Origin of the sequence: Intestinicryptomonas porci, assembly GCF_033971905.1 — a bacterium.
Classification (GTDB): Bacteria; Verrucomicrobiota; Verrucomicrobiia; order Opitutales; family Intestinicryptomonadaceae; genus Intestinicryptomonas; species Intestinicryptomonas porci.
The window spans coordinates 173,014-230,684 of record NZ_JALBUT010000003.1 but is presented as its reverse complement, the minus strand read 5'-3'; the positions used below and the strand labels follow the sequence as shown (position 1 = coordinate 230,684).

The 57,671-nt window shown below is 45.9% G+C and carries 50 protein-coding genes (2 of these 50 only partly in view); 33 read left to right on the top strand and 17 right to left on the bottom strand.

Annotated features, from left to right (window positions below):
* Positions 1 to 75, bottom strand: the 5' end (the start) of a protein-coding gene (locus MOX91_RS03830) for a hypothetical protein (RefSeq protein WP_370396757.1). It extends 1,605 nt beyond the left edge of the window; the window shows 75 of its 1,680 coding nt (coding positions 1–75); it begins with the start codon at positions 73 to 75; its stop codon lies beyond the left edge, outside the window.
* 125 nt (positions 76 to 200) lie between these two features.
* On the opposite strand from MOX91_RS03830, the gene MOX91_RS03825 reads away from it, so the two are divergent.
* Genes MOX91_RS03825 through MOX91_RS03810 form a run of 4 tightly spaced genes read left to right on the top strand, consistent with a single transcriptional unit; the run spans position 201 to position 4,401 of the window.
* Positions 201 to 1,172, top strand: a complete 972-nt coding sequence (locus MOX91_RS03825; protein WP_370396756.1) for an ABC transporter substrate-binding protein — start codon at positions 201 to 203, stop codon at positions 1,170 to 1,172.
* Positions 1,173 to 1,176: 4 nt separating this feature from the next.
* Entirely contained in the window at positions 1,177 to 2,010 is an 834-nt protein-coding gene (locus MOX91_RS03820) for an ABC transporter ATP-binding protein (RefSeq protein WP_370396755.1), read from the top strand.
* Positions 2,007 to 2,792 carry an ABC transporter permease gene (locus MOX91_RS03815; RefSeq protein ID WP_370396754.1) on the top strand — a complete coding sequence of 262 codons (786 nt, stop codon included), beginning with the start codon at positions 2,007 to 2,009 and terminating at the stop codon, positions 2,790 to 2,792. Before MOX91_RS03820 ends, MOX91_RS03815 begins: the two co-directional genes overlap by 4 nt.
* A 52-nt stretch (positions 2,793 to 2,844) precedes the next feature.
* The gene (locus MOX91_RS03810; RefSeq protein WP_370396753.1) at positions 2,845 to 4,401 is read left to right on the top strand and encodes a PP2C family protein-serine/threonine phosphatase; all 1,557 of its coding nucleotides are present in this window, start codon (positions 2,845 to 2,847) and stop codon (positions 4,399 to 4,401) included.
* 43 nt (positions 4,402 to 4,444) lie between these two features.
* Here MOX91_RS03810 and MOX91_RS03805 read toward each other — a convergent pair whose 3' ends face one another.
* Positions 4,445 to 5,854: a Gfo/Idh/MocA family oxidoreductase gene (locus MOX91_RS03805; RefSeq protein WP_370396752.1), complete on the bottom strand. Its 1,410-nt coding sequence runs from the start codon at positions 5,852 to 5,854 to the stop codon at positions 4,445 to 4,447.
* 94 nt (positions 5,855 to 5,948) lie between these two features.
* Here MOX91_RS03805 and MOX91_RS03800 point away from each other — a divergent pair, with 94 nt between their 5' ends.
* The gene (locus tag MOX91_RS03800) at positions 5,949 to 7,310 is read left to right on the top strand and encodes a GDSL-type esterase/lipase family protein (protein ID WP_370396751.1); all 1,362 of its coding nucleotides are present in this window, start codon (positions 5,949 to 5,951) and stop codon (positions 7,308 to 7,310) included.
* A gap of 69 nt (positions 7,311 to 7,379) precedes the next feature.
* Here the strand turns inward: MOX91_RS03800 and recA are convergent, their stop codons facing one another.
* Positions 7,380 to 8,444, bottom strand: coding sequence for a recombinase RecA (gene recA, locus MOX91_RS03795; protein ID WP_370396750.1), 1,065 nt, complete (start codon positions 8,442 to 8,444; stop codon positions 7,380 to 7,382).
* Between the two features lie 100 nt (positions 8,445 to 8,544).
* Positions 8,545 to 9,510 carry a quinolinate synthase NadA gene (gene nadA, locus MOX91_RS03790; RefSeq protein WP_370396749.1) on the bottom strand — a complete coding sequence of 322 codons (966 nt, stop codon included), beginning with the start codon at positions 9,508 to 9,510 and terminating at the stop codon, positions 8,545 to 8,547.
* Between the two features lie 58 nt (positions 9,511 to 9,568).
* On the opposite strand from nadA, the gene priA reads away from it, so the two are divergent.
* From priA to ftsH, 10 genes are all read left to right on the top strand, one after another.
* Complete coding sequence (priA, locus tag MOX91_RS03785) at positions 9,569 to 11,797, top strand: replication restart helicase PriA (protein ID WP_370396748.1); 2,229 nt, start codon at positions 9,569 to 9,571, stop codon at positions 11,795 to 11,797.
* A gap of 7 nt (positions 11,798 to 11,804) precedes the next feature.
* Positions 11,805 to 12,212, top strand: coding sequence for a rhodanese-like domain-containing protein (locus tag MOX91_RS03780; RefSeq protein ID WP_370396747.1), 408 nt, complete (start codon positions 11,805 to 11,807; stop codon positions 12,210 to 12,212).
* 106 nt (positions 12,213 to 12,318) lie between these two features.
* On the top strand, positions 12,319 to 12,510 hold the full coding sequence (gene rpmI / locus MOX91_RS03775; protein WP_370396746.1) for a 50S ribosomal protein L35: 192 nt from the start codon (positions 12,319 to 12,321) through the stop codon (positions 12,508 to 12,510).
* Positions 12,511 to 12,591: 81 nt separating this feature from the next.
* Complete coding sequence (gene rplT, locus MOX91_RS03770; protein WP_370396745.1) at positions 12,592 to 12,942, top strand: 50S ribosomal protein L20; 351 nt, start codon at positions 12,592 to 12,594, stop codon at positions 12,940 to 12,942.
* Between the two features lie 150 nt (positions 12,943 to 13,092).
* A complete protein-coding gene (locus MOX91_RS03765) occupies positions 13,093 to 13,680 on the top strand; it encodes a polysaccharide biosynthesis/export family protein (protein ID WP_370396744.1) in 588 nt (195 codons plus the stop codon).
* 42 nt (positions 13,681 to 13,722) lie between these two features.
* A complete protein-coding gene (locus MOX91_RS03760; protein ID WP_370396743.1) occupies positions 13,723 to 16,143 on the top strand; it encodes a GumC family protein in 2,421 nt (806 codons plus the stop codon).
* A 46-nt stretch (positions 16,144 to 16,189) separates the two neighbouring features.
* Positions 16,190 to 17,278: an ABC transporter substrate-binding protein gene (locus MOX91_RS03755; protein ID WP_370396742.1), complete on the top strand. Its 1,089-nt coding sequence runs from the start codon at positions 16,190 to 16,192 to the stop codon at positions 17,276 to 17,278.
* Positions 17,265 to 18,845 carry a ComEC/Rec2 family competence protein gene (locus MOX91_RS03750; protein ID WP_370396741.1) on the top strand — a complete coding sequence of 527 codons (1,581 nt, stop codon included), beginning with the start codon at positions 17,265 to 17,267 and terminating at the stop codon, positions 18,843 to 18,845. The genes MOX91_RS03755 and MOX91_RS03750 overlap by 14 nt, the downstream gene beginning before the upstream one ends.
* Complete coding sequence (gene tilS / locus MOX91_RS03745; RefSeq protein WP_370396740.1) at positions 18,845 to 20,233, top strand: tRNA lysidine(34) synthetase TilS; 1,389 nt, start codon at positions 18,845 to 18,847, stop codon at positions 20,231 to 20,233. Before MOX91_RS03750 ends, tilS begins: the two co-directional genes overlap by 1 nt.
* An 86-nt stretch (positions 20,234 to 20,319) precedes the next feature.
* On the top strand, positions 20,320 to 22,308 hold the full coding sequence (gene ftsH / locus MOX91_RS03740; RefSeq protein WP_370396739.1) for an ATP-dependent zinc metalloprotease FtsH: 1,989 nt from the start codon (positions 20,320 to 20,322) through the stop codon (positions 22,306 to 22,308).
* A 234-nt stretch (positions 22,309 to 22,542) separates the two neighbouring features.
* Here ftsH and dnaE read toward each other — a convergent pair whose 3' ends face one another.
* From dnaE to hisC, 3 genes are read right to left on the bottom strand one after another with little or no spacing between them, the layout of a single operon-like run.
* Positions 22,543 to 26,346 (bottom strand): DNA polymerase III subunit alpha, encoded by a 3,804-nt coding sequence (gene dnaE / locus MOX91_RS03735; RefSeq protein ID WP_370396738.1) that lies wholly within the window; start codon positions 26,344 to 26,346, stop codon positions 22,543 to 22,545.
* Positions 26,347 to 26,358: 12 nt separating this feature from the next.
* Positions 26,359 to 27,666 carry a hemolysin family protein gene (locus MOX91_RS03730; RefSeq protein ID WP_370396737.1) on the bottom strand — a complete coding sequence of 436 codons (1,308 nt, stop codon included), beginning with the start codon at positions 27,664 to 27,666 and terminating at the stop codon, positions 26,359 to 26,361.
* A gap of 4 nt (positions 27,667 to 27,670) precedes the next feature.
* Entirely contained in the window at positions 27,671 to 28,759 is a 1,089-nt protein-coding gene (hisC, locus tag MOX91_RS03725) for a histidinol-phosphate transaminase (protein WP_370396736.1), read from the bottom strand.
* 68 nt (positions 28,760 to 28,827) lie between these two features.
* Here hisC and MOX91_RS03720 point away from each other — a divergent pair, with 68 nt between their 5' ends.
* Positions 28,828 to 29,760: an SDR family oxidoreductase gene (locus MOX91_RS03720; protein ID WP_370396735.1), complete on the top strand. Its 933-nt coding sequence runs from the start codon at positions 28,828 to 28,830 to the stop codon at positions 29,758 to 29,760.
* Positions 29,761 to 29,817: 57 nt separating this feature from the next.
* On the opposite strand, the gene pyrG is transcribed toward MOX91_RS03720, so the two are convergent.
* Positions 29,818 to 31,404, bottom strand: a complete 1,587-nt coding sequence (pyrG, locus tag MOX91_RS03715; RefSeq protein ID WP_370396734.1) for a CTP synthase — start codon at positions 31,402 to 31,404, stop codon at positions 29,818 to 29,820.
* Positions 31,405 to 31,589: 185 nt separating this feature from the next.
* Here pyrG and rpsU point away from each other — a divergent pair, with 185 nt between their 5' ends.
* The 14 genes from rpsU (at position 31,590) to MOX91_RS03645 (ending at position 44,430) form a co-directional block, all read left to right on the top strand.
* Positions 31,590 to 31,790 (top strand): 30S ribosomal protein S21, encoded by a 201-nt coding sequence (gene rpsU / locus MOX91_RS03710; RefSeq protein ID WP_370396733.1) that lies wholly within the window; start codon positions 31,590 to 31,592, stop codon positions 31,788 to 31,790.
* 105 nt (positions 31,791 to 31,895) lie between these two features.
* The gene (zupT, locus tag MOX91_RS03705; protein WP_370396732.1) at positions 31,896 to 32,720 is read left to right on the top strand and encodes a zinc transporter ZupT; all 825 of its coding nucleotides are present in this window, start codon (positions 31,896 to 31,898) and stop codon (positions 32,718 to 32,720) included.
* Positions 32,721 to 33,010: 290 nt separating this feature from the next.
* Positions 33,011 to 33,424, top strand: coding sequence for a nucleoside-diphosphate kinase (gene ndk / locus MOX91_RS03700; protein WP_370396731.1), 414 nt, complete (start codon positions 33,011 to 33,013; stop codon positions 33,422 to 33,424).
* A gap of 3 nt (positions 33,425 to 33,427) precedes the next feature.
* Entirely contained in the window at positions 33,428 to 34,069 is a 642-nt protein-coding gene (gene rsmG / locus MOX91_RS03695) for a 16S rRNA (guanine(527)-N(7))-methyltransferase RsmG (RefSeq protein ID WP_370396730.1), read from the top strand.
* Between the two features lie 32 nt (positions 34,070 to 34,101).
* The gene (gene kdsA, locus MOX91_RS03690) at positions 34,102 to 34,899 is read left to right on the top strand and encodes a 3-deoxy-8-phosphooctulonate synthase (RefSeq protein WP_370396729.1); all 798 of its coding nucleotides are present in this window, start codon (positions 34,102 to 34,104) and stop codon (positions 34,897 to 34,899) included.
* Positions 34,900 to 34,969: 70 nt separating this feature from the next.
* Positions 34,970 to 36,586 carry a hypothetical protein gene (locus MOX91_RS03685; protein WP_370396728.1) on the top strand — a complete coding sequence of 539 codons (1,617 nt, stop codon included), beginning with the start codon at positions 34,970 to 34,972 and terminating at the stop codon, positions 36,584 to 36,586.
* Between the two features lie 1,214 nt (positions 36,587 to 37,800).
* The gene (mnmG, locus tag MOX91_RS03680) at positions 37,801 to 39,645 is read left to right on the top strand and encodes a tRNA uridine-5-carboxymethylaminomethyl(34) synthesis enzyme MnmG (RefSeq protein WP_370396727.1); all 1,845 of its coding nucleotides are present in this window, start codon (positions 37,801 to 37,803) and stop codon (positions 39,643 to 39,645) included.
* A gap of 219 nt (positions 39,646 to 39,864) precedes the next feature.
* Positions 39,865 to 40,905, top strand: coding sequence for a sugar phosphate isomerase/epimerase family protein (locus tag MOX91_RS03675; protein ID WP_370396726.1), 1,041 nt, complete (start codon positions 39,865 to 39,867; stop codon positions 40,903 to 40,905).
* A 29-nt stretch (positions 40,906 to 40,934) separates the two neighbouring features.
* On the top strand, positions 40,935 to 41,375 hold the full coding sequence (gene ybeY, locus MOX91_RS03670; protein ID WP_370396725.1) for an rRNA maturation RNase YbeY: 441 nt from the start codon (positions 40,935 to 40,937) through the stop codon (positions 41,373 to 41,375).
* A 1-nt stretch (position 41,376) separates the two neighbouring features.
* Positions 41,377 to 41,973 carry a hypothetical protein gene (locus MOX91_RS03665; RefSeq protein ID WP_370396724.1) on the top strand — a complete coding sequence of 199 codons (597 nt, stop codon included), beginning with the start codon at positions 41,377 to 41,379 and terminating at the stop codon, positions 41,971 to 41,973.
* Positions 41,974 to 42,074: 101 nt separating this feature from the next.
* Positions 42,075 to 42,899 (top strand): hypothetical protein, encoded by an 825-nt coding sequence (locus tag MOX91_RS03660; protein WP_370396723.1) that lies wholly within the window; start codon positions 42,075 to 42,077, stop codon positions 42,897 to 42,899.
* A gap of 30 nt (positions 42,900 to 42,929) precedes the next feature.
* Positions 42,930 to 43,427 carry a hypothetical protein gene (locus tag MOX91_RS03655; protein ID WP_370396722.1) on the top strand — a complete coding sequence of 166 codons (498 nt, stop codon included), beginning with the start codon at positions 42,930 to 42,932 and terminating at the stop codon, positions 43,425 to 43,427.
* An 81-nt stretch (positions 43,428 to 43,508) separates the two neighbouring features.
* On the top strand, positions 43,509 to 44,120 hold the full coding sequence (locus tag MOX91_RS03650; RefSeq protein WP_370396721.1) for a methyltransferase family protein: 612 nt from the start codon (positions 43,509 to 43,511) through the stop codon (positions 44,118 to 44,120).
* Between the two features lie 13 nt (positions 44,121 to 44,133).
* Entirely contained in the window at positions 44,134 to 44,430 is a 297-nt protein-coding gene (locus MOX91_RS03645; protein WP_370396720.1) for a hypothetical protein, read from the top strand.
* Here MOX91_RS03645 and ahcY read toward each other — a convergent pair.
* The 5 genes from ahcY to gdhA all read right to left on the bottom strand — a co-directional run bounded on the left by ahcY (position 44,427) and on the right by gdhA (position 49,543).
* A complete protein-coding gene (gene ahcY, locus MOX91_RS03640; RefSeq protein ID WP_370396719.1) occupies positions 44,427 to 45,839 on the bottom strand; it encodes an adenosylhomocysteinase in 1,413 nt (470 codons plus the stop codon). The genes MOX91_RS03645 and ahcY overlap by 4 nt on opposite strands.
* Complete coding sequence (gene metK, locus MOX91_RS03635) at positions 45,839 to 47,011, bottom strand: methionine adenosyltransferase (RefSeq protein ID WP_370396718.1); 1,173 nt, start codon at positions 47,009 to 47,011, stop codon at positions 45,839 to 45,841. Before metK ends, ahcY begins: the two co-directional genes overlap by 1 nt.
* A 94-nt stretch (positions 47,012 to 47,105) precedes the next feature.
* Positions 47,106 to 47,837, bottom strand: coding sequence for a VC0807 family protein (locus MOX91_RS03630; protein ID WP_370396717.1), 732 nt, complete (start codon positions 47,835 to 47,837; stop codon positions 47,106 to 47,108).
* 1 nt (position 47,838) lies between these two features.
* A complete protein-coding gene (locus tag MOX91_RS03625) occupies positions 47,839 to 48,078 on the bottom strand; it encodes a hypothetical protein (RefSeq protein WP_370396716.1) in 240 nt (79 codons plus the stop codon).
* 121 nt (positions 48,079 to 48,199) lie between these two features.
* Positions 48,200 to 49,543, bottom strand: coding sequence for an NADP-specific glutamate dehydrogenase (gene gdhA / locus MOX91_RS03620; protein WP_370396715.1), 1,344 nt, complete (start codon positions 49,541 to 49,543; stop codon positions 48,200 to 48,202).
* A 258-nt stretch (positions 49,544 to 49,801) separates the two neighbouring features.
* Here gdhA and MOX91_RS03615 point away from each other — a divergent pair, with 258 nt between their 5' ends.
* The gene (locus MOX91_RS03615; RefSeq protein WP_370396714.1) at positions 49,802 to 50,386 is read left to right on the top strand and encodes a PEGA domain-containing protein; all 585 of its coding nucleotides are present in this window, start codon (positions 49,802 to 49,804) and stop codon (positions 50,384 to 50,386) included.
* A 102-nt stretch (positions 50,387 to 50,488) separates the two neighbouring features.
* Complete coding sequence (locus MOX91_RS03610; RefSeq protein WP_370396713.1) at positions 50,489 to 51,454, top strand: hypothetical protein; 966 nt, start codon at positions 50,489 to 50,491, stop codon at positions 51,452 to 51,454.
* On the opposite strand, the gene MOX91_RS03605 is transcribed toward MOX91_RS03610, so the two are convergent.
* A complete protein-coding gene (locus MOX91_RS03605; protein ID WP_370396712.1) occupies positions 51,451 to 51,699 on the bottom strand; it encodes a hypothetical protein in 249 nt (82 codons plus the stop codon). The two genes, MOX91_RS03610 and MOX91_RS03605, sit on opposite strands and share 4 nt — an antisense overlap.
* A 69-nt stretch (positions 51,700 to 51,768) precedes the next feature.
* On the opposite strand from MOX91_RS03605, the gene MOX91_RS03600 reads away from it, so the two are divergent.
* Positions 51,769 to 53,946, top strand: coding sequence for a hypothetical protein (locus MOX91_RS03600; RefSeq protein ID WP_370396711.1), 2,178 nt, complete (start codon positions 51,769 to 51,771; stop codon positions 53,944 to 53,946).
* 77 nt (positions 53,947 to 54,023) lie between these two features.
* Here the strand turns inward: MOX91_RS03600 and tpiA are convergent, their stop codons facing one another.
* From tpiA to MOX91_RS03585, 3 genes are all read right to left on the bottom strand, one after another.
* Complete coding sequence (gene tpiA, locus MOX91_RS03595; protein ID WP_370396710.1) at positions 54,024 to 54,791, bottom strand: triose-phosphate isomerase; 768 nt, start codon at positions 54,789 to 54,791, stop codon at positions 54,024 to 54,026.
* A gap of 27 nt (positions 54,792 to 54,818) precedes the next feature.
* Positions 54,819 to 56,069 carry a phosphoglycerate kinase gene (locus MOX91_RS03590; RefSeq protein WP_370396709.1) on the bottom strand — a complete coding sequence of 417 codons (1,251 nt, stop codon included), beginning with the start codon at positions 56,067 to 56,069 and terminating at the stop codon, positions 54,819 to 54,821.
* An 82-nt stretch (positions 56,070 to 56,151) separates the two neighbouring features.
* Positions 56,152 to 57,671, bottom strand: the 3' portion of a protein-coding gene (locus MOX91_RS03585) for a glucosidase family protein (protein WP_370396708.1). 487 nt of this gene lie beyond the right edge of the window; 1,520 of the gene's 2,007 nt are visible here — the last part of the coding sequence; its start codon lies beyond the right edge, outside the window; its stop codon occupies positions 56,152 to 56,154.

Below are 57,671 nucleotides of genomic sequence, written 5' to 3'. Positions count from 1 at the left end.
GGGAGAAGCGTCTTGCGCGAACAAAGAGCATGCCGCGCAAAAAAACGCGGCGGCGGCAATGGATTTTCGTTTCATGTTTATTGCAAGTTAAAATTTTTCGATTATTGCTTTTATCGACAGCAAGCTGCCGCGCATAAAATTTATGTTGTAAAAAAATTAAAAGACTTTCTTAATAAGTGTCGAATTAAAAAATAATTTTTATGAAAAAGACATTATTATTCGGACTTTTCCCAATTCTTGTTCTTTTCCTTTGCGCATGCGGAAAAAAGAGCGCAAAAACCGTAAACGTGGGCATGTTCCCAAATGTCACGCACGCACAGGGCGTAATCGCATACCAGCTTTCAAGAGAAGGCAGGGGATGGTTTGAGAAATACCTGCCCGAAGACTGCAAGATAGAATGGATTTCATTCAACGCCGGTCCGAGCGCGATTAACAGCATTTTCGGCGGAGATTTGGACATGACCTACATCGGCCCCAACCCCGCAATCAACGGATTTATAAAGTCCGACGGCAAAAGCGTGCGCGTTTTGGCGGGGGCGGCAGACGGCGGCGCGGGGCTTTTGGTAAATCCCAAACTCGGCATAAAGTCGCCCAAGGACTTCAAGGGGAAAATCATCGGAACTCCGCAAGTGGCAAACACGCAGGACGTGGCTTGCCGCGCATGGCTCATCGCAAACGGGCTCAAAATAAATGAAGGCGCGGGCGGAGACGTTGAAATTCTGCCCACGAAAAATCCCCAGCAGCTTCCGATTTTCAAGCGCGGGGAAATGGACGCCGCATGGACGGTCGAACCCTGGGTTTCGCGCCTTGAAACGGAAGCGGGCGCAAAAATGTTCTTCTTTGAAAAAGACGCCGTAACAACAGTGCTCGCCGCGCGCACGGAATTTTTGAACGAAAAACCCGAAATTGCAAAAGCCCTGCTTCAAGCGCACAAAGACCTCACAAAATGGATAAACGAAAATCCCAAAGAAGCGCAGGAGCTTGTGCGAAAAGGCATAAAAAACATATCCGGAGCGGACTTTCCGCAAGAGCTGATTGCAAACGCATGGAGGCGCATGAAATATACTTCGGAAATTAACCGGCATGGAATGGAAAAATTTGTCGATGACTCCTTTTCGTGCGGATTTATAGATAAAAAAATCGACATAAGCCCGCTGTTTTTCAAATTCTAAAACGATGCAAGCAAATTTAAGCACTCCACACGCAAAAGTCGCCGCCGAATTAAAAATCGTGCCGCCATCAAAGCTTGTCATTGAAAAAGTGAGCAAAGAATTCACGAGAGACGGCAAGAAATTCACGGTTCTCGACGACATAAACCTGCATATCGAAGAAGGGGAATTCGTATGCCTCGTAGGCCCGAGCGGATGCGGGAAAAGCACCCTTCTAAACCTTATAGCGGGCTTGGATTCCCCCACAAGCGGTGTAATTTACACAAACGGCAATCCCGTCTATGCCCCCGGGAGAGACAGAATGATGATGTTCCAGGAGCACGCCCTATTCCCGTGGCTGGACGTGCTTGGCAACGTAATGTTCGGGCTTAAATTAAAGCCCAACCTAAACGATGCGGAGCGCAGGGAAGTCGCGAAATACTACATTTATTTAGTGGGGCTTGAACGCTTCACCCACTCCGCAATCCACGAGCTTTCGGGGGGAATGCGCCAGCGCGTGGCTCTTGCAAGAAGCCTCGCCCCCAACCCGAATGTGCTGCTTATGGACGAGCCTTTCGGCGCGCTCGACGCCCTCACGCGGGAAAACCTCTACCGCGACCTGCAAAAAATCTGGCAGCAGCGTAAAAAAACAATCGTCTTCGTCACCCACAACATCCGCGAAGCCGTTTGCCTTGGCGACAGGGTTCTACTGTTTTCTCCAAACCCAGGCAAAATACAAGAAGAGTTTAAAATAGACCTCCCGCGCTTGCGCGACATAAACAACTCAAACCTTTCGGAAGTTTCTTCCGTCATAACCGCCGCGCTAAAACAGCACCTCGACGCGAAAGGAGTGGCAGAATGATGAAAAAGATGCTTTTTAGAATTTTATTGTCCGCGCTCGGCTTTTGCGCAATAATCGCCTTGTGGCAGCTTGCGTTCCACTTGGTCGATAACCGCACGAAACTTCCCTCTCCATTCAGCGTCTTTGAATACATCGAAGATTCTCTTTTAAGCGGAGTTTTGGTTTCGGCAATAAAGGGGACTTTAATGCGAATGTTTTCGGGATATGCGATGGGGCTTGTTTTCGGCATTCCGCTCGGAGTGCTTTGCGCCCGCGTAAGAATTTTCCGCGACACCCTCGGACTGCTCGCGCTCGGTCTTCAAGCCTTGCCGAGCGTATGCTGGGCAATTCCCGCTATTTTATGGTTTGGCGCAAACAACGCCGCAATGGTGTTCGTTGTGCTGATGGGCTCTGTGTGGTCGCTTCTTTTGAGCACCCAGCACGGTGTAATGAACATATCGCCAATCTATATCCGTGCCGCCCGCACAATGGGCTCGAAAGGGCTTCATACATGGATTTATGTCATAATGCCCGCCGCATTTCCAAGCATTGTGGGAGGAATGAAGCAGGGCTGGGCCTTTGCGTGGCGCAGTTTGATGGCGGCTGAAATCGTCGTAGCCCTCCCTGTGAGCAAGGCGAACGGCTTGGGGCTTCAGCTAAACTACGGCAACGATAACAATGACATCGCGCAAGTCATCGGCATCATGATTGTGATTGTCGCCATCGGACTTCTGGTTGACAAAATTTTATTCTCGCCGTGGGAGAACATGCTTAGAAAACGATGGGGCTTGGACGCCAAATAAGCCTTGCCATTGAAAAATCCGCAGGTAAAATTCCTGCGGATTTTTAATTTATATGAGGAAACTTACTTCCATACGCACAAGCCTTTTTTTGGCAATGGTGCTGATTGTGCTGATAATGTCGGCGGTATTCCTGCCCTACGGCTTTTACTCAAACATAAAGTCCGTCAGAAATTCGGTTGACGAGCGGCTTAAATCGGCGGCGGAAAGCCTTGCCGAAATAATGCCGGACGGATTTCAAAAGAGGGTTGAAAGCGAAACCCCGAATATGGCGGAATTAGGCGAAATCCGCCAAAAAATATCCCGCCTTAAAAACAGCTCTTCGCTGACTTCCCTTTACGCAATCTACAAAAATTCCGACGGCAAAATCCGCTATCTAATCGATGAAATATTCCCTCCGAACGCGGAAATGGAAAATCCCAATCCCCGCATTTTATCGGCGTTTGAAACCCGAAACCCGACTGTCGCGCAAATCAAAGACGACACTTTCGACTTTATGGCGCGAACCGCAATCATTCCAATGGAAAGCGACGACGGAGCTTTTTTTATCGGCGTCGCGGAACTTGAAACCGCAAGCATTCGCCCGATTATTTTTAACTCTCTATTAAATTTTTTCATACTGCTAAGCCTCGGCTCTTTTTTGGCACTAATTGCCGCGGCAAGCGTGGCGAGAAAATTTTCAAGGCCGATGCGAAGGCTATCCTCTTTCACACAAAAGCTCACCGAATCAAATTTCGATAAGGGATTGAAGCTCTCTGACACGCTCCCCGAAAGCGAAGTCCGCTCCGTTGAAGTAAAAACGCTTGCGGGAAACATCGACGCCATGCGCTCCAAGCTTTACGAATACATCGAAAACTTGGAACTTGAAACACAAGCCCGAAACCGCGCAGAAACGGAGCTTAAAATTGCGGGGCAAATCCAGCAGACATTCCTGCCAAAAAATGATTTTAAGGCTGAAAACATAGAAATATCCGCAAACATGCAAAGCGCAAGGGAAGCCGGCGGGGACTTATTCTGCATCGAAAAATTGGACGGCGGAAAAACCGCATTCGCGATAGGCGACGTATCAGGCAAAGGCGTCCCAGCCGCCCTTTTTATGGCGCGGATTACAACCCTCGTGCGCGCCGCCCTGCGAAACGGCGCAGGGATTTCAGACACGGTTAATTTTCTAAACCAAAGCATAGCGGAAAACAACGAATCCTGCACTTTCGTGACTTTCTTTCTGGCGGTTTTCGACGCCGAAAAAAGCGAATTAAACTTTGTGAACTGCGGGCATAATCCGCCAATCATAAAATCGGAAAATACCCCCTTTAAAGCACTCGAAGTAAAGCCGAACACAATCTTGGGAGTCTTTGCCGACGCAAAGTTTGAAACGCAAAAACTGAAAGTCCGAAGCGGCGACATTTTGTTTTTGTACACCGACGGAATTACGGAAGCCGCCAACAAAAACGGGGAGTTGCTCGGGCTAAACCGACTTCTAAGCATTCTAAACGCCCAATCCGACACTTCCGCCAAAAACCTCGTGAACTCCGCAATATCAAACGCCACGGATTTCGAGGAAGACCTGCCTCAAACCGACGACATCACGGCACTTGCCGCGGTTTTCAAATAAAAAAGCCCCGATTTAAATCGGAGCTTTCAAGGCGTTTAAAAAATCAGATTTTTTCGGGCAAAAATTCCGTTTTGTAGGAGTAGCGCGATTTCAGGAAGTTGTTGGCTTCTTTTGAATTTGTGAACTTCATTTGCCTGCCATTGAATTTAAGCTCTTTTTCAGGCACGAAGTTCGGAACAAGCCCCAAAAGCACTGTCGCGGCGAAATCTGCCGAAAATTCCACTATGTTCGACCCGGGCTGTTTGCCCGAAATACAACCGCGCAAAAACTCGTGGTGCGGATTGCCGCCGACGCGCTCTATCGTCGGGGCGGGAAGAGCGTTCGATTTCCTCAAATCCCTGAATTCTTCAAACGGATAAATCGAAACTCCGCCGCCGTATGCATTGCCGCAAAACACATTGCGCTTGGAGCATACGATTGCAGTTCCGTTGGAGCACCTGTCTATTGCGTCCTGCTTGAAATTTTTTAAGTCTTTGGGCTTGTCGTTTGCGTCATACCAGAACAGCTTAATCGGCTTTTTATGGTATTTGTTGGGGGCGAACTCGTACACGACCTGCGCTTTTGCGGGCCACGCGTAATCGTTCATCTCGGTGCGCGTGCCGTAAATTTTGGAAGGCAAGCCCAAGCCGAAAGCGGAATAGCCCAAGTCCATGAAGTGGCAACCCATGTCGCCCAAGGAGCTCGTGCCGAAATCCTGATAGCCGCGCCACGCAAAAGGCGCAATCGCGGGCGAAAACGGCTGGTCGGGCGCAACGTTAAGCCACAAATTCCAGTCGATATTCCCCGAATTATGGTTTTGCGAGGGGCGTTCAATCAAGCCCTGCTTCCAAAACACGTTCGGTCGGTCTGTCCAATGGTGGATTTCCTCGACATCTCCAAGCAAGCCCGCATCGTGCCATTCTTTGACTTGACGCCAGCCGTCTCCCGCATGCCCCTGGTTGCCCATTTGAGTGATAAGCCCCGTTTTTTTTGCAATGCGCTTCAATTCCTGCGTTTCCCAAAAAGTGCGTGCAAGCGGCTTTTCTATATAGACATGCTTTCCGTTTGCCATCGCCCATGCGGCGGCGGGGAAGTGCGCGTGGTCGGGAGTGCAGACAAAAACAGCGTCAATGTCCTTTCCCATTTTGTCGAACATAACGCGGTAGTCCTTAAATTTTTGTGCATTCGGGAATTTGTTGAAAGAGCCGCCCGCTCTTCCCCAATCCACATCGCACAAGGCTACGACATTAGCCCTGTCGAAATTTCCCGCCTCGTTTACGGACGCGGTTCCCCTGCCTCCGCATCCGATTATCGCAACGTTTATTTTAGAATTCGGGGCAGGTTCTTTGCCTATCGCCCATCGCGGCAAAATCGAAAAAACTGCCGCTCCCGCACCTGCGGTTTTTAAGAATGTTCTGCGTGATATATTCATGATTTCCTCCATATTTGAAATGTCATTTATTATATGAAACATTCTTTTACAAATAAAAATGCAAAAGGTCAACTTTTTTATAAACATTGTTGACGCGAAATAATTTAAGAAGTAAGCTGAAAAAAAAATTTTATATATGATGAAAAAAATCATTACCGCATTTTTATTGGGAATTTGCGCGGCGGTATCCGCTTTTGCGCAGGAAAAAATTAAAATCGCCTGCATTGGCGATAGCATAACGGAAGGCTTCGGGCTGAAAAACTCGTGCACAGATTCCTACCCCGTGATTTTGGGCTATATGCTTGGCGACAAATACGAAGTGCGCAACTTCGGCATAACGGGCAAATGCGTTCAAAAAGACAGCAACGACCCATACTGGAAAAGCGGCAGAATCCCAAAAATCAAGGAGTTCGACCCCGACATAATCATAGTAAAACTCGGCACAAACGACTCCAAAGGCGTAAACTGGAAGTCCCCCGAAATTTTCCAATCCGATTACGAAGCTTATCTTGACGAAGTGTCTAATCCGAACAAAAAGCAAACTTTCATTTTGGCTACAAGCGCATGGGTGAAAAAAGACGCAATCGGCATCACCCGCAAAGTAATTACGGAAGGCGTAAACCCGACAGTGCGAAAAATCGCAAAAAAGCGGGGTCTTAAAATCATAGACTTCCACTCCCTTTTGGAAGACCACCCCGACTGGTATTGCGACGACATTCACCCGAATGAACAGGGAGCATACAAAATGGCGGAATTTGCATACAAATTTTTGACTGCTAAAAAAAATACGCCGAAAATCCCATATTTCCGCGGCAAAAAATCCGATTTTGAAGGCTTTGCGCGCTACGATTTTAAATTCAGATGGAGCGACACTTCCATTTGGCTTCCGCAAAATCCGTCCGCAAACGGAGAATGGCTCTGGGTTTCCACAAAATACAAAAATACGGAAGAGGAAAGGCAGCTGATTTTGGGGCTTCTCAAAAAAGGCTGGCACGTCGTTTACACAAACATTGAGGGCTGGTGGGGCAACCCCAACTCAGTCAGATGGTTCGAGAATGTTGAAAGATACTTTCCCGAGCTTCTGAAAGTTTCCGAAAAACCGTCCGTAGCGGGATTTGGAACAGGGGCTTTCCACGCGGTAAACTTCGCCTCAAAACACCCCGAAAAAATCGAAAAAGTCTATCTTTGCAAGCCTGAACTTGATATTTTGAAGTGGGCAAACGACGGACATATGCAAACATTCCTGCGCGAATGGAAGCTCTCGGAATCAGACTTGGAAAATTTCAGAGATTCTCCTATTGAAAACATCAAAAATTTTGCGGAAAACAAAACGCCCGCAATAATTCTTCCCAAAGACGAAGAGCAATTTAAAATCCTGAAAGGATATTTCCCGAAAACCGCGAAAAACATAATCTTTATAAAGGATAATTCCGACGCCGAAAAGGAGGCGGAAATTGCGGTAAAATTCCTGACCCAAAAACCAAAGAAAAAGAAATAGCCGAAAAACCAAGCGCAAAAAAAATCGCAATGAAACCCATTGCGATTTTTTTAACGCCAAATTGAAAAGCTATTCCGCGCTTGAAGAGTCGGGGGCATCCTCGCCGAGAGTTGAACCACCGACGACTTTCACAGTCGCCATAATTTCGTTTCCGATTTTTTCGGCAACTTCGGGATTTTGCATGAGATATGCCTTTGCGGCTTCCCTGCCCTGCCCGATTAGTTCCCCGTTATAGGAAATCCACGCGCCTTTCTTTTCCAAAATCTTGTTTTCGATGCCCAAGTCGATTAAACTGCCTGTCTTGGAAATGCCTTCGTTATACATGATGTCGAATTCGCATTCAGTAAACGGCGGAGCGACCTTGTTTTTCACAACCTTAATCTTCGTGCGGTTGCCGATTACCTTGCCCGAAGTATCCTTGATTTGCCCAATTCTGCGAATGTCAATTCGGGTTGTCGCAAAGAATTTCAACGCCCTGCCGCCCGGAGTTGTTTCGGGAGAGCCGAACATAACGCCGATTTTTTCGCGGATTTGGTTCGTAAAGATACATACGCACGAAGTCTTGTTGATTGCCGCGGTCAGGCGGCGCATTGCCTGGCTCATCATTCTCGCCTGCAAGCCGACCGTGCTGTCGCCGAACTGCCCGTCAAGCTCCGTTTTGGAAACAAGAGCCGCAACCGAGTCTATAACGATGACGTCTATCGCGCCGCTTCTTATCAAAGTTTCGGCGATATTCAGGGCGTCTTCGCCGCATTCGGGCTGGGAAACCATGAGATTGTCCAAGTCAACGCCGACAACTTTCGCATAGCGCGGATCGAGAGCATGCTCAACGTCGATAAACACTGCGTTGCCGCCCTTTTTCTGCGCTTCCGCAATGAGCGAGAGGCAAAGCGTTGTTTTCCCCGAAGATTCGGGCCCGTAAATTTCGCAAATTCTTCCGCGAGCCAACCCGCCCACGCCCAAAGCCAAGTCGATGGCAATGGAGCCTGTGCTGATTACTTCAACGTTCATTTTCGTGGCGTCGCCAAGCCTGATTAAAGACCCTTCGCCAAACTGCTTGTTAACGGCGCTCAATGCAAACTCGAGAGCCTTGTCGTTGCCTCCTTCGGGAAGCTGTGATGTTTTTTTAGCCATAATTTAATTTCGTTTCGTGATTAAAAATATCGCGGTAATGTTTTACGCAGACAAGCGTTTGCCAAATCCGCAAAAACTGCAATTAAATTTTTCAATTTTTTTATTTGCTCCATGAGAGCATTTTTTCAATGGCGGCTTTTGCCTTTTCGGCAACCACTTCGTCAACCGAGACTTGCGGGGACATGTCCCGCAGGCAGTCGCGCAGTTTTTCGAGCGTGTTTTTATCCATGTGCCTGCAACGCAAACTCTTTGAGTTCGGGGCGGGCGCCGCTATAAAAGTCTTGTTCGGGACTTCGCGCCTCAAACGGTAAATCATTTGCTCGACCGTAGCAACTATTATGGTGTCTGAGGGGTTTTCGCGCGCCCAGGCAATCATTTTTTCCGTGCTGCAAACATAGTCGCAAACATCGCGGACTTCCTTTTTGCATTCGGGATGGCAAACAATGGGGGCTTTGAATTCCTCGCGCAGTGCCTTCAAGTCTTCCGCCTTGTAAGAGGCGTGGGCGCAGCAGCATCCGTCCCACAAAATCATTTTTCTACCTGTCATTTCTTCAACCCAGGAACCCAAATACCTGTCGGGAGCGAAAATAATCTGCTCGTCCTTCGGAAAATGCTCCACAATCTTGACAGCGTTGCCGCTCGTGCAAATGACGTCGCTCAGGGCCTTTACCGCCCCGCTGCAATTTATGTAGGAGACAACTTTCGCGTTCGGATACTGCGCCTTGAAAGCGGCAAGCTCTACTGCGGGGCAGGATTCTTCAAGCGAGCATCCCGAAGCCGCGTCGGGCATAAGCACTGTCTTTGAAGGATTTAATATTTTGGCGGTTTCCGCCATGAAATCCACGCCGCAAAACACAATCACATCGGCTTTTGCGTCTCTTGCGCAATATGAAAGCCCCAAGGAATCCCCTATGAAGTCCGCGACTTCCTGTATTTCGTTTGCGACATAATTATGCGCCAATATTACCGCATTGCGCTCTTTCTTCAAACGCAACACTTCTTCCTGCAAAGCACTGAAAGGCTTTTTGGCTTCGTTTTGATACGGCTGAAAGATTATAGGTTTCATTTTATAATGCTACAAAATTGACACGCCGCGGCTTATTGGTCAATATTCTAATTTTAAAATGGAAAATTTCGATTCGGCAACAGTCGCGCTTTTTAGCGGAATGGACGCGCCCTTGACCTACAAAATCCCGCCCTGTCTTTTTGGCAAGGTTCAAAAAGGCTCAATGGTGCGGGTTCCCCTGCGCAACAGGCTGTCAGAAGGCGTGGTTACAGAACTGCTTAATTCGGAAAATGCGGGGTTTAAGTTAAAGGATATCCAAGGGCTTGTCCAACCGCAAAGAGTTCTTACCCCCGACTTGATAAAACTTGCCGAATGGATGAAAAGCTACTATTGCGCCTCAATGCAAAGCGTGCTTGAATCAATGATTCCCGCGGTGGTTAGAAGCGGCAAAAACCCTATGCTCGCAAAAGAAGTGTCGATTAAAAAAATTCTCGATAACACCGAGCTTGAAAAGCTTTCAAAACGCGCGCCCGCCCAGGCAAAGCTTTACGAAATCCTGCTTGAAAACAAGGCTCCGATGCTAAGAGCCGCAATCTTAAAAATGGCGCATTCAAGCGATTCCGCCATACAGTCGCTGATTTCAAAGGGCATTTTTTCCGAAGCCGAAAAAACAATGGAAAGAGCCGCCTATTTAGACGACATTTCAGACGCCGAAAGGGTGCCGTCAACTCCGCACAAGCTAAACGAAGAGCAGTCCGCCGCGCTAAACGACATTGTTTCAAAAATCGAATCAAAAAAATTTGCAGCCCACTTACTTTACGGAGTTACCGGCTCGGGAAAGACGGAAGTATATATGCAGGCAATGCAAAAAGTCCTCGAAAAAGGGGGCTCTTGCATATTTTTGGTGCCTGAAATTTCGCTTACCCCGCAAACAGTCGGACGCTTGCGCTCGCGCCTCGGAGGGCTTGGTACGGAGCTTGTGGTCTGGCACAGCGGTCTTTCGGACGGGCAGAGGCTCGACGCCTGGCGCGCACTTGCCGAAGGCAGGGCGAGGGTCGTCGTCGGGGCGCGTTCCTGCGTTTTCGCCCCAATCGAAAACCCCGACTTAATCATAGTTGACGAAGAGCATGACGGCGCGTACAAGCAGGATAAAAATCCGCGCTACAACGGAAGGGACGCCGCGGTAATGCGCGCGCATCTGTCCAACTCGGTCTGCGTGTTAGGCTCTGCAACCCCGTCTCTTGAAACTCTTTACAATGTCCGCCAAAAAAAGTACTCGCAAAGCAAAATAATGTCGAGAATTGACGGCGCGCAAATGCCGAAAATCAAGATTGTGGACATGAAATACGAAAAGCCGAACACCCTGCTTTCAAACATGCTTATAAACAAGCTTTACGAAAGGTTTGAAAACGGCGAGCAGTCAATGCTTTTTCTAAACAGGCGCGGATATTCCAAAGTTTACGAATGCCCCGACTGCGGGCATGTCGAAGAATGCCCCCACTGCTCAATTTCAATGACGTGGCACAGAAGCGAAAACATCGTGAAGTGCCACATGTGCGGCTACCAAAAGCCCGCCCCCGTTTCTTGCTCGCAATGCGGCTCGAAAAACGCGAAGTGGCATTCTTTCGGAACGCAGAAAATCGAAGAAACCTTAAAGGCGATAATTCCGCAGGCAAGAATAGGAAGAATGGACGCCGACACAATGAGGAAAAAAGACGACTACCGCAGAGTGCTTGCGGATTTCAGGCGCGGCAATATGGATATTTTAATCGGAACGCAAATGATAGCCAAGGGTCTCGATTTCCCGCGGGTGACCTTGGTTGGCGTCGTGAATGCCGACATAAGCTTGCATATCCCCGATTTCAGGGCGTCGGAACACACCTACCAGCTGATAGTGCAGGTTGCGGGAAGGGCGGGAAGAGGCAACGCGCGCGGAGAAGTCATAATACAAACCAGAACGCCCGAAGCCCCGCCAATCCAATACGCCAAGACAAGCGACATGGAGTCGTTTTTGGAAGAGGAGCTTTCTGCGCGGATAGAATACCACTACCCGCCCGCAACAAAGCTAATCCGCCATATATTTAAAAGCCGCTCCCTGCAAAAGCTCGAATACTACACGGAGCAGTGGGCGCAAGCGGCAGAAAGGGAAATCGGAGAAATCTGCCAAATACGCGGCCCTGTTCCCGCCCCGATAGAAAAGGTCGAAGATTTTTACAGATGGCAAATCTGGTACTTCTGTTCGTCAATAACAGCAGTATCGAAAAGACTGAACGCCCTGCGCAAAAACTTTAAATTTGACGAAGAAATACAAGAACTTCTCGACATCGACCCTTATGATTTGTCATAATGCCATCATGAAAAACATATGCACCATATTTTTGTCCGCCCTTTCCGCAATTATTTTCGCGGGGTGCGCCACCACAATCCCGAGCGAAAAAATCATTGAACGCCACGATTGCGAAGTCATAATAGATGTCCGCACGCCCGAAGAATTTTCCGAAATCCATGTAAGCGGCGCAATATCAATGCCCGTTGACATTATCGAAGAAGAAATTGCCGAATACGATATTCCAAAAGACGCAAAAATAGGCGTTTACTGCAAAAAGGGCGTCCGCGCCGAAAAAGCGAGGGCAAAACTTCAAAGGCTCGGCTACAAGAACGTAACCAACCTCGGCTCAATCAAACGCCTCGAAAGGATTGCAGGAAGAGAAAGCGAAAAATCCACCGCCCCGAAACAATGGTCGAGAGAATCAATCTTCTGACAAAAAAATCCACGCCAAAAGCCGCAATGCAAAAAAAATTGCAAAAAAAGCTTTACAGCCGACACTTAAAACTTTTTATTTACGAGTTTTCTAATTAAAGGGAAAAATGCAAAAGACAAAAAAATCAATATCAAAACGCTTCAAGTTGACGGCAGGCGGTAAACTTCTCCGCCGCAGCCCCGGCAAACGCCACTTGCTCCGCAGCAAATCTGTAAAGCAAAAGCGAGTTGCAGGTCATGACAAGAAAGTTGCGGAAGGCGTAGCGGCAAACATGAAAGCCGCAATGCCCTTTGCATAATTCTATTGAGGCACAGTAAAAAATAGCGTCGAAAGGGTGCAAAGGCGACCCCCAGACCATAAAAAAAAGAAAGAATAAAACATGCCAAGAGTAACAAATGCAGTTCAAACGCGCGCAAGAAGAGTGCGTGTTTTGAAAACAACCAGAGGCTATTTCGGCAACAAGAGCCGCCTCTACAAATTCGCAAAAGACGCGCAGATGCACGCAGGCGTTTACGCCTATCGCGACCGCAGAGTCCGTAGGCGCGAATTCCGCAAGCTCTGGATTGCCAGAATAAATGCGGCATGCCGTGTCCGCGGCTTGAAATACAGCGTATTTATGGCGGCATTGAAGAAAGCCAACATCGAGCTTGACAGAAAGCAGATTTCCGAATTGGCAATCTCCAACGAAGCGGGTTTTGAGGCTTTGGTAAAGCAGTTGAATTTGAAGTAAAACGCAATTTTTTAATCTTGAAGAAGCGGCAAAATACAAATTGCCGCTTTTTTGTTTTTTAAGCATCGAAAAATTTAATCCCGCAATTTGCGGAGAAAAGAAATTTTACTTGAAAACACCATACATTTCCTATTTTATGGGAAATGATTTATGAAAAAATACTTTACTATTATCCTATTGTTTGCGAGCGCAATTTTTGCCCAAACAGCGCATGCCCAACAAACTTCGCCTTCATACAAGTTGCGTCCGATGGACGTAATCCAAATGAGCGTCTTTCAAGAGCCTGAATTGTCAAACATAGACGCAAGAATCGTATCTGACGGAACAATTATACTGCCCCTTATCGGCAAAGTGCAAATTGCGGGCTTAACATTGATAGAAGCTCAGCAAAAAATCACCGCTCTTTACGAAAAAGACTATTTGCAAAAACCGCAAGTTTCGCTCTTCATACGCGAATATGCAAAGCAGAGTTGCTATGTTTTGGGCTTTGTGGCGCGCCCCTGCGAATATGAATTTCCGCGCGAAGAGGCGGACAAGATGACCATTACAAGAGTAATCGCTGGCTGCAACGGCTTCTCCCCGAGAGCCAACCGCCGCGCGGTTTTGGTAAAGCGCAAGCTTGAAAACGGCAAGGAAGAACTTTTCACAATCAATGTCAGGGAAATTCTTACAGACCAAGCTCCGGACTTCCCCATCAAAAACGGCGACATCATCGAAGTCAAGGAAGACATCATATAACAAGAATTCCCATATCTTAAAACACAACAACAATTTAAAAAAATGAGCGAAGAAAAAAAAGACGCGCAAACCCAGCAAAACAATGCGCCTAAAAAAGTCGTAAGGAAAAAGGTGGTTTCATCTTTTTCAAACGGCGGAGGCTCCAACCCGTCGTACGGATACGGGGCATCATACGGATATGGCTACGGATACGGAAACTATAACGGATACGGAAACTATGGCTCATACGGAAATTACGGAAATTACGGCACTTACGGAAACCCTTACGGCAAAAATTACGGGGCGGCTCCGCAGGGAAATGAAATTCCAAACAGAACTTTCGCCGACTATCTGCAAATTTTGCGCGAAAAAATCTGGTTCATAGTAATCACTTTTTTGATTATCCTGTCCGGCAGCATTCTTTATACTTTCAGAGTCACGCCCGTTTACACTTCGCGCGCCACAATCAGAATCCTAAGAAGCGTCGATAAGCCCGTTGAAGCCGACCGCTCCCGCCGCGACGACATCAGGGACGTGCAGGACTTCAACACGCAAATCAAGCTTTTGGAATCAATGGAAGTCGTTTCTTTCGTAAAGAAGCAGCTTAAGCCCGACGAAGCCCAACGCTTGATGGCTCCTTACCACGACATGATTACTTTCGGCGCAAAAATCACGGAAGAAGGCATATTGATTCGTAACCGCAACATTGCGCCAAACAGAATGAGCTTTGTCGTAAACATCGACTACACCCACCCCGACAAAGACCTCGCGGCAAGAGTCGCAAACTTGTACGCAAAGGAATTCATCACCTACTCCCAGCAGACAAACTCTTCAGACATGCTGATGATGATTGAAGCTTTGCGCGACAAAGTAAACTTCCAGGATACAAAAGTCCGCGAACTTGAATCAAAGCTCGTAAACTACCGCAAGGAAAACAAGGCGGAATCGCTCGACCAGCGCGTTGACATGCTTGCAAAAGAGCTTGTGGACCTCACTACTTCCGTAACGATAGCAAAGCAAAACTACGAAGCCGCCCAAACGGAATGGCGTTTGATACAGGAATGCGAACGCGAAAAAGGCAACCTTTGGGAATTGCCGAGAATCCGCTCAAATCCGCACGTCTCTCAGCTTTTGCAACAGCGTTCGATGCTTTTAATCGACCTTGCCCAATATGAAAAACGCTACAAGGCAAAGCACCCGAAAATGATTGAGCTTACGCGCAGGCTCGAACAGACCAACAACGAGCTCAACGTCGCGGTAAAATCCACTGTTCAAGAAATTGCCGCAAACTACGAGATGGTTCAAAAGAACTATGAAAACCTCCAAAAGGCTCTCGCCGAAAAGAATGCCGAACGTAACGACCTCTCCGACAAGGCAGTCGCCTACAAGGTAATCGAACGCGAAAAGAACGCGGCAGAAATGCTTTTGCAAGAAATGCAGCTTCAAATGAACAAGCGTTTGGCGGAAGTCAATTTGATACCCGCTTCCGCTAAAATCGTTGACACTGCCCTAAGCTCTTCCGAACCGTCAAGCCCGAATTACATTTTGAACATAATAATCGGTGTTTTGGGCGGCATTTTGGGCGGCATCGTAATGGCTTTCGCCGTCGCATTCCTCGATGACAAGGCAAAATCCGCATACGACGTGGAATCTATCATAGGGCTTCCGCTCTTGGGTTCAATTCCGAGAATCAAGAGGCTCAATTCCTCCGAAAAGGCGCAAGTTTCAGCCTCCAACGCCGACAGGGGCGCGGCGGAATCCTTCAAGGCTGTCCTCTCCTCCATAAAATTAAGCCATATCGGAAAAACCGCAAAAGTAATCCTCTCCACATCCACAACGCCCTCGGAAGGTAAAAGCTTCGTGCTTTCAAACCTCGCGTTTACTTCGGCGATGAACGGAGAAAAAACTTTGATAATCGACGCAGACTTGCGTTTGCCGGCAATATCAAAGATTTTGGATTTAAATACGGAAACGGGAATTTTATCATATATCGAAGACAAAAACACCTTGCAGGAAAGCATCGTGCACGAATACTTCCCGAATATGGACGTTCTGCCCTGCGAACGCAGAGCCGCAAATCCGACCCAGGTTTTGAACTCTGAAAAATTCGTGCAAATGCTGCAAGAACTGCGCTCGCAATACGACAAGATTTTCATAGACACTCCGCCTATCGGTGCCGTAAGCGACGCGGTTTCCATTCTCCCATACGTTGACGGAATGATTTATGTAATCAAGTTTAACGCAATAAAACGCAAGCTCATCAAAAATTACATAAAGAGACTGCTTGAAAGCAACGTTCCGATATTGGGCGCAATAATGAATATGGTGAATGTTTCAAGCGCGGGAATGTACAGCACGTCTTACTACAACAAGAGCTACCACAGCTATTACGCAACCGAAGACATCCCGCCTTCCGTTGATGAAAGCGAGCCAAAAGACGAGGATTTCACAGAAATGCCCGATCCTGACGAGGAAAATAAATAAAGGACTTCAAGCGGGAAAGTTTGCTCTTTTCCGCTTGTTTTTTTATATGAAAATAAGACTTCCAATCTTAACAGTTTTAGCGGCAATCCTTTTCGGATGCGTCTCAAACGTTGAAAAATCAAACCGCCAAATCGCGCTGAAAGCAATGTCTCCAATAGAAATGGGCGTCATATTGCCCAAAAGCGAAAACTCGGAGCTTGCGGCTGAAATAAAAAATGCAATGACGTTTGCGGCGGAGGAATTCAACAGTCTTCAAACAAAAAATTCCTCAAAAATAAACCTGCTCTTTTTGGAAACAGGCAATTCAAAAGAAGAGCTTTATACCGCAATCGAAGTATTGAAACTACGCAATGCCGATGTTATCCACGCGGGATTTACGAAACAATGCGCGTTCGAGCTGAAAAAATTTGAAGAAACGGGCGCGCTCGTAAATTTTTTCAGCCAATATCCCCCGATTGCGACGCAAACCGAAAACGCGGTGCGCATATTTTTAAACGGAGCGCAAGTCTGCGAAGAAATGACAAAGAAAATCCCCACCGCAAAAACCGAAGAAAAGAAGTCTGAAATAATTTTGGCGGAAGACTCCGTTTTGGGCAAAAGTTGCACCGAATTTTTAAAGTTCCAAACGGGCAGCTTAAACATAAAAATTTTCACCGAAAGCTTTTCGGAAAACGAAGAAAATTTCAGCCTTCTTGCGCAAAGCATAACGAATATCGACTATGTACTGCTTTACGCCCCGGAAGAAAAGCAAAACGCAATATTGAAGTCTCTCTCGGAAGCGGGATTTAAGGGCAGGATTTACGCAAGTTGCGCCCTGCAAAATAAAGGCGCAAACTCCTTCAAAAACCTGAAAATCGAAAAAGTGAAAAGCGCGTTTGAGCTTGGCAAGACAAACGCGGCAGAATTCAAATCGGCATACCAAAAACGCTTCAAATCTCGACCAAACCTTGCGGCGGCAGTAGCGTACGACTCGGTAAAAATCACCGCAAACGCAATTTTAAACGCCGCAAAAGACGCAAAAGCGGCAAAACTTCTCTTAAAAGGCAAAACATTTGAGGGCGTGTCGGGAAAAATCGAGTTTGATAGCTATGGAGACGCCGTTCTGCCTCTTGAATTAGTAAATGACGGACGTTAATTCAAAAATCAGACGCCAAGCCCCTCTTGCAAAATACGCTTTCGCATTCGCGTTCGGCATAGCATTGTCGCGCTATTTTGAAATCGGCGCGAACATTTTGTCCGCCCTTCTCGTGCTGGCGGGCGCGCTCGTTTTTCATTTTATAATCGCAAACAAAAATCTCCGCCTGCCAATGATACTTTTGGCATTCATCTCGGGCGCAATAATTTCAATACCTCCTCAAAATCCTTACCCCGACTTCACTTCGCAAGAAGCAGAGCTTGAAATTTTCGCAGAGCGCGCCGGCAGAAACGAAAAAGGAGCTTCGTACGGCATCGGCAAAGTCCTTTCCGCGTCGAAAAATTTTGCAAAGGCAAAGGGGAGCAAAATCTGGTTCTACGCAAAAGACGCAAAAGACATTTGGCAAGGCGACAAAATCAGGGGTAGTTTCATAGTCCGCAAAGTGGAAAAAGAAGAGGGATTTAACAATTATCTTTTAAATCAAAACATATTTTTCAACGCATATTCGGCGGAAAAAACGGAAATTGAAAGCGCGAAATTTCCGTATTCGCTCTACAAATCCGCGCGAGAATATATCGCAGAAAAGCTCGGAACTTTTTACGGCGGCAAAAATGCCGAAAATGAAGGAGCGCGGGCGTTCCGCGCAATGATTTTGGGCGACAAATCCTATCTTTCCAAAGACGCAAAAAACGATTTCAAGCTTACGGGAACAATGCATATTTTTGCGGTTAGCGGACTGCACGTCGGAATGCTCGCTTCCATTATTTACTTTATCCTGAATCTTTTGCGCGTTCCCAAAAAAGCGGCTCCTGCCATAAGCTTGCCGATTTTATTTTTGTATGTCAGCGTCTGCCAATCCGCGCCAAGCGCGATGAGGGCGTTCATAATGATTTCGGCGGTTTGGATTTCTTCCGCATTCTTGCGCAAACCCAAAACATTTGCCTCTCTTGTCGCGGCATTTTTCATATCACTTGCGTTTAACCCGTCAAACCTCTTTGACGCAGGCTTTGCCCTGTCTTACTCGGTCGTTTTGGCGATAGTTTTGTACGCGGTGGAACTCGATGAAGCCCTGTCGCAAAAAATACAAAATCTGCGCGGCTTTGAATTGAAAAATCCCCCTCTCCCGAGGCGGATTTACCTTAAATGCGAGCGCGGAATTATTGCGGGGCTTTGCATTGGAATTGCCGCAATGTTTGCAAGCGCGCCGCTTTGCTCCTGCTATTTCGGCTATGTGCCTTTGCTTTCGGCATTCCTTTCAATTCCTTTTGTTTTGGGCGCGACGGCGGCGGTCGCCTGCGGGGCAGCTTCCGTCGTTTTGCCGAATTTCCTGTGCCCGATTACAAATTCGATTGCCGCTTTTATTCTTGAAATAATGTTAAACTCTGCAAAAATTTTTTCCGATTTAGCAGTGGTATTGAACGTTAAAATCTCCCCCGTTGCGGCGTTTGCCTGCGAATGGGCAATTTTGGCAAGCTTGTTTTTATATCCTGAAATCAAAAGCCCCGCAAAATGGATTTTGCCTCCCGCAATAACAGCCGCAACCCTTCTAAGCGCAGCTATATTCTAATGGAACAAACTCTCTCGCCTGAAAACTTTTTCTTCGACCAAAACGCGCTTGAACAAAGTGCGCTGGCGGAAATCCGCAAACAGCTGGCTTCGGGGAAAAAACTCGCAGTCGCGCTTTCCGGCGGAAGCGACAGCGTGTTTTTGCTATACATTGCCAAACTTCTCTGCGGAAACAAAAATATAACCGCTTTACACTTCAACCACAAAGTCAGAAAAAACGCGGATGTTGACGAAGAATTTTGCAAGACGCTCTGCAAAAAGCTCGACGTAAAGCTGGTCGCAAAATCGCGCCAAAAAAGCCTCAAAAAAATTTCGGAAGAGAGCCTGCGCAAACTGCGCGGCGACTTCTTTGAAAAAGAATGCAAAAAGCTGAAAATCGACGCCATATTGCAGGGGCATATCAAAACGGATGTCGCGGAAACGATGTTGATGCGCCTTATGCGCGGCTCCGCACTCGAAGGGCTTTGCGCGCCCCGACCCGTCGCAAAATCCAACGGGCTTATAAAAATCCGCCCGATTTTAACGCTTGCCAAGCCTGAAATCCAAGACGTCCTGAAAAAATTCGGCATTAAATGGCGTGAGGATGAATCTAATTTTTCAAGCATTTTTCTGCGAAATAAAATCCGAAACGAAGTTCTGCCTCTTTTTGAAAACGCCTGCGGCGCAAACTTTGCGTCTTCGGCTTTCAGAACGCGCAAGCTCCTCGAAGAGGACGCAAGGTTTATCGAAGATGCGTTTTTGCGCGAAACAAAACCAGAGGGCAAAAAAATTTTTCTAAGCGATTTTGCCGCAAGTTCCCAAGCCCTTCTGCGCAGGGCGGCTCAAAAGCTTTTGGCGCAAAACGGGCAAAAATTAAGAGCGGGCGCAGTTGACTTGTTTTTGGACGAATGCTTAAAAGGCAAATCCGCCCAAACCAGCCTTAAAACGGGCTTTATGCTGTTTAATCCGAAGGAAAAATCTCTTGAAATAATAGAGGCAAAACCCGCCGCAAAGTGGGAGATTTCGCTAACTTTCGGGGAAAACAAGCTGCCAATCGGCGGTTCGATATTTTTGGAAGAAGCGGAAATTTCAAGCGCAATGCTTGAAAAAATAAAGGGCGGGCATTTCGACGAATCGCAATTTGCCTTCGTCCGCCCAATGCCCTCAGGGCTTTTTGCCCGAAACACAGAGCCTTCCGACGCCTACGCGCCAATCGGCTCAAAATCAAAACGGCTTGTAAAAGATATGATGAGCGCAAAAAAAACGCCTGTTTTGAAACGAAAGTCTTTTCCGCTTGTCTGTTTAAGTTCGGGAGAGGCAATATGGTCGCCAAGTTTGGCTATCGCCGATTTTTGCAAATTAAATGATGTCGGCCGCGCATTTAGATTGACCTACAAGCCCGCTTATTGAAAATATTGCTTTTTCCTTGGAAAATAATGTGATTTTATAATCGCTCGCACAAATATATTATTATGGGAAACGAACATTTTAAAATTTTGAAAAAAAGAAAAAATCAGGCAAAAACGCTGTCTGTCTGGATAGTGCTTATTTTGATACTGATGATGCTCAAATTTTTTGCGGACGGAAACAGCCCGTCCGAGCAGACTTTCACAATCAAAGAGCTCATGAAGGCAGCCGCAAACGACTCCATATTGAGCCTCAACATCCGCAATGACCCCAACGGAGGCGCAAACTGGTACGAAGTAAACGGCTACATTCAAAATCCGCGCTTCGGCAAAGAAGACGCACCCGCCGACACTCCGCGCAAGCTTCCGTTCAAATTCAGCGGCACCATTTTAGAGGATAATTACCAGATTTTGACTTCTCCGACGGCACCATGGACAATCTCCGAAAAAAGCGCGGGCTCTGTATGGAGCAACGTGTTTTTCACATTTCTTCCGGGGCTTTTGATTGTCGGCGTGATTTTCTTTCTGATTTCCAGACAGATGAGGGCGTCGAGCAAAATGGGCATGGACTTCGGCAAAAGCCGCGCGAGGCTTCTTTCGCCCGACAAAGACCGCACGACATTTGACGACGTGGCGGGTTGTGACGAAGCAAAAGAGGAAGTCGCCGAAATTGTGGACTTTTTGAGAACTCCCGAAAAATTCAGAAAAATCGGGGCGAAAATTCCCAAAGGCATTTTGATGATGGGCCCTCCCGGAACGGGCAAAACCCTGCTTGCAAGGGCAATCGCGGGCGAAGCAAACGTTCCGTTTTACTCAATCAGCGGCTCCGATTTCATGGAGATGTTCGTGGGCGTTGGCGCGGCGCGCGTGCGCGACATGTTTGAGCAGGCGCGCAAAAACGCTCCCTGCCTGATATTCATCGACGAAATCGACGCTGTCGGCAGACAGCGCGGTGCAGGCATGGGCGGCGGACACGACGAACGCGAGCAAACACTGAATTCGCTCCTTACGGAAATGGACGGCTTTGACGGGCATGAAGGCATAATAATAATCGCCGCGACAAACCGCCCCGACGTATTGGACAGCGCGCTTTTGCGCCCCGGCAGGTTTGACAGGCAGGTTGTAATAGACACTCCCGACGCAAAGGGTCGCGAAGAAATTTTGAAAATCCACGCGCGAAAAATCAAGCTCGACGAAAGCGTTGACTTGGAAAAAGTTGCGCGTCTCTGCCCCGGATGCTCGGGCGCGGATTTGGCAAACTTGCTAAACGAAGGCGCAATCACCGCGGCGCGGCGCAACAGCCCGACCGTCTCAATGGAAGACATAAACATCGCGCGCGACAAGGTATTTTTCGGCAGGGAACGTCGCAGGCTCATGGACGACGACCAAAAGAAGCTCATCGCATACCATGAAGCGGGTCACGCCCTTACGCAGTGCGCCCTTGACGACAACAACATGCCCGTCCATAAAGTCACGATTATCCCGCGCGGTCAAAGCCTCGGCTCAACGATGTTCCTGCCAAAGCGCGACACTTTGACGGAATCCAAAACTTCGCTTTTAAACCAAATTTGCTCCACGCTCGGCGGCAGAGTGGCCGAAGAGGTCGTTTTCGGAGAAGTGACAAACGGGGCCGCAAGCGACATCAAGCAGGCGACAAAAATCGCCCGCAAAATGATTTGCGACTGGGGCATGGGCTCTCTCGGCCCGATAGCGTTAGGCGAAAACCAAGAGCACATATTCCTCGGCAAAGAAATCGCCCGCGACAGACATTTCAGCGAAAAGACTGCGCAGCAAATTGACGATGAAATTAAAGGCATCATAGATTTTCAGGAAAACCGTGCGCGCGAACTTCTCACAAAGAAACGCGCCCAGCTTGACTTAATGAGCCAAGCCTTAATCGAATTTGAAACGATTGATGGCGACTTGGTAAAAGACATTGTTTTTGAAAAAGTAAAAACCTTGGACGAAATCAAAGAAATTCTCGCCAAAAAAGAGGCTAAAAAGGAAAGCCAAGCGCAGGAGCAAACGATGGCGAAAAACCCGCAAGCTTTTGAAAATCCCGCGGCAACGCAGGCTTGATGAAAGCTCCGCTTTTTCGGCAAAAACAGCCTTTGAAAGATTTAGGCAAAAGACGGCGCCGATATTTTTCGGTGTCGTTTTTTTATGCCATAAAAAGTGCGCCGCTAAAAACAGAAATACAAAGCAAAATCCATAAAAAAGTTGCAGAACATTGATTCCGCAACTTGCCAAAATCTTATTGCAAAAGCTTTCCAAAAAGCAACCGACCCGCTCCAATTTTGCGCGGGAATTTTCTCATTGCGCCGTTTTATTTTTGTAGCCGCCCCATTTGGGCTTTTCCCTTTCGGGAATGGGAATTGCCCGCGCCTTCATTTTTATGAGCGCGGGTTCGGAACACAAAAGCTTAAACGCCCTCGCATTAAACCCCGAACGCATATTTTCGGAAGCGGCGACTTCCAAGACATCTTCTGCGCCCGCCTTCAAAAAAATGCGGTGCTCCACCGAGCCTGCCCCCGCGTCTTTATAAATATAGTTTGAAAGCATTTTTATGAAACGCTGCGCGTGCATTTCGGGTTCGATTACCCAATCGCAAGTTTTTATCGCGCTTGTCGCGGCAAAAGACATGGAACTTACGCTCTCTCCGTTAAACCTTACGTCTCCGCCGTTTTCGCTCCTGCATTCGCCGACAACGCAGACGCACGAGCCGTCTATAAGCATGTCCTTGCACTTTTCGTAGGCGGCGGGAAAGAAATTTATCTGCAATGACTTTCCATGCCTCGAAGACAGTGTGAAATACGCCCAAGGCTTGTTGTCCTTTTTGGTGAGGCGTTTTGTCAAATTTGAAATTACGCCGCAAAACCTAAACCTGTCGCGCGAAATGCGCTTGACCAAGGCTTCGGAAGGCAAATAGTCAAGTGCGTCGTCAATTCCCGCAAACTCGTTCATCGGGTGCCCCGAAACATAGAAGCGCAAAAGCTCCTTCTCCGACTGCAATTTTTGGGCAATCGGCATCGGCGCAACCGAAGTGTCGATAATTGAGGAAACATCTTTTTTTGTGCCTGTTTCCGAAATGTCAAACATGTCAAACAAGTTTGTCTGCCCGACGGCAAAGTCTTTGCGCAAGTCGTTTGCGTGGTTTAAAATCGCGTCCGCGCTCGCAATCAGCGCGCCCCTGTCTATTCCGAAAGAATCAAACGCGCCCGACAAAATCAAGCTTTCCATTACGCGCTTGTTTACATTGACACGCTCCGCAAAGTTTATGATGTCCTTAAAATCGCCGTTTTTGTCGCGCTCTTCGACAATTTGCCGCGCGGCGGATTCACCTATGCCCTTAACCGCCGCAAGCCCGAACCTTATGGAGCCTGCGGAATCTGCAAACATAAAACCTTCGGCAGGCTTCCACGAGGAATTTATTATAGGCGTAAACCCTTCGCGCGAAATATTCACATCGGGACCGAGAACCTTGATGTTTATCGACTCGCATTCGTTGATGAAGTTTGAAACCTTGTCAAGATTGCCGAGTTCGCTCGAAAGCACCGCCGCCATAAATTCGACAGGATAATTCGCCTTCAAAAACGCTGTGCGGTACGAAAGCATTGCGTAGGCGGCGGAGTGGGACTTGTTGAAGCCGTACTGCGCAAATTTTTCGAGTATGGCGAAAATGCGCTCTGCTTCATCTTTTTTTATTCCATTGGTTTTTTCGGCGCGCTCGACGAAGACTGCCTTTTGCTTCGCCATGATTTCGGGCTTCTTCTTGCCCATTGCGCGCCTTAACAAGTCCGCTTCGCCAAGCGTGTAGCCCGATATTATGCGCGCCGCCATCATGACCTGTTCCTGGTAAACAATAACCCCGTATGTTTCGCTTACCAAATCCTTTAAAAGCGGGTGCGGAACCTGAATTTTAGAACTGTCGCGCTTGCCCTCGATAAACTGGTCGATAAACTGCATGGGGCCCGGACGGTAAAGAGCTATGAGAGCTATGATTTCCTCAAACGCGCTAAGACCTATGCGCCTGCAAAGGTTTTGCATGCCTTCGCTTTCAAGCTGAAAGACGCCCGTTGTGATGCCGCTGTTTAGCAGGCGGTACGTCAATGGGTCTTCGAGCGAAATTTTTTCTATGTCGAATTTGGGATTTGAGCGGGTTCTGCGCACGTTTTCCTGCGCTTCAAAAATTACGTCTAAAGTTTTAAGCCCCAAAAAGTCCGCTTTCAAAAGCCCAAGCTCTTCGGAAGGGCCTTTGGGGACTTGCGTCGTAAGTGTGCCTTCCTGAATCATCATCGGCACCAAATTGTCAAGAGACTGGTCTCCGATGATGATGCCACAGGCATGCTTGCCCGTCTGCCTTATCATGCCTTCCAAAATTTGCGCCTGGTCGAAAATATGGCGCGCGGGAGCGGATTTTTGCAGGTACTCCTTTAATTCGTCGGACTTTTCATAGGCGTCTTTTAGCTTTATCTTCAAGTCGTCGGGGATTTTCTTTGCGTAAGCATTTGCCTCTTCAAAAGGCATATCGTTTACCCGCGCCAAGTCGCGGATTACAACTTTCGCACCGAGAGTGCCGAAAGTAATGATGTTTGCAACTCTGTCCTCGCCGTACTTTTTGCGCACATAGTCTATAACTTCGTCCCTGCGCGCCTGACAGAAGTCAACGTCGAAGTCGGGAGGAGAAACGCGCTCAAGAGAGAGCATTCTCTCAAAGAGCAGCCCGAAGCGCAGGGGCTCGATGTCCGTAATTTTGAGCATATACGCTATCATGCATCCCGCGCCCGAACCGCGCCCCGGCCCTACGGGAATATTTTGGGAGCGCGCCCAGTTGATGTAGTCGTACACAATCAAAAAGTAATCCACAAACTCCGCGCCGACTATGATTGAAAGCTCGTAGTCGAGCTTGTCGCAAAGCATTCTTGCGCGGTTTTCAGGCTCGTTTTCCTTGGGGACGTAAGCATCCGGATTATCGTAATCGACGCCATAGCGTTCCATAAGCCCCTTTTTGCAGAGATCGAACAAGAAAAGCCCGTTTTTGAAATATTTTGGATAGTCCTCTTCTTTGATTTTAAAATTCGGCTCTTTCCCGTTCTGCTTCAAAACTTCGTTTTTCTTGACTTCGTAAAGATGCAGAATGCGTATGAAATTTTTTTCGTCCGAAGTAAAGGAAACGTCCACGGGTTTTTCATAGCGCGGGTAATGGTTTTCGCCAAGCGGTATTTTAAGGTCAACCATTTCCGCGACATGCAAAGTGTTGTCAAGACAGCCTTCTATTTCCCCAAGCGCGGCTTCCATTTCCTCGCGCGTTTTCAAATAAAATTCGGCGCAAGGATATTTCAGGCGTTTTTCGTCTTTTATCAGCTTGCCGGTTTGAATGCAAAGCATGGCGTCGTGCGCCTCGGCGTCGGCTTTATAAACGTAGTGGGAGTCGTTTGTCGCAACAATTTTCAGCCCAAAATCCTTCGCAAGGCGCACAAGGCCCGGAATGATTTTCTGCTGCATCGGCAAAAAGTGGTTCTGAACTTCTATAAAATAATTTTCCTTGCCGAAAATATCCACAAACTTCGCGGTGGCTTCGCGCGCCTTTTCGTAGTCCGAATAAAGCAGGTATTGGGAAGCTACCCCGTTTAGGCAGCCGCTAAGCGCGATTATTCCCTTTGAGTATTTGGCAAGAGTTTCAATATCGACTCTCGGTTTGTAATACATACCCCTGAAAAACGCCTCGCTCGAAATTTTTGCAAGGTTCAAATAACCTTCGTAATTTTTTGCAATCAGCGTCTTGTGGAAGATTTGATACTTCGGGAAATTTTCGGGGCGCAACATGTCCTCGTTGTTTTCGACATCGGAAATGTCGTCGGATTTTTCGACATTGCGCTTCGGGCGATCCGCCATCGAGTGGTCGTAAATAAAGTATATTTCCTCCCCGCAAAGAGGCTTTACTCCCGCCTTTTTCGCCGCATTGTAAAAATCAATGGAACCGCACATGTTGCCGTGGTCGGTCATCGCGACAGCGGGCATGCCAAGTTCGCCGACGCGCTTCATAAGTTTATCTATGCGCGTGCAGCCGTCTAAAAAACTATGGTCGGTGTGCAGATGTAAATGTACGAAATTCATTTTGCAAAAATTTTATTTTTCCTCTTCCCCGCTTTGCGAAAGCAGCTCTATTTTGCATTCGTCTATTTTTCTAAGCCCCACCTTTTCAACGGTAATATTCATACGCGGAGACATTATCTGTATCTTTTCGCCCTCTTCGGGAAACCTTCCGAGAATGTTTGTTATAAGCCCGCCGAAAGTCGAAACTTCGTCATTGTCGAAATCCACGTTCAAAAAGTCCTCCACATTGTGGATTGCCGCAAGCCCCGCGACTTTGTAAGTGTTTTTGCCGATTTTTGAAATCGCGTTTGAAAGGTCTATGATGTCGTCTTTTATTTTCCCGACAATTTCCTCCAAAATTCCGTCGAGCGTCAATACGCCGATTATGCCCCCGAATTCGTCTTCGACAACCGCCATGTGAAGCTCGTTGCGGCGCAATTTTTTGAGCGCGTCAATGAGAGGCTCTTCGTATTTAACTTTGACGATGCCGCGCTTGATTTTCATGAGGTCAACTTCCTCGCCGTTTTCAAGAACCCTGAAAATATCCTTGATGCGCACAATTCCAAGGCAGTTGTCCAGATTTCCGTCGCAAATCGGATAGCGCGTATGCCCGTATTTTGCGGCAATTTTCAAATTTTCCGAAACCGTATCGGAAATGTCGAAAAACTGCACCTGGTTGCGCGGTATCATGACGTCCGAAATTTCAAGCTCGTTTAAGCGTATCGAATTGCGGACTATTTTTTTCGCGTATGGCGAAAGCTCGTCGCCTTCCTCTTCTTCGGTGCGCAATTTCACCAAAACGTCGATATGGTCAAACGACGCGTCGTCTTCCGAAATTCTCTTTCCGAAAAATTTTTCGGAGACCTTGCGGGCTACTATTTCAAACGGAAAAACCGCATAATAAAAAATCGAAAAGAATTTGGAGTGCCGCTTTATGGTTTTTACGGGTTCTTGAGAAGCAAAGCATGCGGACGGCAAGTCGCAAAAAATATACTGCAAAAAAAGCGTTATGAGTATTGAGAAGGCGACTATTTTTAAAGCCGTGTTGGAGCCCATCTCGGCATCGCAAAGTTTTAAAACCCCGTAAGACGCGCACACAAAGGCAAACGTTGCCACCATGAGAAAAAATCTCGCCCCGAGAGCCGCAAATATGCCGACTTTCTTGGATTTTTCTATCAGGCGCAGCTCGAATTTTGAAAGCTGCGCCTTTTCCTTTGCGTCCGCATTCTCGAAGCGCACCGCCGCAACCGCGTACGAAATCGACACAAAAGTCATATTCGCCACAAACGAAAGCATTGCGGCGGCGCCTCCCAAAAGCAGTTCTGCAAGCCCCTCTCTCATGCGCTTACAAAAGTTTGGAAAACTCGCTCAAAAAACGCTCGTTTTGCTCGGGCAAACCTATTGTGATTCTCAGCCAGTCCGGCAAACCGTAGCCGACATTCGGGCGCACGATTACGCCCGCCCTTTGAAGGGCGTCAAATTTTTTCAAGGCGTCATTAACTTTGACCATAATGAAGTTTCCGCCCTCGGAGATGTATTCAACGCCGAGTTCCTTGAATTTCTTTTCAATCTGCTCTCTGCCCTGCTTGTTCAATTTTTTGCTTTTTTCGTAAAATTCAACGTCGTCCAAAGCCGCCATCGCCGCAACTTGGGCAAGAGAGTTCATGTTAAACGGCTCGCGCACCCTGTTTATGTACGAGGCAAGTTCTTCGGAGCAATAGCCGTAGCCCGCCCTCAAACCCGCAAGCCCGTAAATTTTCGAGAATGTTTTAAGCCCTATGACATTTCTGCCTTCCGCAATCAAACCGCGAATATCAACGGGGTTATCCTGAAAGTCCCCATAAGCCTCGTCGTAGCAGAAAACGACATGTTCTGGCAAAGCTCTCACGAATTCAAAAACTTCGTTTTGCGACAAAACCGTGCCTGTCGGGTTGTTCGGATTGGCAAGAAAGACGATTTTTGTTTTTTCGTCCACAGCGTCGAGCATTTGCGACAAGTCGTAGCGCAAAGACGGCATTGGAACTTCGCGGGCTTCCGCGCCCATCAAAAGGGTTGAAAGCTTGTAAACGATAAACGACTGCGCGCCCATCACCGCGTTGTCTCCCTCGCCCAAAAGCGCGTGCGCAACAAGCTCGATTACTTCGTTAGAGCCGTTGCCGAACACAAGCTGGCTCGGATTTAAACCCATTACTTTTGAAATTTTTCTGCCCAATTCGTAGCATCCGCCGTCGGGATAGTAGTTCAAATTATCGAGGGAACGGCTGACGGCTTCGATGGCTTTCGGGCAGGGACCGAGCGGATTTTCATTGGACGCCATTTTCAAAATGCCGTCCGGGTCAAGCCCGAATTCCCTTGCGACATACTCTATGGGTTTTCCAGCCTGGTAAACAGGCTGGCTCAAAACTGATTTTCTTACAATATTTTCGATTTTCATTGCTTTGGAATTATTGACTTTGATTTTATTATTTGCAAGTTCAGATAAATTTTCTATTCATTTTATTCATGCAAATAATTTGTACAGGCGCAACAGGTCTTGTCGGCTTCAATTTCATAAAGGAAGCCGTTTCAAGGGGTCATAAGGTTACCGCAATTTCAAACAGTGCGGATTTTCCGAAAATCGGCGGCGTGGAAACCGTAAAGCTTGATTTGACAGACTTTTCGACTGTCGAACGCTTTTTTTTGGATAAATTCCCCGAAGCAATTTTAAATTGCGCCGCAATTTCAAGCCCCGCAGTCGTTGACAAAAATCCCGAACTTGCGCATATGCTTAACGCGCGGCTTCCCGAAAAGCTTGCAATGCTCGCAAACCACATGAATTCGCGCTTTATCCACATTTCAACCGACATGGTTTTTGACGGAACCTGCGCGCCGTACAAAAATACAGATGTTCCCTGCCCGTTCAACTTGTACGGACAGACAAAGCTAATGGCTGAAAATTCTGTTTTAAAATACGCCGCGCCTCTTAGCGTTGTTTTGCGCATTTCACACGTCTGCGGCAGGAGCTTGAAGCAGAACCGCTCCTTTGACGAAAAGCTCTTTTTGGCTTTTGCGCGCGGAGAAAAAGTTGAACTTCCCGACAATGAAATCAAGCGTTTTGAGCCTGCAAGCAGGGTCGGAGAACTTATAACGGAGCTTTTTGAACGTCCGAACATCAGCGGAATTTACCATTATTGCGGTTTGGACAGCCTTTCGAGGTATCAGGCGGCAAAACTCATTTGCGAAAAATTTTCGCTTGATTGCGAAAAATTCATAGTAAAAAAGAACTTGCCAAGAGACATTGATTTAAGTCTCGACATGTCATGCATATCTTCAAGGGTAAAAACCCCCGCGGTAAATTTCAGCGAAATTTTGGAAGAGATAAAAATTCCCGACAGCTGCCTGAAATGGTATGAAAATCTGACGGGAAAAACCCAAATAAAGCGGTTTAAAATTTAATTGTTTTAAAAAAAACGGCGGAAAGTTCAAATTCCGCCGTTTTTTGTTTTGTAAAAACTACTTGTTTTTGCGGTCAATCGCGCTTTTTACAAATGCCAAAAACAGCGGATGCGGCGCAAAAGGCTTAGAATGGAATTCGGGGTAGAACTGGACGCCGACCATCCACGGATGGTCTTTTTCTTCCAAAATTTCAACCAAATCGAACTTCTTGTTCACGCCTCCGACAACCATTCCCGCATTTTCGAGCTTGTTTTTAAAAGCGTTGTTAAGCTCGAAATTATGGCGGTGACGTTCGCTTGTTTCATGCTTTTTATAAGCCTCGAAAGCCTTTGTGTTTGGCTTAATTTCGCAGTCATAAGCGCCTATTCTCATTGATTTTCCGCCTTTTTGCTCTTCCATCGAGCAAACGACTGGAGCCGAAGTTTCGGGGTTGAACTCGGTTGAATTTGCGTCTTTTAAATTCAAAACGTTTCGCGCAAAATCTATCGCCATAACCTGCATGCCGATGCAAATGCCAAAGTATGGAATTTTGTTTTCGCGCGCATATTTGGCAACTTCAATGCTGCCTTCAATACCCCTGTTGCCTACGCTTCCCGCAATCAAAATACCGTCAACATCGCTTAGATATTTTTCGGCTCCGTCTCTTTCTATGTTTTCGGAATCGACTCTGACGATATTAACTTTGCAGTCATTGCCTATGCCCGCATGCGCAAGAGATTCGTAAACAGACTTATACGCGTCTTGAAGCTCAACATATTTTCCGACGACCGCAATTTTAACATTGTCTTTCGGATAGAGAATTTTCTTTACTATATCGTTCCACTTCGACATGTCGCTCTTTTTTGCGTCAATATGGAGCTTTTCCACAACCAAATCTCCAAGTCCTTCGTTTGAAAGAACTAACGGCAGTTCATATATGGAATTTTTCACGTCCTGCTCTTCTATTACCGCTTTTTGCTCTATGTTGCAGAACATCGAAAGCTTCTGGCGCATTTCCTCGCTTATGGGATGCTCTGTGCGGCAAATCAAAATATCGGGCTGGACGCCTATTTCCCGCAATTTTGCAACGCTTTGCTGGGAAGGCTTAGTCTTCAATTCTCCCGCGGCTTTCAAGTATGGGATTAAAGTTACATGGATAAACAGGACGTTTTCCTTGCCTACTTCCAGAGAAAACTGGCGGAAAGCTTCCAAAAACGGCAAGCCTTCGATATCTCCCGTAGTCCCGCCAAGCTCGGTTATTAGGACGTCGCAGTCTTTTCCCGATTCGTAAAGGACGCTCTTAATTTCGTTTGTAACATGCGGAATTACCTGGACTGTTTTGCCCTCGAAGTCTCCGCGGCGTTCCTTTTGTATTATAGATTCGTAAATTCTGCCCGAAGTCGTGCTGTTTAAGCGGCTGAGAGGGCTGTTTGTAAATCTTTCATAATGCCCCAAGTCGAGGTCTGTTTCGGTTCCGTCGTCTAAAACGTAAACTTCCCCGTGCTGAAAAGGGCTCATGTTGCCCACATCCACATTCAAATAAGGGTCGAATTTTCTTATTCTCACTTTCAAATCTCTCGTTTCCAAGAGAGCACCCAATGCTCCGCTGGTCAAACCCTTGCCCAACGACGACACAACACCGCCTGTAATAAATATGTATTTCATATGCCTTAGTAAAAATCTAATCTCCTATTTTAGCCCCGAAATCAACACATTTTTTTTTAATCCTGAAAAAATTTTTTTTATTTTGAAAAGGCTTGACGAACTTAAAATATTAACAAATACTTTCATTCCCTTTTCAAAATACGGAAAGGATTTTTTATTAAAAAAAAGAAAGGTGGTGAACAAAAATGCCGGTAGAAGTAAGAATGCGCAAAGGTGAAGCAATGGAAAAAGCATTGCGCCGCTTAAAGAAGAAGATTGACCGCGAAGGCATCATTCGCGACGTCCGTCAAAAGCGTTACTTTGAAAAGCCTTGCGAAATCAAACGCCGCAAGCGCAAGATCGCCGCTTTCAACAATATGCTCCGTCAGCGTTACGAAAATCGCTAAAAGAAGCATTTTCAAATTTGACAAGCCCTCTTTAGGGGGCTTTTTTTTTGCCCGTAAATACTTTTTTATGGTATTTTCGAAAAAATAAATCGATAATAAAATAAAATGCAGACAAACATAATCATAGCACTCGCGCTTGCGACGCTTGCCGGAAGCGCGACAATACTCGGCGGATTTCTCACGTTTTTCATAAAGAGAAATTCGTTCAAACTTCTTTCTTTCGGACTGAGCTTTTCGGCTGGCGTAATGCTTTATGTGTCTTTCATGGAAATTTTGCCCGAAGCGAAAGCATCAATCCAAAGCAACACTGATTTTTCAACCGCAAACATCGCGGCTACATCCGCATTTTTTGTAGGCATAATCCTAAGCGCATTTATCGACAAATTTTTTCCCGAACATATTTCGGGGAATGAAGTCGAAAGCAACCCGGGCAAAGAGAATTCCCAAACTTGTGTTTGCAACAGAAAGCATTTCAAAGGCAAAAACATTAAAAAAGTCGGCATTTTCACCGCTATTGCGCTCACAATCCACAATTTCCCCGAAGGACTTTCGGTTTTCATTTCAGGTGTTGAAAACATTTCTCTTGGAGCGTCCATAGCAGTTGCAATCGCTCTGCACAACATTCCCGAGGGAATTTCTGTAGCCCTTCCAATTTACATGTCAGGCGCAAGCAAGAAAAAAGCAATGCTTTACACGGCAATATCCGCTCTTGCAGAACCCTTTGGCGCGCTGTGCGGGCTGATGGTTCTAAAATTTTTCATGACGGATTTCACACTGGGAGTTTTGCTTGCCTTCACCGCGGGCATAATGGTCTATCTTTCAATAGACGAGCTTCTGCCGACGGCAAAAGAATATGAAGACAGCCATGAATCGGTTTTCGGCGTTATAAGCGGAATGATGCTTATGGCGGTTTCTCTCTCTTTATTTTAGGATACTATATAAATAAAATAAAATTAAAAATTTGTTATCTATTATTTATGCTCTGTCAATATGTCGATAAGTTTTTATTTTGCTTATAAAGACCTATATGCGCGATTTTTCATTTTCAACAATTCTTTAATTCGTTTTTAATAAATCTTCAGATATCCGAAAATTTAAGAATTATTTAAAAGTTGTTTACATAAATTTTACAAATTGCCGTCAATTTATTTACAATAGTTTAATTTTGCTTGAAAAATAAGCCGCCATTTTGAATATGTTTAACCATAAAAATAATAATTATGGAAAGAACACTAATCATATTTAAACCCGATTGCATCAAAAGGAAACTTGAAGGCAAAGTATTGGATATTTTTCTTTCAAAAGGCTTTAATTTGAAAGCCTGCAAAATGATGAAATTAGACATGGATATTTTGAGCCGCCATTACGACCATTTGAAAGACATGCCGTTCTTTCCGGGTATTGTCGATTTTATGACAAGCGACAATGTAATGGTTTTGGTTTTTGAAGCTGAAAACGCCATATCAAAAGCCCGCGAGCTTTTAGGCCCTACTGATTCAAAGAAGGCTGATAAAGGCACCATACGCGGAGATTTCGGAACAGACATGCGAATGAATGTTTGCCACGCTTCGGATTCCGTCGAATCTGCCGAAAGAGAAATAGCAAACTTCTTTCTTCCAGAAGAAATTTTTTAAGAAGTGCATACTCAGGAAGAGATTTTCGCCCGTTTTCCCGAATTAAGCCAAGAAATTCGCGAAAAATTGATGCTTTTTGCGGAGCTTCTTAAAAAGACAAACGCGCGCGTAAATTTAATATCCCGAAAAGACGAAGACGATATAGCCTACCGCCATGTCGCTTTTTGCCTTTCAATCTGCAAGTTTTTGACTCCGAACAAAGGGGCGAGAATTGCCGATGTCGGAACCGGCGGAGGTCTTCCGGGCATTGTTATGGCGATAGTCTGGCCTCAGGCTGAAATTTTTATGTTTGACGGCGTCGGCAGGAAAATAGAGGCGATATCTCAAATAATAAAAGAGCTCGGCTTAAAAAACGCAGTCGCCAAAAAAGCGAGAATAGAAGAAACCAAAGAAGTTTTCGACTATGCAACCGGGCGTTCTGTTTGCGCTCTTCCGATGTTTTTTAATTTTGTAAAAAAATCCATCAGAAAAGGCAAGGCGGGCAGCCTTGAAAACGGCGTCATATATTTTAAAGGCGGCGAGCTTGAAGAGGAGCTTGTCAAAAAAAATATTTTGCCCGACAAAGAAATGAAACTCGATGAATTTTTCGAAGACAAAAATTACGAGGGTAAAAGGCTTTTGCATTTTAAATTTTTTAAGCGTTGAAGTGCGCGGATTTTTAACTATTGTTTTTTAAGATGATTTTTGAAGAGGGAAAATTTTTACTCATAGCAGGTCCATGCAGTTTGGAGAACATGGATTTAAGCTTCCGCGTTGCGGAAAAAATCGCGCAAATTGCCCAAAAAAAGTCCGGCGAATTGAGCGTCGTATTTAAAGGAAGCTTCGACAAGGCAAACCGAACAAGCTCAAAAAGTCCCCGAGGTACGGGCATTGAAGAGGGTTTGAAAATCCTTTCTGAAGTGAACAGGCAGTTCGGGTTAAAAACAATAACCGATGTCCACGAAAGCTGGCAGTGCAAAAGCGTGGGCGAAGTTTGCGACGCCTTGCAAATACCCGCATTTTTGTGCAGGCAGACTGATTTATTGGTTGCCGCGGCAAAGACGGGAAAAGCCGTAAACGTCAAGAAGGGTCAGTTTCTTTCGCCGTATGAAATGAAGTACGTCGTTGGCAAGTTGCGCGAAAACAGCGCGTCCGAAATCTGGCAAACCGACAGGGGCACGACTTTCGGATACCAAAATTTGGTTGTGGACATGCGCTCGCTTGCAATCATGAAAGAAAACAAAACTCCCGTTATTTTGGACGCAACCCATTCTGTACAGCTTCCGGGCGCGGGAGCAGGTGTAAGTTCGGGTGAAAGAAAATATGTAAGGCTTCTTGCAAAATCTGCAGTTGCGGCGGGAGCCGACGGCCTTTTCATCGAAACGCATCCCGAACCAGAAAAGGCGCTTTCGGACGCAGCTACGCAGCTGCCGCTTTCGGAGCTTGAAGGATTGATTGATGTCTGCCTTAAAATACGCGAAGCGGCTTTTGAATAAATATTTAAAAAATCCTTTAAAAATTCAAAAAATTTGTAAAAATCAATTTTAGAAAACAAAAAATAAAAAAATGCCAGAAGAAAACACAAACCAGCCAATAGATTTGAGCGAACTCGCAAATTTGCAGTTTTCAACAGCTTGGTCTCCAAGTACGAATTATTCGGGTTTTGAAGACCGCAAGCCTGCAAGGGGCGGATTTAAAAAACGCGGCGAATTTGACGCAAAAAAGCGCGATTTTAAACGCGAAAAATCTTCAAAGTTTGAAAACGAAGAACGCAAAGGCCGCAAATTCAATTCCGACAAAAAGTCAGACAAAAAATTTGACCGACGCGACAATAAAAAACCCGCCAAAAAAGCTCCGTTCGTGTTTTCGATGGAAGTTCTTTTTTATCCCGAAGACGCTCCGTTTGCAAAGCTTGCGGACGTTATGAAGCACTTAAAGAGAACTTATCAACTATTTGATATTGCGGAACTTGTGCTTGAAAAGCCCGAAAGGTTCATAATTCTTGCCAAAAATCTTCCGCTTGAAGACGGCACGGTAAAGCCGCTTTATTGCGCCCAGCCCGCAAACATTCCTTTTGAAGATGAAGAATCTGCCAAAAAGTTTGCCCTCGAATGCCGACTTAACGAAATGTTTGAGCAGGTTGAAGTGGAAGCTGAAGCCCCGAAGGGCAGTTTTCAGGTTGTGAACAGGTGCTCTATTTCAGGAGATTTGCTCGGAGCACCGAATTGGCACAAATACGGCGAATACGTTCGCGAATACCACGCTCAGAAATTTGCAAAGATGCCTTATGAAAAATTTTTGGCATCAGTTGAAACCGTCCGCGACGAGGCATTAGTTGCGCAGTGGCTTGAGCAGATGAAAAAACGCTTGGTTTACAAGCTGAAAGACTCGGAAACTACTTTTGAAACCCGCGAAGCCGCGATGAATTACATCGCCGAACAAAAATCGGGAGAGCTTGTGAAGAGCTATGAGCAAGTCAGAATGCATGGTTCCGACATTGCAAAGCTTCCGTTCGGCTCGCGCATACGCCGCAATCTTGAAGCCGCTTGGTCCAAGCAAAAGCACTTCCCTATTGTCACGGCAAACAATTTGCGCGGAAGACTTCGCAGGGGCGGTTTTACGATTTACAAGCGCGGCTCAAAGGGCTTTGCTTTTGTCTGCGCAGTAAAGCGCAAGTTCCTTCTCGTCGGCGACAGCTTGTCCGACACTCCCCAGAAAATTTACGATTTTCTGATGGAAAACCAAGGCGTCAAAGCTTCCGCCCTGCCCTATTTATATTTGGGTTTGCAGGCGCCGCAGGATGTTTCAAAAGCCGCTACATTGGCTGAAGAACATAAAAAAGAAGCGGAAGGTGGCGCAGTTTCCGACCCTGTTTCGATAGTTGAAAACGCCGAAATAAGCGCGGAAGATTTTGCGAAAATCAAGGAAGTTTCAAACGACCTTCTCTGGCTCATTTCCGAAGGCTATGTTGTCGAATACGCCGACGGTGCTTTGCAGGCAAATCCGCGCCTTCCAAGACCCAAGGACAAGGGCGCAAAAACGATAGCTTCCGATGCCGAATCAATAGTTTTGGGCGTTGAAGACGAACCGATAGTTTCCCCCAAAGTTGCGGAAGAAACGGAAGAATGCGATGCGCATGAAGAATCTTCCGATAATTCCGAAGAGGAAAACAAATCAGAATAACCGCAAGGGTGAAAACAATTTTTTGAGGGCGCATTTTTATGCGCTCTTTTTTTTGCAGGTTGTTAGGGCAAATTGGCGTTTTTTAATATGCGGTTTTTGAAAAAATTTCACTCAATCGGCATAGTTTTCCCGAAATTATGCCATTAAATTTTGCGGCATTAAAATCTCTTTTTCATTACAATTTTTTTTGAGCATTATCGGAAAATATACGCAAAATTCATTTACGTTTTTTAGAGTTAAACAGTGTGTAGGCATTAAACATATTCGCGGAAAAATCTTAAATTCGAGAAAACATCAAACCCAAACTGCTATTATTTGATATGAGAAGTTTTCGCTTATTCCCGCCCTATTTTGTTTATTAGAGCGGCAGAAATATTCAGTATATGGCAAGCCGTTGTTTAAGATATTTGAATATTTTATGAAAGAATTTGTTCTGCGCTTCTTTTGCACAAAAAACACTTTATCCAAATTTTGCATATTTGCAAAAGGTGAAATCTTTGTTTATTGCTTGAAAGACATTGGAAAAAAATCTTTTAAGACTAAATTACCTATGAAGAGCGCAGTGAAATTTCATAAAGCTAATCAGTTTATTTTGTCGATAATTGGGTTTGCTCTTAATTTTATTTCTTTTACGAAATGTTGAATTTTTGTTTTCATAAAATGTTCCACGTGGAACATTGATTTTTTTGTTTATTCTTTTTTTTGGGAAAATAAATTTTCCCACCTTCCCCTGCCCTATTTAAAATTTAATAAAAAACAAGAAGCTGACTTTTGTACGGCGTCTTCTTCTTTTTTTTGAGTGCTGTTTAAAAACAGAGAAAAATTTGAATTTTTACAAATTTTAAAGCTTTATTTTTGAAAAACCGACAAAAATGCCTCTTTATTCTATTGAAATTTGAAATGCGACGATTTTCCCGCGGAAAATTTTTTAATAAAATCTCAAACGAATGAGATTTTGCACTTTTTCTAAAAAAAACGTAAAAATTTCTTTCAGCTCTGTTTGCGTTTTGAAAATGAGCAAATCTTTTTTATGTATGCTCCATTTTTTAAGTCTGATGTTCTACGGAATAAATGGCGGGTTTTGAAATATTTGTATTTTAAAGAAGAACCTCGCTTTTTCATAAAAATGTTCCACGTGGAACATTAAAGTTCTTCTGCAAAAAAAATGCACAATTTAGGCTTGAAAGTAAGGCAATCTGTGTAAACATAAAAAAATGCTAAAATTGGGAGAAAACGAACCTTACGGCGTGATTGTTTGCGGCGCGGGACATGCAGGGGTCGAAGCGGCATTGGCTTCGGCTCGAATGGGTGTTCCGACGCTTTTGCTTACGGGCAATTTGGACACAATCGCGCAAATGAGCTGCAATCCCGCAATCGGAGGGCTTGCAAAGGGGCATATCGTGCGGGAAATTGACGCTCTCGGCGGAGAAATGGCAATAAATGCCGACGCTTCGGGCATACAGTTCAGGGTTTTGAACGCGTCAAAAGGGCCCGCAGTCCAGGCTCCCCGCGCCCAGTGCGACAAAAAAGCCTATCAGTTCAGAATGAAGAACATTCTCGAACGCCAGCAGAATTTGGATATTTTCCAGGCGGAAGTTGTGTCTGTCATTGCCGAAAATGGAAAAATAAGGGGTGTTGGCACAAATTTGGGCGTAAATTTCTATTCTGAAACGCTGATTTTGACCACAGGCACCTTTTTGAGGGGGCTTTTGCATGTCGGGCATAATACGACGGAAGGCGGCAGAATGGGGGACTTTGCCGCAAACAAGCTTTCAGGAAGCCTCATTTCTTGCGGCATAGAGCTTGGCAGGCTTAAAACGGGAACTCCCGCGCGCGTTTTGGCGTCTTCAATCGATTTTTCAAAGTGCGCAATGCAGGCGGGCGATGAAAATCCGACGCTTTTCGCCTTTTATGACACTCGCGAGGGCGGAATGTTCCACGTGGAACATGAAAGATGGGCGAATTTTGATGGGTTTGCAAAAAACCAGATGGCGTGCTATGAAACCTACACAAACGCCGATACTGCCGCCGTTATAAAAGCCAACTTGAAAAAATCGGCAATGTACGGCGGCAAAATAGAGGGAGTGGGCCCGCGTTATTGCCCGAGCATTGAAGACAAGGTCGTGCGCTTTGCCGACAAGGAAGGGCACAGGCTTTTTCTCGAACCCGAGGGCAGGTTTACCGATGAATGGTACATAAACGGGCTTTCAACTTCAATGCCGCTCGACGTCCAAATGCAAATTTTAAAGACAATTCCCGGTCTTGAAAATGTCCGCATAACGCGCCCTGCTTACGCGGTCGAGTACGACTATGCGCCGCCTACGCAGCTTAAAGCTACTCTCGAGTCTAAAATCGTTGACGGATTGTTTTGTGCGGGGCAGATAAACGGCACAAGCGGTTATGAAGAAGCGGCGGGGCAGGGGCTTGTTGCAGGAATAAACGCCGCAAGCAAGGTTTTGGGTAAAGACCCTCTGATATTGCGCAGGCACGAAAGCTACATCGGCGTATTGATAGACGATTTGGTTACAAAAGGAACTTTCGAGCCTTACAGAATGTTCACAAGCCGCGCCGAATACCGCCTGCTTTTAAACCACACGAGCGCGGAAATCAGGCTTTATCCGCATGCAAAAAAATACGGCTTGATTGGCGATGCCCGCGCAAAGAACATCGAAAAGAAAATTGAAAATGTTGCCCGCTGGTGTTCGCTTTTGGAAAATTCAAAGGACGGCATGGCGTTAAAGCGCGAGGGCGAAGCATATTCAAAAAATCTCCCTTCGGACTTTCAAACGCTTTCTTCGGAAACCCGCGCAGAGATTTTGTACAGGGTCATTTACAAGGGGTATTTGGATAGAGAATTAAAGCAGATTGCCCGCATGGACAAGCTTGAAACCCTCAAAATTCCCGAAAATACCGACTATTCCAAGCTGAAAGGGCTCCGCACCGAAGCGGCGCAAAAGCTTGCCAAATTCCGCCCGCTGACGGTTGGGCAGGCATCGCGCATATCCGGAGTTTCGCCCGCTGACGTCAATGTAATCGTAATTTCAGCTTGCGGAAGGTAATTTGCGCAAAACCGTAAAATTTTTAAATCCCGATGCTTGTCGGGATTTTTTTATTATTTTATGATATTTTACATTCTAAGCGAAAACATGGCTTTGAATTTACGCAAAGAAATACATTGGAATATTTAAAATAACCGCTTGCAGGGGCATTATGCAAACTTTGCTCTTTGTGCAAATTTTGCGTTTGACGAAAAAGGGCCGATATTAAAGACTGTGAGAATGTCAAACAAACCAGTCATTGCGCTTTCAACAAGCTATTTCCGCCAAGATTATTCCGACGGATACGAGATGCTTTGCAAGTGCGCGGAGCTTGGCTTTGAATATGTGGAGCTTGGGCATAACACCACGGTTAATTTGGTTCAAGGCATTTTGAAGGCGGTAAAAGAGGGCGTTGTAAAAGTTTCTTCCCTTCACAATTTCTGCCCTGTGCCGCCGTTTGCGAGGCCGCCTGCCCCCAATTTGTATTCGCCCGCCACTTCTTCAAAAATAGAAACTTCGCAGTGGCGCAGGCATACTTTGAATACGCTTTCGCTTGCGAAAGAAACGGGGGCTTCACGCGTTGTGATGCACTCAGGCGCGCTTGCGTACTTCTTTTTAAATCCCAAATTTTCGCTTATGGAAAGCTGGGATAGGGTGCAAAACGCAAGACTTTCATTGGAAGATTTGAAAGGGGAATTTTCGGGCGGAGAGCTGTCGGAAGGCGAAAAAAATTCGCGCATAAAATCCCTTGAAGAAAATTTAAAACTTTTGCAGTCCGCCTACCAAAAGAATCTCTCTAAATTTATTTCAAAATCAGAAAAGAAAGCGGTTAAGTTTCACAAGCGCATTTTTGAAAATTTAAAAGGCATAGACGGAGATTTTTCCAATGCCGGAATTTTGCTTGGTGTCGAAAACCGCGACGGTTATATTGAATTGCCTTTTGACACGATGTTTGCGGATTTCACACAGTCTCTTGCAAAGGAACTGACGAATGTACGCCCCTGGATAGACATAGGGCATGTAAAGGTCAAGTCGCTTAGGGGAGTTATTGACTTTGAAAGCTTTGTGGAAGAGGCAAGCCCAAATGTTTGCGCATGGCATTTGCACGACTGCAACTTGTCATGCCACGACCACCGCGCCATTGGCGACGGAGACATAGATTTTAATTTCGTAAAAAAATTCTTTAAGCCTGAAAGCCAGATTTTCACGCTCGAGCTCAACTATCGCGTAAAGGAGGAAGACGTGGTTTCTTCGCGCAAAAAAGTGGAGGATATGTTTTGAAAAAGTTAAGGGAAGTGCAAGTTTGCAATATGAGCGAAATCGCAGGCTTTAAGCCGAGCCGAGTAGTTAGGCTTGTCCGAATTTTGGACGAGCGAATGCCCGAAAATTTGCGCGCGCCCGAAGGCTCGCTTTCGATTGCGGTAATGGACGACGAAGCTCTTGCGAAAATCCATGCGGATTTTTTGAACGACCCGTCGAAAACCGATGTCATTACTTTTGAAGGCGGAGGGGAAGAGGGCTTTGCGGGCGAAATTTGCGTAAGCGCGGAGCGCGCCCTGGAAAAGGCGTCGGAATTTAACAATACGCCTGACGCCGAGCTTTGCCTTTACATTGCGCACGGAATGCTGCATTTGGCGGGCGTTGACGACATCGCGCCCGAAGACGCCTTAAAAATGCGCGCGGCGGAGGCGGTTGCCGCAAAAATCATAAAAGAGGCATTTCGCGCCCCTGTTTTCACTTTTAACAAATAGGGTGGCTGAAAGCATTACAGGCATTGTCTTGGACAAGTCCCTAAGGGGCGAGAGCGGGATATTGTTTAAAATATTTTCCGAAGAAGAGGGCTTGCGCGTTCTCTACAAGAGGGCGGGGCAGAAGAAGACTTCGCATCTTCCAGATTTGTTTGACGAAATTTGCGCCGAATGCGAAAAGTCGAAAACTGGCGATATGCTTTTTTTGAAAGACTTTGAGCTGTTGAAATCGCATTCTGAAATTGCGAATAATTATGATAGTTTTAAAACCGCCTGCGAAATTTCCAAATGCGCGCTTAAAAACGCCGCCTATCTTGAAGAGTTTTCAAAGTTCCACAAAATCCTTGCCGCGTCTTTCGATGCGATAAATTCAGGGGCGGACGCGCAGTGCGTCTTTATAAAATATCTGTATGTTTTTATGCGCAGCGAAGGCTATCCGATAAAGGAAGATTTTGCGGCAAGCCTGACTCTTGGCGAATTTGAAACGCTTAAAGAAATACTTTCAACTCCCGCCTTGCAGTTAAAAAGCAAAGACGCCGAGCCTGTTCTGAAAAAAATGCAAAACTGGATAAAATCGAATACCTCCGTCATCTTGGATTAAATTTGCGCCAAGCGGCAACTTTTGTAAAAAAATAAAAATTTTTTATTTCACACGGGAGATTTTTCCTAAAAACGCGAAATATGTTGTGGACCACATATTTTATGAATACAGAAGTAAATTTTTCCATTCAAGAAGAGCAAGTCGCAATTCCAAATTATTTGCGTTTTAACAAAAAAGTAGCATGGGTTGCTTTTGCAACGTCAGTATTGTTTTGCAACGATTCTTTTTCAAGTACGGTAGATGAAGGAAACATAATTGCGTACATAATTTGTTTGATTGCTTTGGTTGCAAACTTTCATTTCATTTTTTCGATAGTTGCAGAGCAGGCATATTCGTATAAAGAAAAGGGAACGTATGATTGGCGTCCGCTTGGCATAATTGTCGGGGCAACCCTTTTATCTTTTTTGTGGGATCCATTTGAGTTATTATCATTTTGTGCTGTATTCTTTCCCGAGAGAATTACGGCGGAAGAGACATCAAAATCCACGCTGTCTTTCGTAAAAAAAGCGTCGTGGATATCAACCATTAGTTTTTTTGTGCTTATCGTCATATTCGGCTTCGATTCAAAAGAATTTACTTACGATGAGTATTACGAAGAGATAAATAATACTGTTTTAGCGAACAAACAGCGCATATATGAAAATGTTCATCATCCGTTTGGTAGTTGCAATTCTGCGCAAGTTAAAAATTTAAACATTGAATTGGATGGAAACATTCCTAAAAGTATTAGCTATGAAGTCGAACTATTTTGGAAGACTTTGGTAACGTCGAACGGATATACAAGGATTTCCATAAAAGAAGTTTATAATTATAATACAAAGCAGTATGAAACGGCAAGGTGCGAAGTTGTTAAAACAAACGGACAGTTGTCGGGAGATTTTTGGTGGGATGTAGGCTGGGGTATAGGCACTATGCTGATTTTATAAATAAAATTTTAACGCAGGAAAGAGGTTTTTATGTTTTATCCAATTTTAATGGCAGATGGAGGCTTTTCAACTATTTCTGAATTGCCTTTGATTGGTATTGTTGTGATATTATATTTTATTAGTGTAATTGTTTTCTTGCCTTGTATTGCTTTTAAGTATCTTCTTGATTTTATATTTTGGATGATTTTCGAAGCTCTTTTGTGTGTCGGAAAAATATCGAAAGATGAGTCCGAGAGAAAATTAACTAAATATTTAAATTTTTTCAGCCTCGAAAAAATTTTATACTGTTTTTTCCCTATTTTTATTGTGTCCTCTATTTTATTTTCGATTTTACGTGGCGAAGAAACACCTTTTGGAATGTCTCAAGTTGACATCGAAATTCTCGTTATAATGCTTACATTTTGTTATGTGGTTCCGTTTTTTGGAAAGAGATTTGTTAAAGAGAAAAAGACAAGAACTTTATGTGTGGGAATTTATTGCGGTTTTTCGGCCTTGATTATATGTAGTCTTTTGTTAAGTTCATTGTAAGAATTAACAAAAAACTAACAATTCGCTAATAAAATAAAAACAAAATCGTTTCATTATGACTTCATAACAAAATGAAATCTAATGAAAAAAACTTTGAATGAAAAAATAAGGACGACAATTTCCAAAGTCGTAGGCATTTTTATTATATTTGCGGTTCTCTTTTGCGAGACAAAGTGGGAATTAAATCCGATACTTGAAGAATCGCTTATGCTCTTTGCATGCGTGATGGCTACAATCGGCGCATTCGGCAGAATTTGGTGCTCGCTTTATATTGCAGGACACAAAGACAGAAAGCTAATCACCGAGGGGCCTTACAGCTTGTGCAGAAATCCGCTCTACTTTTTCAGTTTTGTGGGAGCGGTCGGCACTTGTTTCGGCACGGAGACATTTTCGATTCCGATGCTTGCCGCCGTTGCTTTCATCTTGTATTATCCCTCGACGGTCAAGGGCGAAGAAGCGCGCTTAAAAGAGCTTTTCGGCAAGGAATTTGACGATTATTGTAAAACAACGCCGCGCTTTATTCCCAATTTTTTCCGAAAGCCAAGCCAGCCTGATTTTATGGAAGTAATGCCCAAAAAGTTTACAAAAAGTTTTTTGGACGCCGTTTGGTTTGTTTGGATTATCGGGTTTTTTGAGCTTGCCGAAGGTTTGAGGGAAGCGGGCGTCATACCGACCCTTTTCAAGCTCTATTAAGCGTTTTGAAAAGATGAATTTTCTTTCAAGCGTATTTTTTTTTGAATTTACAATGTTCGATATAGTTTTGCCTTCGCGCGGCAGTACTGCGTATTTTGGCAAATTTGCGGTCGCCTTGTTTTTGCGCAAGGCGGCTTTCTTTTGCTTGCATTTGGTTTCTCGGGCATTTTCAGGAATGACGGAGGCGGAATTGAAAAAGCCCGTTGACATCTATTTTGCGGTTAAAAACGGGGATTTAACACGCTTATTTGGCACAAAAAAAGCGGCGGAAAAAACATATCCGCCGCTTTTCGCAAACAATCCGTTTTAATACCTGTAAATGTCCGATTTATACGGGCCTTCGACTTTTACGCCGATGTAGTCCGCCTGCTCCTGTGTCAGGGTTGTAAGGTGCGCTCCGATGCGTTCCAAGTGCAGTCTTGCGACTTCTTCGTCCAATTTCTTGGGCAGGGTATAGACTTTGTTTTCGTACTTGCCGCGGTTTTCCCAAAGGTCTATTTGCGCAAGCGTTTGGTTTGTGAAAGAATTGCTCATCACAAACGACGGGTGCCCCGTCGCACAGCCCAAGTTAACGAGCCTGCCTTCCGCCAAGAGGTAGATTGAATTGCCGCCAGGGAATGTGTATTTGTCAACCTGGGGTTTGATGTTTGTGCGCTTTATGTTCGGGAATTTTTCAAGCTTGCTTACTTCGATTTCATTGTCGAAATGCCCTATGTTGCAGACGATAGCCTGGTCGCGCATCTTTTGCATGTGCTCGATTGTGATAATCTTGCAGTTGCCGGTTGTTGTTACATAGATGTCCGCCAATCCCAATGTTTCTTCAATCGTCACCACGCGGTAGCCTTCCATTGCCGCCTGCAATGCGCAAATCGGGTCTATTTCCGTGACCAAAATTGTTGCGCCAAGCCCTTTTAATGCCTGAACACAGCCTTTGCCGACATCGCCGTAGCCGCAAACTACCGCCACTTTGCCCGCAATCATTACGTCTGTTGCGCGCTTTATGCCGTCAACCAGCGATTCTCTGCAACCGTACAAATTGTCGAATTTGCTCTTTGTTACGGAGTCGTTTACATTGATTGCGGGGAAGAGCAGTTCGCCCCTTTCAAAACGCTGGTAGAGGCGGTGTACGCCTGTCGTTGTTTCTTCTGAAACACCCTTGACTTCCGCAACGACTTTGTGCCAATGGCTTGGGTCTTCCTTGTTAACTTTTTTAAGAAGAGCCTTTATGACTTCTTCTTCATGGCTTGAGCTTTCAGTGTTTACCCAATCCGAGCCGTTTTCAAGCTCGTAGCCTTTGTGGATTAGCAAAGTCGCGTCTCCGCCGTCGTCAACTATTAACTGCGGGCCCTTGCCGTCGTTCCAAGTCAGAGCCTTGTAGGTGCATTCCCAGTAGTCTTCAAGGCTTTCGCCTTTCCATGCAAATACGGGAGTGCCGCCTTTTGCGATTGCCGCCGCCGCGTGGTCTTGCGTTGAAAAGATGTTGCAGCTTGCCCAGCGCACGTCCGCGCCGAGAGCTTTCAATGTTTCAATCAAGACGGCGGTTTGGATTGTCATGTGCAGGCTGCCGCTTATTCTGACGCCTTTAAGCGGTTTTTTGTCCGCGTATTTTTTGCGCACCGCCATGAGCCCCGGCATTTCGTGCTCTGCGATGTCAAGTTCTTTTCTTCCGAAATCCGCCAAAGAGATGTCGGCTATTTTGTAGTCTGAAAATTCGCTCATTATTTTGCTGATTTTACGGCTTTTTTCAGGTCTTGCACCTTGTCGGTTTTTTCCCATGGCAAGACGGCTTTTGTGAAGTGTCCGTAGTTTGTGGTCTTTCTATAAATCGGGGCGAGAAGTCCGAGCTGTTTTATGATGTCAGCAGGCTTGAACGAGAACACTTTTTTTACTGCCTTAATCAGGGCGTCTTCGGAAACTTTGCCCGTGCCGAAAGTGTCGATTGCGATGCTCAAAGGATGTGGATAGCCAATTGCGTAGGCGACTTGAAGCTCGCAGCGTTCCGCCAAGCCTGCGGCAACGATGTTCTTTGCAACCCACCTGCACATGTACGCCGCCGAGCGGTCGACCTTTGAGGGGTCTTTGCCCGAGAACGCGCCGCCGCCGTGGCGCCCGTAGCCGCCGTAGGTGTCGACAATGATTTTTCTGCCGGTAAGGCCTGAGTCGCCCTGCGGGCCGCCAACAACGAATTTGCCCGTCGGGTTAATCAAAAACTGCGTTTTGGAGTCGATAAGCTCTTTGGGCAGAACCTTCTTTATGATTTTTTCAACCATGTAATGCTCGATTTCGTCATGCTCGACGTCCGCGGAGTGCTGGGTTGAAATTACGACGTTTTCAATGCGCGCGGGCTTGCCGTCTTTGTATTCCACGGCAACCTGGCTTTTGCAGTCGGGGCGCAGCCACTTGGGGCCCTTGTTCTTGCGCTGGAAGGCAAGCTCCGTCAAAATTCTGTGCGCGAACATAATTGCGGCGGGCATGTATTCGGGCGTTTCGTTTGTGGCGTAGCCGAACATGATGCCTTGGTCTCCCGCGCCCTGTTCCGCGCCTTGTTTGCCTCTCGCCCTGCGGGCGTCAACGCCTTGCGCGATGTCGGGGGACTGTTTTGTCAAAAGGTTTGTTATAAATACTTTGTCGGCATGAAAAACGTCATCGTCGTTGACGTAGCCGATTTCCCTTATGGCGTTTCGCACGATTTTTTCGTAGTCCAACTTTGCTTTTGTTGTGATTTCGCCCGCGATTACGACGCAGTTGCTCTTTACCAAAGTTTCGCATGCCACGCGGCTTGATTTGTCCTGTTCCAGGCATGCGTCAAGGACGCTGTCGGAAATATAGTCCGCCACTTTGTCGGGATGGCCTTCGCCAACCGATTCCGAAGAGAATACGTAATTTTTCATATTTGTTTTTTAGTGAGTGTTTTTTTTAAATATTGGTTCAATTCAATCGCAAATCACCAAATAGTCAAGCATTCATAAGCGGGGCGGATTTCGGCTATTTTTTGTTTTCGCGCAAGTCCTGCGAGAGGGCTTCCTCAAAAGTAAATCCCGTCAAATTTTTGATTGCGTTTAGAATTTTGAAAAGTGCGGCGGTTGTGATTGCCATGCAGGGCAGTAGAACAACAAGGTATGAAATCCATGTCATTTGCCCGACTTGGCTGTTGAATTCTTCCGCGCTTGCGTTTTCGGTGTAAATCATTGCCGCGAGGAAAAACTGGATAATGCCGCTTGCGAAGAATGACGCCGATATTAGAATTGTCGCGCCTTTTAAGGCGTCGAAGAACTTTGCGGTGTTGTTTCTTTCTTCGAGAGCCGCCGCCACTTTTTTCGTGTCCAACAGGGCGTCGTTATAGATTAAGACTTTCACGAGGGGCTTTTTTGTGTATGCCGATATTAAGACTGCCAGACCAAGTATCGCGGGAATGCCCGCCTCTTTTGCGATAATCCATTCGCGGGAAAGTTCGAAAAGCCCGATTGTGCCTGTTAAAAGCACGTTTAGTATGCCGAAAATCGAAAAAATGTTCCACTTCCCGCGCTTTGCCAAATCGTAAATCCCGTAAATGACGGGCAGGGCTATTGCGATTGCGAAAAAGTAAATCGGTTTTGCGCTTTCTTGGGAGACAATTCCCGCCGCAACGAGCCACTTTTGCGCCTTCATCAAAATGAGCGTCGGCAAAATTACGTTTACGCCCAGATTGAGCCAGATGTTTTCTTTGTTTTTAGGCATTTTATCTGTACAAATTTATAAGCCCCATTAAGCCAAGAATGAGAAGCGGAATAATTGCCCAGATTATACGTTTTGTCATGTAGCGGCGGTTGAAATCTTCGCGGCTTATGTCTATTTCGTTGCGGTAGTCCGAATAAAATTCCTCTTTCCCCTTTAAGATATAGTAGAGGTTTGGAATTAGCGATAATGCCAGCATGGTAAGCAGTATTAAAATCCAGGCGAAAGTTTCTTTTTCTTGCATGATGTTTTTTTGGTAAAAGGCTATTTAGCGCGATAATTTTCAATTTATCAATATTTTATTCAAAAAAAGCGCGGACTTCTTTTGGAAATCCGCGCCAAATTTTTATTGAGTTAAGCTTAAATTAGACGCCCTGGGCAATCATTGCATCTGCGACCTTCTTGAAGCCCGCGATGTTTGCGCCGTTTACCAAGTTGCCGGGTGTGCCGACTTCTTCAGCCGCATTTGCCGCGTTTTGGTGGATTGAGCGCATGATGTTGTGGAGCTTTTCGTCAACTTCTTCGCGGGTCCAGCTCAAGCGGATTGCGTTTTGCGACATTTCCAAGCCCGAGGTTGCAACGCCGCCTGCGTTTGCCGCCTTTGCGGGACCATAGTGTATGCCGGCTTCCACATAGAGCTTGATTGCTTCGTTTGTGGAGGGCATATTCGCGCCTTCGGATACGCACATGCAACCGTTTGCAAGAAGAGCCTTTGCGTCTTCAAGCTCGATTTCGTTCTGGGTTGCGGAGGGCATTGCGATGTCGGCTTTTACCAAGCCCCACGGGCGTTTGCCTTCAACGTACTTGGCATTCTTGAACTGTTTTGCGTATTCGCTTATTCTGCCGCGCTTTACGTTTTTAAGTTCCATTACGAAAGCAAGCTTTTCGGCGTCGATGCCGTCTTCGTCGATGATTGCGCCGTTAGAGTCGGACATTGAAAGAACTTTTGCGCCGTTTTGAATGAGCTTTTCAACCGTGTATTGCGCAACGTTGCCCGAACCCGAAACCAGCACGCGCTTGCCGTCGAGACCGTCTTTCTTTGTGGCGAGCATTTCCTGGCAGAAGTAAACATTGCCGTATCCTGTCGCTTCCGGGCGAATTAGTGAGCCGCCCCAAGCCAAGCCTTTGCCTGTCAAAACGCTGTCGTAAGAATCGACAATTCTCTTGTATTGCCCGAAGAGGAAGCCGATTTCGCGACCGCCCACGCCGATGTCGCCTGCGGGGACGTCAACGTTTTCGCCGATGTGGCGGTAAAGCTCAGTCATGAAGCTGCGGCAGAAAGAGCGCACTTCGTTGTCGCTTTTGCCTTTCGGGTCGAAGTTGGAGCCGCCCTTGCCGCCGCCCATTGGCAAAGTGGTGAGGGAGTTTTTGAAGACCTGTTCAAAGCCGAGGAACTTCAAGATGCCCAAATTTACGGACGGGTGGAAGCGCAAGCCGCCTTTGTAGGGACCTATTGCGCTGTTGAATTGAACGCGGTAGCCCTGGTTTACATGGAGTTCGCCCTTGTCGTCGTACCAGGGAACTTGGAAGAGGATTGTTCTTTCGGGAACAACCATTCTTTCAAGAATTTTGTTTTCTTCGTATTTTTTATCCTTTTCGAGGATAAGGCTCAATGAGGAAAGCACTTCTTCAACTGCTTGAAGGAATTCTTTTTCCCATGGTTGTTTTTTCTGTAAGTCTTCCAAGACTTTTGCTACGTAGCTGTTCATAATTTTTTTATTTGGATTTAAGTTTTTGATAAAATGCAAGATGTACAAAAGCTTTTTTAATAGTCTTTGGATAGTCAAAAAATTTTTTTTGAAAACGCGAAAATTGTTGTCAAAAATTACAAAAATGTAATGTTTTGCTTCAAAAATGTCGCATTTTTCCGAAGTTTAATTTAACGCGGGCTTCATCATAAATCTTGACGCGGCACGGGGGTTATGAAAAAATAAATCGCGCAAAATCGGTAAACTTTTTTAATTTTTATGGAACACAAGGGCTTAATTTACACGCTTTCGGGAATCGCCGTTTTGGCGGTAATGATTGCGCTGATTGCTTTCGGGCTTGATTCGGGAGGCTCGCGCAATTTTGTTTTGGATTCTTTCCCAAGCGGCGCAAACGTATATTTGAACGGGAAGCCTGCGGGCAAGACTCCGCTTCTTCTCGATGCAGATTTTATGAGGCGAAACAAAATTTCAGGATATGAAGAAGCTCCGCTTTTGCGTATTTTCACTCCGAACAAGAACGGCAGTCTTCTGATTTCTTCGGGGACGCCTAAAAATTCCCAAAAGCTTTTGTCTTCAACTTTTACGTTTGCCTTGCCCACAAAGCAGGGCGGAATTCCGCAAGTCTTTGAAAAGTCCACGCCCGACGCTCCGCTTGAAGTCGCGCAAAAGGGCATGGGGGCTTTCATTTACTTTGAAAAAACCGACAAAATGATAGTTGTTTTTGACAGCGGAAAAATGCCGCGCTTGTCTCCCGAGCAAAAGGAGAGGGCGAGCGTGATTTGGTTCGGCTCTGACGTTTCTTTGGGGATAATGTCGGAATACAAGTCGTTTAACAAAAGATAGTTTTTTGTTTTGTAAATCAATGTTTTAAATTTGAAAATAAAAAGCTTGTGAATTGCGTTTTTTGAAGCTAAGTTTCCCATACAACATTAAATAGGGATTTTTATGGGAAGACTGTTTTTGGCATCGCTTTTATTTTTCGTTTATTCCGACATGTTTGCCGCGCGCTCGCAGGAGCCTGTCGTTATTACCACCTGCCGTTCGTTCGGCGCAAGGTGCGACGAGCAAAGCAAAATTGCATTGCAAAACCGCTTTAAGCCTGCCGGAGAGCAGAACTGCGGGGATTGCGACGACATCAACAAGGTTTGCGCGAACGCCGTTTTGTCCTTTGACGGAATAATGCAGGGCGATGACGGCAAAATTGCGCTTGAAGCGTTTTATCCCGACGGCAATAGCTACAAGTATTTTATTTTGTTTAATTTCAGGGAAAATGATTCTTCCGCCGCCGTGGAATATTGGGCGTCGAGTTCTGCGGATTTCAAACGCTCAACCTACGCAATCGCAATTTCCGACGAGGACAAGGCGGGCTATGACGCGATATTTAAATCTGCAGAGATTGCTCCGAGCGTCATTCCCGCAATAATATATTCGCTTGCAAACGACATGTCTTTGACCGACGAACCCCAGCTTGCCCGCAGGCAGTTCGACCTTGCCCTTTTGTCCATTTTGGAGGCTATGGGCGGCGGCATGAAAGGCTATGACAAGGCTTTCGTGAAAAGCGATGCCTGGTTTGACATTTCAAAGCGCATGTCCGCGCTTAAAATTTTGCGCGACTATGTTTTGGACAATCCCAGGCTATTCAACATAAATCCCTCGCTTGACGCGGAGGGCAGAGATTTCGCCTATTACATGAAGAAGTTTTCCGATGAATATGCCGCCCGCACAAGGGAGCAGTTCAGGCTTGAATGCAAGGATTTCAATGAGGCGGAAAGCCCGATTTTGGACGAAGATGCCCTGAAAAAGGCGGAGAGCTTTTCAAAGGCTTTTTCTTGCAAAAAAAATTCGCAAAGCGGGAAAGAGTCGAGATTTAAGTCTTTGCGCCTTAAAAAGCCCAAGTCCCGCAGGCGTTAGAAAAGTGCCAAAATAAACAGCACGAACAAAATCAAAATTCCGAGACAGCAGTTGTTGCAGCTGTTCTGCGGATATGTGTAAACAAAGGGCGGAGTTCGCCCCGCATTTCTTGGATTTTTGCGTCTTGGCGAATGTTCAAAAACGTCGTTTTCGTTCGGGCGAGGCGTGTTTATTTCAACTGCGTCCAATTCCACAATGTCCGGAGTTTTGTCGGACGGCGTTTTTTGAATGTCTCCATTATCCATAATAAAAATATGCTATAACAATAAATTTCTCTTGCAAAGGATTTTCTTATGAAATTCAATGTGCTTGAAATGAAAACTGAACACAAATGGTCATTCTTTAAGGCGGGGGGAATTTATCAAGTTGAGTTTAATTCGGGAGCGGACATTGCCAACATTCGCTTTCTCGACCAAAAGTTGTGGGCGGCTCTGGCTTGTCCAACGCGCGGAGTTCATTTTGACTTTGCCACTTTGGACATGCTCGACACCGATAAGGACGGGCGCATACGCAGTCCCGAAATAATCGAGGCTTGCGAGTGGGCTTGCGCAATGTTGAAAAATCCCGACACCCTCATGGCGGGTTCGGACAATTTGAAAATATCCGACATCAAAGACGACACGGAAGACGGCAAAGTTTTGATTTCAACTGCCAAAGAAGTCTTGAAAAACTTGAAAAAGCCCGACGCAGATTCGATTTCCGTAAAAGATTTTGACGACAAGAGCGCGGTATTTGCAAAAACGCCTTTCAATGCCGACGGGGTTATCACGCTTCTTAGCGCGGAAAGCGAAGACTTGAAAAACACAATATCGTCCGTAATGAAAGTCGCAGGGAGCGTAAAGGACCGCTCGGGAGAAGACGGCATAAACGCGGATTTGATAAACCGATTTTTTGATAAGCTGAATGCCTATTGCGCATGGAAGTCGGAATCGGAACAAAATAAAGATAAAATTTTCTTTTTGGGAGATGACACCGCCGCCGCATTCGACGCCTTTTTTGCCGTCTCTTCAAAGATTGACGACTATTTTACGCGCGCTTCCATTCTCGCCTACGGCAATGCCTCTGCTGATTTGGTAAACGCCACAAGGGAAAATTTCGCCGAAATTTTAAAGGGAGACGTTTCTTCAAATAACGAGCTTTTGGCGGCATTGCCTATTGTGAAAATTGCAAGCCCCGATGAAATTTGTTTTGGCGGCGAAGAAAACCCTGCATGGAAAGCGAAAATAAAATTGTTTAAAACTTCGGTTTTGGAAAAAATGCAAATTCCATCCGATTCGCTTTCCTTTGAAAACTGGAATAAAATCAAGGCGGCGTTTGCTCCATATGCGGCTTGGATTTCATCGAAGTCCGACGGCGGAATTTCCGATTTGGGAGAGGCTGAAATTAAACGACTTTCGGAGCCGTCCCAAAAAGTCGCTCTTTTTGATTTAATCGCAAAAGACGAAGCCTTGAAGTATGCGGTTGACAACATTGAACGTCTTGAAAAGCTTGTGCGTTTAAACCGCGATTTGCTGGAGCTTTTGACAAACTTCGTAAGTTTTAAGTCTTTTTATACCCGCAAGGGCAAGGCGATGTTCCAAGTTGGTGAACTTTTCATCGACCAGCGCGTTTGCGAACTTTGCATAAGGGTTGACGACGCGGGCAGGCATGCCGCTCTTTCGCCGCTTTCTTACACCTATTTGATATATTGCGACTGCAAGCGCAAGGGAGAAGCCCCGTTTACGGTGGTTGCGGCTGTAACTTCGGGCGATTGCGACAATCTTTTGGTTGGCAGAAACGGCATATTCTTTGACCGTGAAGGTAAAGACTGGGACGCAACCATTACGAAAATCGTGCAAAATCCGATAAGCGTGCGTCAGGCATTCTGGTCTCCTTACAAGCGTTTTGCGGCATGGATTGGCGATTTAATTGCAAAGCGGGCGAGCGCGGCAGACGCAAACGCAATGTCTTCCATGACTTCCGCAACCGAAAAAAACGCCGCGCCCAAAAAGCTTGATATCGGTACTCTCGCCGCAATCGGCGTAGCAATCGGCGGCATTACCACCACAATAAGCGCGATTTTGATAGCGTTGGGCGGCATTGGCATGGTTAAACTGCCTCTTTACATAGTCGGGGCGATATTGCTCATTTCTCTGCCGTCAATGGTTCTTGCAAGCTTGAAGCTTAAAAAGCGCAACTTGGGACCGCTTCTCGACGCAAATTCATGGGCTGTAAACACCCGCGCGAAAATGAATTTGGTTCTTGGTGCGACTCTCACTTCAAGCGCGCATTTGCCAAAAGGTTCGCGCAAGTGCTTGAAAGATCCGTTTGCCCAAAAGCGAAATTATGCGTTGCCGATTATCTTCATACTGATTTTGGCATCTTCAATCGTCGGGGCATGCTTGCAGGCGGGAGTGATTAAAAATCCTTTTGAAAAGCCTGCGGAAGAGCAAAAGTCCGAACAGGTTGCGCCTTTGACCGATGCAGGGCAGACTGCCGAAAAGGTAAAATAGGGCGCAGTTTAAATTTTAAGGCACAAAAAAACCTGCAAATTTTTCATTTGCAGGTTTTTGTTTTATTTAAACTTTTATTAGGCAAGTTTTACCGCGGAGTTTACCAAAGCGGCAAATGAATCCGCCTTGAGAGCCGCGCCGCCAATCAAACCGCCGTCAATGTCCTTTTGAGCCAGCAATTCATCTGCATTTTCGGGCTTCATTGAACCGCCGTAGAGAATTTGGATTTTTTCCGCGACGTTTTCGCCGAACATTCCCGCCAAAACCTTGCGGATTTCTGCGTGAACTTCCTGCGCCATTGCGGGAGTTGCGGTTTTGCCTGTGCCGATTGCCCAAACGGGTTCGTAGGCGATAACAACCTTCAAGGCTTCTTCCGCTGTCAAGCCGTCAAGACCGCCCTTTGTCTGGGTCGAAACAACTTCGATGGTTTTGTTGGCTTCGCGTTCTTCCAATGTTTCGCCGACGCACAAAATCGGCTTTAAGGAAGATGCAACTGCGGCTTTTACCTTCTTGTTTATGAGGCAGTCGCATTCCTTGAAATACTGGCGGCGTTCGCTGTGTCCCAAGATGACGTATGCGCAGTGCAGTTCGCGCAACATTGCGGCCGAGATTTCGCCAGTGAACGCGCCGCTTTTTTCAAAGTGCATGTTTTGCGCGCCGAGCTTTACGTTCGAGCCTTCGATGATTTTTTCGACTGTTTCCAAAGAGGTGAATGTCGGGCAAATAGCAATGTCAACATTGCTTACGTTGCCGACTGCTTCCACGACGCCCTGCGCGAGTGCTGCCGCTTCGGAAGAAGTCTTGTTCATTTTCCAGTTGCCTGCGATAAAATATCTGCGTGACATTTTTAAACTTTCTTTTTTCGGGTTAAATTATTTGTCGTTTAGGGAAACAACGCCGGGCAATTCTTTGCCTTCCAAGAATTCCAAGCTTGCGCCGCCGCCCGTTGAAACGTGGGACATTTTCGGCGCGAGTCCGCTCTTGTTCACCGCCGCAACGCTGTCGCCGCCGCCGATAATCGAGATGCCGCCGTTTGCTTTGACTTCTGCAACGGCTTCGCAAACGCCGAAAGTGCCCTTGCTGAATTTTTCCATTTCAAAGCAGCCCATCGGTCCGTTCCACACTACTGTTTTCGCGCTCTTGATTGCGTCGGCGTAAAGCTCTACGGTTTTGGGGCCGATGTCCAAGCCCATCCAGCCGTCGGGGATTTCCGTTACGATTTGAGTATTGGCTTCGGGGTCGAACTTGTCGGCTGCGATGTTGTCAACGGGCAACAGGAATTTTACTCCGAGAGACTTCGCCTTTTCCATCATGTCCTTTGCGTATTGGATTTGGTCTTCTTCGCAAAGGGAGTTGCCGATTTTCTTGCCGAGAGCCTTCAAGAAAGTGTAAGCCATGCCGCCGCCGATTATGAGGGTGTCAACCTTTGTGAGGAGATTGTTGACCACAGCAAGCTTATCGGAAACTTTCGCGCCGCCCAAGATTGCGACGAACGGGCGAACGGGATTTTCAACAGCGCTGCCCAAATATTCGATTTCCTTTTCCATCAAAAAGCCCGCAACGGAAGTGTCGATATACTTTGTGATGACTGCCGTTGACGCGTGCGCGCGGTGGGCTGTTCCGAAAGCGTCGTTGCAGAAAATGTCGCCGTAGGAAGCGAGCTTCTTTGCAAGCTCTTTTTGCTGTTCTTTAAGAGCGGCTTTGCGGGCTTTGAATTCTTCGTCGCTTTCGCCTTCTTTTTGCTTGCACTTTGCCTGCTCTTCCTTGTGGTAGCGTGTGTTTTCAAGCATAACGATGTCGCCCGCTTTCATTGCGGCAACTTCCGCGTCGGCGTTTGCGCAGTCAGCGACAAATACCACGGGTTTCCCCAAAAGTTTTGAAAGATAGTCGGCGACTATTTTCATTGTGGTGTCGGAAGTGATGCCTTTTTCGTCGGGGCGACCCATGTGGCTCATCAAAATGAGGCTTCCGCCCTGTTCCAACACATACTTGATAGAAGGCAGAGCGCCTTTAATGCGGGTGTCGTCTTTAATGACGCCTTCTTTTACGGGCACGTTGAAGTCAACGCGCATAATGACTTTTTTGCCTTTCAAGTCTATATCACGAAGTGTTTTCTTATTCATTGTATTTTATTTTAAGACTTTTGGTTGTTATGAAAATATCCCATTTATATTGAACTCTTTGTAATTCTTTGCAACTTTTTTCTTAAAGTTTTATTTTCGCGGTTTCCCCGTTTTTCAGCGTCTTTTTAATGAGTTTTTTATCCGAATTGTTTTTGATTTGCAATTCGAGTTTGTCGGCAGATATGCGTTTTATCTCAATGTCGAAATTTTTACCAAAGGCCTTTATGTTTGAGAGAATTACATTTTGCCAAGTTGAAGGAATTGAGGGTTTTATTTCAAAGCTTTTAAAGCCAATAGGGCGTATCCCGAAAATCCCTTCGGTTATAATCCTACAAAACAATGCACTTTCTGCGGCAAGATGAGCTTTTCCACCTTCGGGAAAGGCCTCTATTGCGTAAGGGACTCTTTTGCCTAAGAGTCTCTCATTGATATAAAGTTGCAACGTTTCCCACGCTTTATCCGGCTCGTTTGATGCAAAGATTCCACGCAAGGCATAGAGATAGGTTCTATCCCAAAAATCTCTTACACCTGTTTGGACTTTTAAACCTTCTTTGCTGAGAAGTTTTGGACTTGTTAAGGCTGAAATTGTACCGTCTTTTTTATCTGAAATCCCCATGCAAAGCGGTATGCAAATCCATGAACGCAGAATATTGTTGCCGTCGTAATACTTGTAAGTATCAAAACCTTCAACTTCTCCCTCGAAATATTTGCGGATATTTTTATGCAGAGTTTTTGCTTGGCTTAGATAGTTTTGGGAGGCGGAGTTGTCGCCGAGTTCGGATTTTAGGGAAGCCGCGGAAATCAGGGCGTCGTAATAGAGGCTTGATGTGCACAAGTTTGCTTCCCCTGCGGGAAAGCGCAGTTCAAGCTCGTCGCAGTCGCTTTTTACAACGCCGTCTTCGTTCAAATTTCGTTTGCAGTATTCCAAACACCAATCTATTAACGGAATTAACTCTTGGGCTGTTTTTTTATCTCCGTTTGCCAATGCGTAGCGAGCCGCTCCGTATGCGACCATTGCTGCGTCGCCCCTGTCGCCCTTGCCGTTCCACGTCACTCTTCCTTCGGCTGTGATGGCAGATGGTATCATTTTAAAGTCGTCTCTTAAAAATCTTGACCAATGCTTAAACATATTTTGAGCAGATAGGTTTGAATTTTTTTCGCCCAAAAAAGGGAAAAATGGATTTGCGTATTCTGCTTGGTCGTTTGCCCAGAATCCTGCATAGTAGCGTTCTCCGGCGGGAGAGTGAATCAAGCCTCCGTTTGTGTCGAATACGCTTTCTGTTGCACGAATTTTGGCAAAATTAAACATCGTATTTAGCTTGTCGTTTGGCGAGTTTAAGACTAAGGAATTTTGGGCTTTTTTAATGAAGTCTTTACGCTTGGCGAGTTCTTGGGCTGGATTGAGATTAATAAAGTTATCGTTAATGCTTGCTTGAATTTCTAAGGCGAAAGTATGCTTTTGTTTCGGAGCTAAAATTAGTCCGCCGGAGTTTACGCCTTTTATGCGGAGTTTATATTGCCCATATTCGCACAACGAACGATTTGGCGTATAACAAACATTGATTTCTGGAATCTCTAAATTTGCAGGTTTTTCACCAAGAT

Excerpts from the sequence above, each read along its gene's own strand:
- MOX91_RS03760 (WP_370396743.1), top strand. The coding sequence starts at position 13,723 with ATGAGCGAAGAAAAAAAAGACGCGCAAACCCAGCAAAACAATGCGCCT.
- MOX91_RS03815 (WP_370396754.1), top strand. The coding sequence starts at position 2,007 with ATGATGAAAAAGATGCTTTTTAGAATTTTATTGTCCGCGCTCGGCTTT.
- MOX91_RS03765 (WP_370396744.1), top strand. The coding sequence starts at position 13,093 with ATGAAAAAATACTTTACTATTATCCTATTGTTTGCGAGCGCAATTTTT.
- MOX91_RS03730 (WP_370396737.1), bottom strand. The coding sequence starts at position 27,666 with ATGAGAGAGGGGCTTGCAGAACTGCTTTTGGGAGGCGCCGCCGCAATG.
- MOX91_RS03810 (WP_370396753.1), top strand. The coding sequence starts at position 2,845 with ATGAGGAAACTTACTTCCATACGCACAAGCCTTTTTTTGGCAATGGTG.
- MOX91_RS03685 (WP_370396728.1), top strand. The coding sequence starts at position 34,970 with ATGCCAGAAGAAAACACAAACCAGCCAATAGATTTGAGCGAACTCGCA.
- ndk (WP_370396731.1), top strand. The coding sequence starts at position 33,011 with ATGGAAAGAACACTAATCATATTTAAACCCGATTGCATCAAAAGGAAA.
- MOX91_RS03755 (WP_370396742.1), top strand. The coding sequence starts at position 16,190 with ATGAAAATAAGACTTCCAATCTTAACAGTTTTAGCGGCAATCCTTTTC.
- pyrG (WP_370396734.1), bottom strand. The coding sequence starts at position 31,404 with ATGAAATACATATTTATTACAGGCGGTGTTGTGTCGTCGTTGGGCAAG.
- rpsU (WP_370396733.1), top strand. The coding sequence starts at position 31,590 with ATGCCGGTAGAAGTAAGAATGCGCAAAGGTGAAGCAATGGAAAAAGCA.
- MOX91_RS03600 (WP_370396711.1), top strand. The coding sequence starts at position 51,769 with ATGAAAACTGAACACAAATGGTCATTCTTTAAGGCGGGGGGAATTTAT.
- priA (WP_370396748.1), top strand. The coding sequence starts at position 9,569 with ATGGAAAATTTCGATTCGGCAACAGTCGCGCTTTTTAGCGGAATGGAC.
- metK (WP_370396718.1), bottom strand. The coding sequence starts at position 47,011 with ATGAAAAATTACGTATTCTCTTCGGAATCGGTTGGCGAAGGCCATCCC.
- MOX91_RS03615 (WP_370396714.1), top strand. The coding sequence starts at position 49,802 with ATGGAACACAAGGGCTTAATTTACACGCTTTCGGGAATCGCCGTTTTG.
- MOX91_RS03610 (WP_370396713.1), top strand. The coding sequence starts at position 50,489 with ATGGGAAGACTGTTTTTGGCATCGCTTTTATTTTTCGTTTATTCCGAC.
- MOX91_RS03750 (WP_370396741.1), top strand. The coding sequence starts at position 17,265 with ATGACGGACGTTAATTCAAAAATCAGACGCCAAGCCCCTCTTGCAAAA.
- MOX91_RS03650 (WP_370396721.1), top strand. The coding sequence starts at position 43,509 with ATGAAAAAAACTTTGAATGAAAAAATAAGGACGACAATTTCCAAAGTC.
- gdhA (WP_370396715.1), bottom strand. The coding sequence starts at position 49,543 with ATGAACAGCTACGTAGCAAAAGTCTTGGAAGACTTACAGAAAAAACAA.
- MOX91_RS03675 (WP_370396726.1), top strand. The coding sequence starts at position 39,865 with ATGTCAAACAAACCAGTCATTGCGCTTTCAACAAGCTATTTCCGCCAA.
- mnmG (WP_370396727.1), top strand. The coding sequence starts at position 37,801 with ATGCTAAAATTGGGAGAAAACGAACCTTACGGCGTGATTGTTTGCGGC.
- MOX91_RS03780 (WP_370396747.1), top strand. The coding sequence starts at position 11,805 with ATGAAAAACATATGCACCATATTTTTGTCCGCCCTTTCCGCAATTATT.
- ahcY (WP_370396719.1), bottom strand. The coding sequence starts at position 45,839 with ATGAGCGAATTTTCAGACTACAAAATAGCCGACATCTCTTTGGCGGAT.
- rpmI (WP_370396746.1), top strand. The coding sequence starts at position 12,319 with ATGCAAAAGACAAAAAAATCAATATCAAAACGCTTCAAGTTGACGGCA.
- MOX91_RS03655 (WP_370396722.1), top strand. The coding sequence starts at position 42,930 with ATGTTTTATCCAATTTTAATGGCAGATGGAGGCTTTTCAACTATTTCT.
- MOX91_RS03720 (WP_370396735.1), top strand. The coding sequence starts at position 28,828 with ATGCAAATAATTTGTACAGGCGCAACAGGTCTTGTCGGCTTCAATTTC.
- zupT (WP_370396732.1), top strand. The coding sequence starts at position 31,896 with ATGCAGACAAACATAATCATAGCACTCGCGCTTGCGACGCTTGCCGGA.
- MOX91_RS03820 (WP_370396755.1), top strand. The coding sequence starts at position 1,177 with ATGCAAGCAAATTTAAGCACTCCACACGCAAAAGTCGCCGCCGAATTA.
- MOX91_RS03625 (WP_370396716.1), bottom strand. The coding sequence starts at position 48,078 with ATGCAAGAAAAAGAAACTTTCGCCTGGATTTTAATACTGCTTACCATG.
- MOX91_RS03605 (WP_370396712.1), bottom strand. The coding sequence starts at position 51,699 with ATGGATAATGGAGACATTCAAAAAACGCCGTCCGACAAAACTCCGGAC.
- MOX91_RS03630 (WP_370396717.1), bottom strand. The coding sequence starts at position 47,837 with ATGCCTAAAAACAAAGAAAACATCTGGCTCAATCTGGGCGTAAACGTA.
- tilS (WP_370396740.1), top strand. The coding sequence starts at position 18,845 with ATGGAACAAACTCTCTCGCCTGAAAACTTTTTCTTCGACCAAAACGCG.
- hisC (WP_370396736.1), bottom strand. The coding sequence starts at position 28,759 with ATGAAAATCGAAAATATTGTAAGAAAATCAGTTTTGAGCCAGCCTGTT.
- ybeY (WP_370396725.1), top strand. The coding sequence starts at position 40,935 with ATGAGCGAAATCGCAGGCTTTAAGCCGAGCCGAGTAGTTAGGCTTGTC.
- MOX91_RS03590 (WP_370396709.1), bottom strand. The coding sequence starts at position 56,069 with ATGAATAAGAAAACACTTCGTGATATAGACTTGAAAGGCAAAAAAGTC.
- recA (WP_370396750.1), bottom strand. The coding sequence starts at position 8,444 with ATGGCTAAAAAAACATCACAGCTTCCCGAAGGAGGCAACGACAAGGCT.
- MOX91_RS03800 (WP_370396751.1), top strand. The coding sequence starts at position 5,949 with ATGATGAAAAAAATCATTACCGCATTTTTATTGGGAATTTGCGCGGCG.
- MOX91_RS03645 (WP_370396720.1), top strand. The coding sequence starts at position 44,134 with ATGAATTTTCTTTCAAGCGTATTTTTTTTTGAATTTACAATGTTCGAT.
- MOX91_RS03660 (WP_370396723.1), top strand. The coding sequence starts at position 42,075 with ATGAATACAGAAGTAAATTTTTCCATTCAAGAAGAGCAAGTCGCAATT.
- MOX91_RS03805 (WP_370396752.1), bottom strand. The coding sequence starts at position 5,854 with ATGTTTCATATAATAAATGACATTTCAAATATGGAGGAAATCATGAAT.
- kdsA (WP_370396729.1), top strand. The coding sequence starts at position 34,102 with ATGATTTTTGAAGAGGGAAAATTTTTACTCATAGCAGGTCCATGCAGT.
- dnaE (WP_370396738.1), bottom strand. The coding sequence starts at position 26,346 with ATGAATTTCGTACATTTACATCTGCACACCGACCATAGTTTTTTAGAC.
- tpiA (WP_370396710.1), bottom strand. The coding sequence starts at position 54,791 with ATGTCACGCAGATATTTTATCGCAGGCAACTGGAAAATGAACAAGACT.
- rplT (WP_370396745.1), top strand. The coding sequence starts at position 12,592 with ATGCCAAGAGTAACAAATGCAGTTCAAACGCGCGCAAGAAGAGTGCGT.
- nadA (WP_370396749.1), bottom strand. The coding sequence starts at position 9,510 with ATGAAACCTATAATCTTTCAGCCGTATCAAAACGAAGCCAAAAAGCCT.
- MOX91_RS03825 (WP_370396756.1), top strand. The coding sequence starts at position 201 with ATGAAAAAGACATTATTATTCGGACTTTTCCCAATTCTTGTTCTTTTC.